The organism is Actinospineispora acaciae DSM 45401 (assembly GCF_000620785.1).
GTDB lineage: Bacteria > Actinomycetota > Actinomycetes > Mycobacteriales > Pseudonocardiaceae > Pseudonocardia > Pseudonocardia acaciae.
The window spans coordinates 222,267-278,510 of record NZ_JIAI01000001.1 but is presented as its reverse complement, the minus strand read 5'-3'; the positions used below and the strand labels follow the sequence as shown (position 1 = coordinate 278,510).

Genomic DNA, 56,244 nt, shown 5'->3' with positions numbered 1-56,244 from the left:
GTGATGACGATGCACCGCACGGCGGGGTCGTCCGCGAGCGGCGGCAGCACCGCCAGGAACTCGTGGATCATCGCGGGGTCGACGGCGTTGGCCGGTGGCCGGTCGATCCGGATGGTCGCCACCGCCGAGTCGACCTCGACCCGCAACACGCCGTCTGTCACGTTTACTCCAATGCTCCCGCGTCGGTCAGCTCGGCCAGCCGCGCGTCGTCGGCGCCGAGCAGCTCGCGCAGCACCGCCTCGGTGTGCTCGCCGAGCAGCGGGGCCGGCGCGGTCAGGGCGCCGGGGGTGGCGGCGAGGCGGGCCACGATGCCCTCGTGGCGGACGGGGCCGGCGATCGGGTGGTCGAGCACCGGGTAGAAGCCGCGCGCGGCCAGTTGCTCGTCGTTCTCCACCAGGTCGCGGCCGGTGGCGACGGGCGCGGCGGCGATCCCGGCGGACTGCAGGCGGCCGGCCAGCGCGGCGGCGTCCTGGTCGCGGGTCCAGCCGGCCAGCGCCGCGTCGATCTTGTCCTCGTGCAGTTGTCGCACGCCCAGGTCGGCGTCGCGGGGCAGGTCGAGGGCGGTGAGGTGCACGAGCGCGCGCCACTGCGCGTCGTCCTGGACGGCGATGGCGACCCAGCTGTCGTCCCCGGCGGTCGGGTAGACCCCGCGCGGCGCCATCCGGGTGGAGCGGTTCGGGTACGCCGCGGAGCGGTTGTCGCGGACGCCGGAGGGCAGCGCGGCCTCGGTCACGGCGGTGCCCATGGTCGCGGCCATCGCCTCCAGCTGGGACAGGTCGACCAGGCCGCCCCGGCCCTCGGCGAGCAGTGCCAACACGCCGAGCACCCCGGCGTTGGCCGCCACCATGTCGCCCAGCCCGAACGTCAGCCCCTGCGGCGCGCCACCGGGGTCACGGGTCTCGCTGGACAGCCCGGACATCGCGGCGAGGGTGTCGGCGAAGGTGACGGCGTCGCGCCACGGGCCGGTCTGTCCCACGCCGGCCATGGACAGCAGGATGACGTTCGGGTTGCGGGCGCGCAGCGAGTCGTAGTCCATCCCCCAGCGGGCCAGCACGCCCGGGCTGAAGTTCTCCACCACCACGTCGCAGTGCGCCGACAGCTCGCGCAGCACCTGTTGGCCCTGCTCGGTGCGCAGGTTCAGCGCGACGCTGCGCTTGCCCCGGTTGAAGTTGAGGAAGTAGCCGCTGTCGTCCGGCCCGGCGTCGGGGCGAAGCCGCATGGACGGCGCGAACCGCGTCGGGTCCTGCCGGTGCCGGGACTCGATCTTGACGACGTCGGCGCCGTGCTCGGCCAGCTGCTTGGTCGCGTACGGGCCGGCCAGCACCCAGGTCAGGTCCAGCACCCGGACCCCGTCCAGTGCCCTTGCTCCGGTCCTCGCGCGCGGCCGGTCGCCGGCGCGCGGTGTGGGGACGGGCCACGGGTCGTCGGACGTCTCGGCGGGCATGGCCAGCGTGGCCGGCCGCTCCAACCCCGGCGCCGGCCAGGGGAAACCCACGTCGCGGACGCCGGTGAGCGGCAGCCCGGGGCCGGTCACGGTGACGAAGAAGCCCCTGTCGCGCAGCTGCGGGTTCTCCGACAGCCGCGCGGGCGCCACCACCTCGGCCCAGGGCAGCGCGCGGGCCCTGCCCTGTTCGGCGATCTCGCGCGCGGTCCGTTTCGCGACGAACCGGGCGACCACCTCGTCCACGTGCGGGCGGCCCTTCCAGCGCAGCACCGGGTCGGCCCACCGCTCGTCGACCAGGTCGCCGGCCTCGCCTTCCTCGACCATCCAGGCGAGCAGGTCGGTCCACATCCGGTTGCTGCCGGAGTACCCGCCGGCGACGTAGCCGTCGGACGCGGCGAAGATCCGGTGCGCGACATGCTCATAGACGCCGCCGTTGCGGACCGGGAAGCGGCCGGCGTGGATCCAGCTGATCGCCGCCGTCTCCAGGGTCGCCGCCGCCGCTTCCTGCCCGGACACGTCGACCAACTGGCCGCCCACGCGCGGGCGGGCCAGCGTGCCGAGCAGCGCCGCGATCGCCGCGTGCGCGCCGGCCAACTGCACGGCCTGCTCACCCGGTGGCGGCTTGGGCGGGCCGTCCGCGCGCCCGCCCAGCCAGGTCATCCCGCCGGCGGAGGCCAGCACCAGGTCCTCGGCCCGCCAGCCCCGCCGGGGCCCGGTCAGGCCGAACGGCGTGACCACCACGTGCACCGCGTCCGGCCAGCGCGACGCCGGACCGTCCGGCCCGAACCGCACCCCGCGCAGCGCCGCGACCGGGCCGCTCTCCAGCACTACGTCCGCGCGCGCCGCCAGCTCGTCGAGCGCCCGCTCCCCCGCCGGCGGCCGCACCCGGCGCTTGCCGGCGTGCCAGTGCACCGCCTCGGCGCGACCGCCACCGCTGTCGTCGACACACCTGACGACGTCCGCGCCCAGGCCGACCAGCAGCCGCGCGCCCTGAAAGGCCAGCTCGTCGGTCAGGTCCAGCACTCGGATCATCGATGCCGACCGTAGGGTCCGGCCATCGGCCGCCGAAGCGAACCGGTCTGCCCAGCGAACCGACTCACCTCATGAACGCCCCGCCGTTGATGTCGAACGTGGCCCCGGTGATGTAGCCGGCCTGTTCCCCACACAGGAACGCCACCAGCTCGGCCACCTCCTCCGGCCGCCCGAACCGCCCGACCGGGATCGACGCCTCCGCCTGTCGCAGCCGTTCGGGATCCATGCCGTCCATCACCGGCGTACGGACGGCGGCCGGGGCCACGGCGTTCACCGTCACCCCGTCGGCGGCAAGATCCCGGGCGAAGATCTTGGTCAGCACCAGGATGCCGGCCTTGGACGACGCGTAGTGCGCGCCGGCGACCAGCCCGCCCTGCTGGCCGGCCAGCGAGGCCATGTTCACGATGCGCCCCCAGCCCCGCTCGCGCATCGCGGGCGCCAGCGCGCGCGTGGTGACCAGCACGCTGCGCAGGTTGGTGGCCAGCACGTCGTCCCACTCGTCCAGCTCGATGTCCCACACCGAGCGGGACACCGTGCGCGCGGCGTTGTTGACCAGCACGTCGGGCGAACCCAGCCGCCCGTCCAGCTCCGCGAGCGCGGTCCGCACCGCCACCGCGTCCCGCACGTCCACACCCACGCCGACGGCCGTCGCGCCCGTCCCGTCCAACCGCCGTGCCAGCGCCACCGCCGAGGACCCGTCCAGGTCCAGCAGCCCGACCCGGTGGCCGCGCCGGTGCAGCTCGGCCGCGACCGCCGCGCCCAGCCCCCGGCCCGCCCCGGTCACCACCGCAACGCGCGCCATCTCACTCGTTCCCGAAGAACAGCGGCCGCCCGATCCGGGCCTGGATCGTGAAGTACTTCCACAGCCGCGCGTCCTCGCCGACGGGGTGCTCGCGCATGATGTTGCACACCTTGGTGGCCGCCTCGTGGTCCGGCACGTCGGCCAGGATGTACGCGGTCCACGGGAAGACGTCCGACGGGCCGACCATCAGCTCGTCGTCGTCCATCGTCCCGAGCACCCGCACCCCGAACCGCCCGGCCAGGTCGTCGAACGCCCGCCGGGACTCCGCGATCACCGCCTGCCGCTCGTCCGCGCCGGCCGAGAAGAACGGCGCGCGCACGCCGATGCAGAACAGCGTCCTCATCATGGGTGCACCTCCGAGGTCGGGGCGAGCTCGACGCCCAGCGCGCTGGCGCCGACCAGCTCGCGGGCGGCGTGGTTGGCGAACGGCATGAACGGGCCGGCCTGCACGTCGCGCCACATCCGCTGGAAGGGCAGCTTGCGGACGTAGGCCGCGCCGCCGACCACCTCGACCAGCTTGGTCATCGCGGCCACCGCGTTGTTGCAGCACACGTACTTGACCAGCCCGCAGCGGGCCAGCCCCTCCTGGACGCTCAGCTGCGCGAGCAGCCGCCCGGAGCTGACCTCGTCGGCGTGCCGGTAGAGCACCGCGCGGGACTGTTCGAGCAGGATCTCGACCTCCGCGATGCTGTCCATGACCAGCGGCTGGGCGGCGATCCCGCGCCGCACGACCTGCCGTTTGGCCCACTCCAACGCGCCCACCGCGACGCCGTTGTAGACCGCACCGAACGCGGGCATCGCCCAGGAGAACACCGTCTCCAGCACGCGCGCGTCGAGGTGCCCCACCGGCAGCGAGTGCACCACCGCCTCGTCCGGGACGAACAGGTCGGCGAACTCCACGTCGTTGCTCTGGGTGGCGCGCATGCCGAGCATGTCCCAGTTCTCGTGGATCGTCACCGCCGGGTCGGACAGCGCCACCCGGCACAGCAGCAGCCGGTCCCCGTAGCGGGCGGTGGTGGAGCAGTGCGTGGCCACCGAGGTGTTGGTGCCGAAGTTCTTCCTGCCGTTGATCACGAACCCGCCGTCGGTCCTGGTCGCGGTGGTCCTGGCGTCGGTCATCAGGTTCGGGGTGCCGATCTCGCTGGTGACCGCCGCCCAGATCAGCTTGTCCTCGGCGGCGTCGCGCAGGAACGTCTCCAGCCGGGGGTCGCCGGTGCGCCGCCAGACCGCCGACCACTGGCCCAGCGGCGAGATGTGCATGTTCACCGCCAGCGCCGTCGCCCCGTCACCCATCGCCAGCCGCTCCAGCGCCGGGATCGCCTCGGCCTGGGTGGCGCCCAGCCCGCCCAGCTCCTCGGGCAGGGTGAGCCGCAGGAACCCGCTCTCCCGCATGTCCTTGTAGTTGTCGAACGGGAACGTGTTGTCGCGGTCGTGGGCCTCGGCGCGTTCGGCGAACGTGTCGGCCAGCCGGCCGGCGAGCTCGACGAACTCGCGCTGCCGGTCGGTGAGGCATTGCTTCATCGGCTTCCCTTTCTTGGTCAGGCGCAGGGCTCTGGGACGTGACGGCCGTAGCCCCGGTCCCGGTAGGTCAGGCCGTCGACGTCGTTCGCCTCGGCCGCCCGCACGGCGCCGACCAGCACGGCGTGGGTGCCGACGGCCAGCTCGTGGAGCAGGGTGCAGTCGAAGGCGGCGGGAACGTCGGCACGGACCGGGGCGCCGGTCCGCAGGGTCCGCCAGCCCTCGCCGAAGACGTACCGCTCGCCCACCGCGCCCCGGCCGGCGAACGTGTCGGCCAGCGCCCGCTGCGGCGGGCCGAGCACGTTGACCGCGAAGCACCCGTTGGCCGCCACGGCGGCCGCGGCGGCGGTGTCGCGGTAGAGGCAGACCAGCAGTGTCGGCGGGTCCGCGCAGACCGAGGTCGCGGCGCTGACCGTCTGGCCGAACCGGCCGGCGAGCCCGTCGGTGGTCACGACCGTGACGGCGGCCGCCGTGCGCGCCATCGCCGCCAGGTAGCGCGACCTCAGCTCGGCGTCACAGCGGCCGAGCAGATCCAGCCGTTCGGCAGTGCTCACCGGCCGCTCCTTCCGCGCTGAAGATCTGGACGGAGTATTCGCGGGCCGGCGGCGCGCGCTCAAACGGATGTTCTCGCTACGCTGCATCACATAGTTCGATCCAGGGAGGTCCTAGCGTTGTCAGCGCGGCCGAGGTTCACCCTGGCCCAGCTGTCGTACTTCATCGCGGCGGCCGAGGCCGGCAACATCTCGGTGGCCGCCGAGCGGGTGCACGCGTCGCAGTCCGCGCTGTCCTCGGCCATCCAGCGGCTGGAGCGCGAGCTGGGCTGCGACCTGTTCATCCGGCATCACGCGCGCGGCGTGGCGCTGACCGCCAGCGGGCGGCAGCTGGTGGACATGGCCCGCGCGCTGCTGAGCCAGGCCACCGAGCTCGAACGGGCCGGCGAGAGCCTGCAGCAGAGCCTGCGCGGCGAGCTGCACGCGGGCTGTTTCGTCACGCTCGCGCCGTTCTACCTGCCGCCGGTCCTGACCCGGCTGCGGTCCCGGCACCCCGAGCTGACCGTCGAGGTCACCGAGGCCGACGGGGCCGGGCTGCACGACGCGCTGCGCTCGGGGGCCTGCGAGATCGCGCTGACCTACCGGCTCGACATCGCGGACGACATGGCGTTCGAGCAGGTCACCAGGCTGACCCCGTACGCCCTGGTCTCCCAGCGGCATCCGTGCGCCGGGCGGTCCAGCGCGTCGCTGCGCGAGCTGGCCCGCGCCCCGATGGTGCTGCTGGACATCCCGGGGCCGCGCGGGTTCATGCTCGGCATGCTGCGCCGCGCCGGCGCCACCCCGCCGGAGTTCATCCGCACCACCAGCTTCGAGACGATGCGCGGGCTGGTGGCCGCCGGCGACGGCTTCACCATCCTCAACCAGCGGCCGCGCACCGACGCCGCCGAGCAGGGCCCGGTGCTGTCGCTGGAGATCACCGACGCGGTGCCGCTCGCGCTGGGCCTGCTGCGGGTGGCCGGCGTGCGCCCGAACCGGCGGATGCGCGCCTTCGCCGCGGAGTGCCACCAGGTCGCCCGCACCCTGACCGCACCGAGATGACGGCGCGGCGCTCGGCATGCGGGTGCCGGCCTTGGCTCGGGAATAGTGATCGCGTGGACCGCGTCCTGCCTCATCGTGACCGGGCTAGCAGCGCCGAAGGACGTCATAGGACCGATGCCCGAGCCGCGATGGGAGATGACCATGCTGCGGCACGATCGGCTGGTGAGGGGCGGGGAGCTGAGCGATGGGCCGGGCTCGCTGTGGGCTCTGGTGGTGTGTGGCTCGGTCACGTTGGACACCGCGGGCGGCAGCCAGCCACTGGTTGAAGGGGATGCGGTCCTGATCGGCGGCGGCACGGCGCGCCGGCTGACCGCCATCGACGACTCCGTCATCGTCGTCGCCGATCTCCGCCCGGCGGTCCCGCCCGGCGGGCTGTCGAGTCCGCTGCTCATTCGTGGGTTCAGCGCCCGGCACGCCGGGGTGGCGGCCCTGATCACCACATGCCCGGTGCGCGGCGAGTGCGCTCAACCGATGTTCCTCGCCGGCTACGCAGCCCTGCTCGGTGCGGCGACCGTGACGTCGTGGCGAGGTACCGAGAGCAGCAACCACACCGTTGACGGCGCGGTGGCGTCCGTCATGACCGAGCTGATGAATCGTCCCGGAGCGGCCTGGACGCTGGAGTCGATGGCCCGCATCGTGCACCTGTCGCGGTCGGCGCTGGTGCAACGGTTCCGGCGGGCCGTGGACGCCAGCCCGATGTGGGTGTTGCGGGAGATTCGGATGGACGCGGCGCGGCAGCTACTCCGCGACCCCGCGCGACCCGTCACCCAGGTCGCGCTCGCCGTCGGCTACGGTTCGGCGGCGGCGTTCAGCAGGGCGTTCGCCGCACGCCACGGCCTCGCGCCGAGGGCCTGGCGCGCGATGTCGCCCTCACCCTCACCGTCGCACGATGCGGATCGACGCAAAACCTAAGCCCGCGGCCAGGGCAAGCGCGGAACCGGTCAACAGTGCGGCGGCGACCCCGCGATTGTCGACAAGCGCCCCGCCCACGACGGCGCCGAGCGTGATGGCCAGCTGGAACGCCGTCACCTGCAACGCCGTCGCCGGCTCGGCGCGCTCGGGTTCCACGCGGGTCACCCACAGCTGCGTCGCGGCCGGAACCATGTTGAACCCGACGCCCCACACCACGATCGCAACGGCCAGCAGCGGCAGCGACGCCGCCGTCGCGGTGACCAGCAGCCCCGCCGCGAGCAGCAGCGGCGCCGCGGCGGCCAGGAACCGAAGCCGCCTCGCGAGCGCGCCCGCCACCAGGCTGCCCGCAACGCCGCCGACGCCCCAGGCGAGTAGCAGCCACGTCGTGCCCTCGGAGTCCACCCGCCCGATCGCCAGCCGAATGTAGGGGTAGGCAGAGAAGTTGCCAAGCGCGGCGAGCAGGACGCACACGACGCCCGCCAGCAGCCGCCCACGCGCCAGGACCCTGCGCAGCATGGCGAACCCGGCGGCTGGGTGAGCGGGAACCGGCGGAACCGCCGCCGCTACCCCGACGGCGACAACCGCGGTGATCGCGGCCGCTCCGGCGAATGCGGCGCGCCACCCGATCTCGTCACCCACCAACGACGCGAGCGGGACTCCGGCAACCGACGCGACACTGACCCCGAATGCGAGACCGGCGGACACCACACCGTCCCGGCCGGGGACCGCGTAGGTGCCCGCACCGAACGCGAACGACCAGAAGCCGGCGATCGCAACGCCGATCACCAGCCGGCCAGCGAGCAGGATCGGGAAACTCGGCGCGACCGCGACCGCGAGATTCGATACCGTGCCCGCCGCAAGGAGTCCGACAAGAACCCAGCGCCGGTCGGCGCGTGGCAACAGCACAGCGATGCTGGGCGCGGTCACGGCGCCCGCGATCGCGGTCGCCGCAACGGCCAGCCCGGCGACACCGACACTGACACCGAGGTCGGCAGCCATCGCGGGCAGAACGCTCGCCGGCAGGAACTCGCTGGCCACAAGCACGGTAACGGCGGCCGACAGTGCCACCACCGGCGCCCACGTCCGCCCGTGCGGCATCGCGTGGCCGACCGATCGTCGCTTTGTCCCCGTCTCGAAGGTCATGTGTCCGAGTATCGAGACCCGCCACACCGAGCGGTTGATCCATCGACGCCCGACAATGATCGAACGACGCGGTGGTCGCGCGATGCACTCGTACATAGACGGCGCGCCGCCGGACCCTAGCGGGTGCGTTCGGCGTCCCAGGTGGTCTCGTCGACGCCGTGCTCGGCGAGCACGCGCTTGAGCAGCTTGCCGTTCGGGTTGCGCGGCAGCTCGGGGACCAGGCGGACGAACCGTGGCACGGCGTGGCGCGGCAACCGGTCGCGGCACCAGGCCCGCACGGCGGGGCCGTCCACCCGAGCCCCGGGAGGCGCGCTGAGGACGACCAGCAGCTCCTCCTCGGTCAGCTCGGACGGCACGCCCACGGCGGCCACCTCGACCACGCCGGGCATCTCGGCGAGCACCCGCTCGACGTCCCAGGTGGCCACGTTCTCGCCCCGGCGGCGCACCACGTCGGCGCGCCGGCCCCGGAAGTACAGGTAGCCGTCGGCGTCCAGGCAGCCGTGGTCGCCGGTGTGGAACCAGCCGTCCCGGAGCACCCGGGCGGTCGCCTCGGGGTCGCCGGCGTAGCCGGAGAACGTGATGTTCGGCAGCCGGGGCCGCGCCGCGATCTGGCCGACCTCGCCGGGCGGCAGCGGCCGGCCCGCCTCGTCCAGGATCGCGACCTCGTACTCGGGGACCACCCTGCCGGCCGAGCCGGGTCGCCACGCCGTGGGGGTGTTCGCGGCGACGTCGCCGAGCTCGGTGCAGGCGTACGCCTCCAGCGCGCGCACCCCGAACCGCTCCCGGAACCGCGCGGCCAGCTCGACCGGCGCCGGCGCCCCGTAGGCCATCCGGACCTCGTGCTCGCGATCGCCGCGCTCCGGCGGCCGCCGCTCCAGGATCGCCAGCATCGCGCCCATGAAGTTGAACGCGGTGACTCCGCCTCGCCGGCAGTCCGCCCAGAACCCCGAGGCGGAGAACCGGGGCAGCGCGACCAGCCGGGCGCCGCTGTGCAGCGCGGCCAAAAGCGCGCTGTGCCGGACGTTGATGTGGTTCCACGGGAAGACGTTGAGCAGCACGTCGCCCGGGCCGTAGCCCATGGTTGCGCAGACCCGGCGGGCGTGCCGGACCGCGGCGAACCCCGGCAGCACGGCGGCCTTGGCCCGCCCGGTCGTCCCCGAAGTGGAGACGATCACGAACGGATCTTCGGGCGCGGGCTCGGGCCGCGAGCCGAGCGCGGTGGCGGGCAGCTCGTCCAGCAGCGGGAACCCGGCCGCCGGGGCGCCGACCAGCACCACCCTCGGCACGGTGGACGGATCCGCGAGCAGCGCGGCCAGGCCGGGGTTGTCGGCCAGCACGTCGGAGCCGACCACGAACACCTCGGCCGACGTGGCGGCCAGCAGCGCCCGCGCCGAGTCGGCGGCGACGTCGAGCGCGAGCGGCACCTCCACGGCGCCGAGCCTGGCCAGCCCGAAGATCAGTTCGACGGCGACGCGCCCCGGCCGCACGCAGGTGGCCACCCGCGCCCCCGGCCGCACCAGCGGCGCGAGCCTGCGCGCCACCGCGCGGGCACCCTCGTCGACGGCGCCGACGCCGCACGGCACCCCGTCGGCGAACCTGACCAGCTCGTCGTCGGGCGCGGCGGCCGCCCGCCGCTCCAGCAGGTCCAGCGGCGTCCGCGCCGTGCCCCGTGCCGTCCACCGGGCGACTACCTCGCTCAGCGCCGCGCTCCTCCCGACGAACTGCCCGGACTCTGCCCGGTGCGCCCGGCCGGCCGCAACGCCACGATCCCACTCACCGGACCCCGGTTGTGTCGGGGTGGCGTGCCACGATCGCCGCGACGCACGAAAGGGGCACATCAAATGATCTTGGTGACGGGTGCGGGCGGGGCGGTGGGCACGGCCCTGCTCGGCGAGCTGCGGGCGGGCGGCCACCCGGTCCGCGCCGCCTACCACTCGCCGGCCAAAACGGCCGAGGCCAGCGCAAACGGCATCGACGCTGTCACCGTGGACGCGTCCGACCCGGCCACGCTGGCACCGGCGCTGGCCGGGGTCGACACCGTGTTCCTGCTCGGCGCGATGGGCTCGGACCAGACCACGCGCGAACGGAACGTCGTCGAGACCGCGAAAGCGAACGGCGTGGAACGGGTGGTGAAGCTCTCGGTCTGGCGCGCCGACGAGGAGCTGACACCGATCGCCCGGCTGCACCGCCCGGTCGAGCGCGCGCTGGAGTCGTCCGGCCTGGCGTGGACGTTCCTGCGGCCCAACTTCTACATGCAGAACTTCTCCCGCCAGTTTGCCGCATCGATCAGGAGCAACCGCGCGTTCGCCCAGCCGGCCAGCCGGGCGCCGATCAGCTTCGTCGACGTCCGCGACATCGCCCGCGTCGCCGCCCGCGTGCTCACCTCGGCGGGCCACGACGGCGTGGTCTACGACATCACCGGCCCGCAGGCCCTCACCTACGACGAGGCGGCGGCCACGCTCACCGAGGTACTCGCCGAGCCGGTGCGGTTCGTCGAGCTGACCGACGAGCAAGCGCGCGCGGCCATGCTGCAGCGCGGCCTACCGGAGTTCTACGCCGACGCGCTGATCGAGGTGAGCCGGGCCTACCGGGACGGCGGGGCGGAGACTGTCACCACCACCGTGCGCACCCTGACCGACCGTGACCCGGTCACCTTCGAGCGGTTCGTCCGCGACCACCGGGCGTCGTTCGCCTGATCGTCACGCCTCAGCCGTGGCAGGCCTTCGGCGGCACCACGTCCAGCGCCGGGTTGCGGTCGAAGAAGTTGACCGGCATCAGCTGGAAGCCGACCTTCTCCACCGGCATCACCGGCCAGTCCTCCGCGCGCGGGATGTGCGTGACGCCGAGGGTGAACCACATGACCACGTCGGTGTCCACCAGCGGCCGGTCGGCCCGCACGAACTCCGGCAGGCCGGCGCCGCCCGGGTGCTGGTTCGGGAAGTCGCCGGCCGCGCGCAGCTCGTCCGGCGAGTACCGGGTGACCCACACGTTGCGCTTGGTGAAGCCGGCCCGCGCGGCCACCGGCGCCGGGTCCTGGGCGAGCAGTGTCGAGGACGCCCAGCCTGGCAGCAGCTTGTACCCCACCGGGTAGCCCCACGCGTTCGTCCGGTTCCGGTTGACCACCGTCCAGCTCCGGGCCGCCCGAGGGTCGGTCAGGCCCACCCCGGCGCGCGACTCGCTCTCCAGCAGGGTGGCGCGCAGCGTGAACGCGTTGCCCGTCGGGTTCTCCGGCCCCACCGGCAGCGGCACCGTGTCGTTCTCGAACACGCTGTTCTCGGGCCCGTCCACCTCCAGGTCCAGCCGGAACGAGAACATGTGCTGGTGGTAGGAGGCGGCCAGGTTCTCCGCGATCCGGGTGGCGCTCGGGGTCGGCTCACCGTCCGGCACCACCCTGGTCTGCACGATGCCGGTGAGCTTGACCTCCACCTGGATCGACCCGTCCTGGTGGAAGTACCAGTAGAAGCCGTACTCGTAGTTCCCCACCGTGGCGATCGAGCTGACCACCAGCCGCCGGGACCGCCGGATCTCGGTGGTCTGGGAGATCCAGTCCTCGTGCTTCCACAGGATGCCGTCGTCCTCCTCGTGGATGCAGATCGCGTTGTTCACCGTGTACGGCTCGCCGTTCTCGCCGGCCAGCACGGCGTCCAGGTAGCGGATCTCGCCGAGGCAGTCGCAGCCGAGCGTGAGGGAGTTCGTGAGCTTGCCCAGCCCGAACTCGCCCACGTCGAAGGCGCTGCGGAAGCTGTGCTCCGGCGCGGCGTCGCCGTAGGGCACCACCATCTCGGCGACCGAGCCCCGGTGCAGGATGTCGCGGTACTCGTCCCCGTCGCGGTAGGCGACCCCGTACACGACCAGCCCTTCCAGCGGGTGCAGGCCGACCCGTAGCCGCCACTTCTGCCAGGTCAGCTCGTTGCCGTCCAGCTCGAAGCCGACCCCGTCCGGCTGGGTGATCTCCAGCGGGGCGACGTCCTCGCGCAGCGGCGCGGCGGACGCCACGTCGTAGTTCCCGGGCGCCGGGGTCAGCGGGCGAACCCCGTGGTCGTGCACCGCCAGCACCTGCTCGCTGGCCAGGTCCACGATCGCCACGATGCCCTCGATGGGATGCGCGTAGCCGTTGTCCGCGCGGAAGTGGCGCTGGTACGACACGGCGGCGAGCAGCCGCTGGCCGTTATTTTCGGCGCGGTTCCCGACGCACCACGGGTCGACCTGGATCTCGGCGGTGTCGGTGATGCCGCGCCTGGCCAGCGCGTCGAGGTAGCGCGGGTCCTTCTTGACCAGCTCGGCCACCCGCTCGAACTCCTCGACCAGGATCGGCGCCGCGCCCTGCGACACCACGTCGGCGGACGACACGACCCCTTCGTCGAGGTCGACGCGCACGTCGTGGGTCCGCCCGTTGGACCGGTCCACCACCATCGCCCTGGCCCGGCGGGCGACCGGGGCTCCCGCTCGCACCAGTTCCTTGTCCGGCTCGTCGGTGAACACGGCGGCGAACCCGATCCGGTCGCCGGCGATGCCCCCGGCCCGCACCAGCCGGGCCACGGTGCTGATCTCGTCCTCGGTCAGCGGGTTGAACAGATCGTGCCGCATGCGATGTCCTCTCCTGACTGGTGACACCCGGCTCAGGCCGGCTCCCGATCGACGCTGGTCCGTCCCATCCGTTCGTACCGGGCCCGGTCCCTGGCCCGGACCCGCAGCGCCACCGCCAGGCCCACCGCGACCACCACCGGGTGCAGCCAGGGCAGCGAGTTGATCACCGGGGACGGGCTGCCGGTGAGCGAGGAGTAGTTCAGCAACGACAGCGAGGTGGCGACGGCCAGCGCCACGGCGGCGACGGCCGGCGCGACGACGTGGCCGAACCCGCGCTCGCCCCGGCGGTAGAAGAACACCGCCACCGCCGCCGAGGTCAGGGTCAGCAGCGACTCCAGGCCGACCGCGCCCAGGCCGGTCAGAGAGGTGGACAGGTTGAGCAGCGGGTCCAGGCCGGCCGCCGCGAAGCCGAACACCATCACCGCGAGCACCGCGACCTGGGTGAACCCCGCAACGTAGGGCGATCCGAACCTCGGGTGGGTGCGGGCCAGCGCGGCGGGCAGGAAGCCGTCGCGGGCCAGCGCGTAGAAGTAACGGGCGGCGGCGTTGTGGAAGGCGAGCACTGCGGCGAACGAGCTGGTCACGACCAGGACGCCGATCACCTCGGCGGTGAGCGGGCCGAGGTACTCGCCGGCCAGCCCGAACACGAACCCGCCCGGGTCGCGGCCCGCCACCTCGCTCACCCGGTCCGCGCCCGCGCCGGCGAGCAGGCCCCACGCGCAGAGCACATAGAACACGCCCACCACCGCCACCGCGCCGTAGGTAGCCCGGGGCACCGCCCTGGACGGCTCCCTGGTCTCCTCAGCGTAGATGGCGGTGCCCTCGAACCCCAGGAACGAGGACAGCGCATAAATGACCGCCACGCCCAGCGAGCCGCCCGCGACGGCGGCCGGCGAGAACGCCAGCGGCGTGAACGCCGACGGGCCGCGCTGGACCAGGATCGCGGCCACCAGCACCAGCAGCACCGCGACCTCGAGCACCAGCGCGACGCCCAGCACCCGCGCGGACACCGTGACCCTGCGGTAGGACAGCACGGCGACCACCGCGATCCCGGCCGCCGCCCACAGCGGCCAGGGCAGGTCGACCCCGAGCAGCCGCTTCGCGGTGTCCGCCGCGAAGAACGCGAGCGCGCCGCAGGTGGCGGCGGACAGCGCGTTGTAACACAGCGCGACCCGCACCGACGCCGAAGCAACCACGTGAAGAGCGCCAATCTAGCCCCGCCGGCGAGTGAGGCGAGTACACAGCGCCGCCACGTAGGCGGCGACCAGGCCGAGCGGGCGGCCGAGGCCTCGCGCGATGTAGGCGTAGAACGCGCCGGCGTTGCGCACGTACGGCACCGCGCGCACGTACCCGACCGAGAACAGCAGCAGCACCACCGCGGCGAGCAGGAACGTCCCCGGCGTGCCCGGCCCGTTGCCGAGCGCGAACGCCAGCGGCATGATCGCCACCACGACGGCCATCGGCGCGGCGGCGGCGAGCACCATGAAGATGACGTGCCGCGCGTTGAGGCTGCCGGCGGCCAACCGGCCTCCGCTCGTCTCGGTCCTCGCTGTCGTCCCAGGCTCAGTGACTGGCTCGGCGGGCTCGTACACGGCGCCTCCTTGCGCTGCCGACGAGTGCCGCAGTGAACCAGGCGCGCGGGCGGGCCGGGCACACCTCCGGTCCGGTGGGCGAACCGGGCAGGTCCTCGGCTCAGGTCACCGGCTCGCCCTTGAACGCGGCCCTGACCGCCTTGGCGCCAACGCCGGCGCGCGCGACGAACTCCGTGTAGCCGCCGCCGAGGAACTCCCGGGCCGCCTCCACCACGGCGCCGAGCGCGGCGAACGCGAACAGCCCGCCGATGGACACCCGGGCGACCCCGGCCTCGGCCAGCTCGGCCACCTCCGGCCCGCCCGGCCAGGCCAGCACGTTCACCGGCCGGTCCACCGAGCCCAGCACCGAGCGGACGTCGGCGATGGTGCTCAGCCCGGGGGCGTAGAGCACGTCCGCGCCGGCCTCCTGGTAGGCCTGCAGCCGCGCGATGGTGTCCGCCAGGTCCTGCCGGCCCCGGATGAGGTTCTCCGCGCGGCCGGTCAGCACCAGCCGGTTCGGGCCGGAGTGCGCGGCCTCGGCGGCGGCCGCGACCCGCTCGGCGGCCAGCCCGGCGTCGTAGATCGTCTCGCCGTCGTAGTCTTCGATCGAGCAGCCGGCCAGGCCGGCGTCGATCGCCCTGCGCACGGTCGCCGCGACGCCGTCCGGGGAGCCGGCGTAGCCGTTCTCCAGGTCGGCGGAGACGGGCAGCGTCGTCGCCGAGACGACGGTGGCGGCGTGATCGATGGCCTCGTCGAGGCTCACCGCGCCGTCCGGCCGCCCGAGGGTGGCGGCGAACCCGCTGCTGGTGGTGGCCAGCGCGGAGAACCCGAGGGACTCCAGCAGCCGGGCGGAGCCGGCGTCCCAGGGGTTGGGCAGCAGCAGCGGCTGCCCCGGTTTGTGCAGTTCGAGGAACGTGTCGGCCAGTTCATTCGCCATGTCGGCGGACGCTACCAGCGGGCCCCGACGGTCCCGGCAGAACCGATCGTCGCGCCGGTTTCGGAGCCGTCCACGAGCTGGCGCTCGCGCCCCGCCAGCAGGCCGACCATCGACTGGACGACCACCACGGCGATCAACAGGATCACCGGCCCGGTCCACGAGGCGCTCGCGTCGTGCAGCGCGCCGACCGCGAGCGGGCCGGCGGCCGCCAGCACGTAGCCGAAGGTCTGCGAGGTCGCGGTGACCTGGGTGGCCACCCGCGCGTCCGGCGAGCGCAGCGGGACCAGCACGAACGCGATCCCGGTGGTGGCGCCGGCCCCCACCCCGAGGATCACCATCCACCACACCGTCCCGACCGTGGGCGAGACCAGCACGCCGAGCAGGCCGGCGACCATCAGCGCGGTGCCCGCCGTGGTCAGCCAGACCTGGTTGCGGGTCCGCTCCCCCAGGATCGGGGCCAGCAGCGCGAACGGGATGGCCACCAGGCTCACGATGGACAGCATCCAGCCCGCCGCGCCCTCGGTCATGCCCGCGTCGATGAACAGCTTCGGCAGCCACGCCGACATGCTGTAGAAGAACATCGACAACAGGGCCAGGAACAGCACCAACGCCCACGCCAGCGGCTGGCGCCAGAGCCCGGTTGGCGGGGTGTGCGCGGGCGCCGGGCCGCCGTCGGCACGGCCGGCACGGACCAGCGGCAGCCAGGCCAGCAGCCCGACGCCGGCCGCGACAGCCCACATCGCCAGCGCGCCGCGCCAGGACAGCCCGGCGGCCTGCTGCACCGGCACGGTGAGCCCGGCGGCCGCCGCGGGCCCGATGTTGAGCCCCATGGTGTAGAGCCCGGTCATCACCCCGACCTGGCCGGGGAAGTCGCGCTTGATCAGCGCCGGGAGCAGCACGTTGCCGGCGGTGATCGCGACGCTCACCACCACCGTGCCGGCGAACAGCGCCACCGTGGACGGCACCAGCCGCAGCAGGAAGCCCGCGATGAGCAGCACCATGCTGGCCGCGACGGTGGCCTCCATGCCGAAGCGGCGCCCGACCCGGGGCGCGAGCATCGACAGCGCCGCGAAGCACAGCAGCGGCACCGTGGTGAGCAGGCCGAGCGCGGTGCTGGAGAACCCGGTCTCGGCCTGGATCTGCGCGATCAGCGGGGACACCGCCGTGATCGCCGGGCGAAGGTTGGTGGAGACCAGAACAACGCCGATCCCGGCGAGCACGAGCTTCAGGCGCATTAGCCGGAAGTTACCCACGCTAACGACAGCAGTCAAATACGAAATGACTCCTTACACTGGCCAGGTGGGAACACGGAACGGAGTGGCTAAGATGCCGCGGATGGCCGCCACGGCGTTCGGACACGACATCGACTGCGGCCTCGGCGCGGCCATTGACCTGGTGAACACCGCGCCGGAGACCGGTGGCGCCGAGCTGCTCGACGACGTCGACGCGCTGCGCGGGTTCCTGTCCGAGCACCGCTTCGAGACGGTGGGCGAGATCACCCCGGATCACCTGCCCGCCGTGCGCGCGGTGCGGTCGCGGCTGCTGGCCGTCCTCGGGACGGAGGACTTCGACGAGGCGGTGCGGCTGGTCAACGCGTTGATCACGGACACGGGGACGACGCCCCGGCTGGCCAGGCACGACGGCCACCCGTGGCACATGCACTACTACGCGCCCGGCGCGGCGCCCTCGGACCACATCGGGGCCGAGTGCGCGATGTCCCTCGCGTTCGCGTTCGCCGCCGACGGCCGCGACCGGTTCCGGGAGTGCGCCTCGCCGGGCTGCCGGCGGCTGCTGGTGGACCTCTCGCGCAACCGGTGCAAGCGGTTCTGCGACAGCCGAACCTGCGGAAACCGCGCGCACGTCGCCGCCTACCGGGCTCGCAGGCGCGCCGCCTCCTGACCGGGGCGAGCACAATGGGTGACGTGAGCGGGGGCACTGTGACCGACGGCGCGGCGCTGGGGCGGATACTGCCGGCCTCGGTGGTGGCCGTGGAGATGTTCGGCGACGACCCGGAGGAGGCGACCGTCGCGCTGATGCCGGAGGAGGCGGCGCACATCGCCGGCGCCGTACAACGCCGGCGGCGCGAGTACGCCTGCGTGCGGCACTGCGCCCGGAAGGGGTTGGCGGCGCTGGGCCTGTCCCCGGTGCCGATCCTGTCCGGCTCACGCCGCGAGCCACTGTGGCCGGCCGGGGCGGTGGGCAGCATGACGCACTGCGCCGGCTACCGCGCCGCCGCCGTGGCCAGGGCGAGTGAGGTGGCCACCGTCGGCATCGACGCCGAGCCGCACGAACCGCTGCCCGACGGCGTCCTCTCGGTGATCTCCCGCAACGAGGAGCGCGCCCGGCTCGACGAGCTGGCCGCCCACGACCCGGCCACCATGTGGGACCGCCTGCTGTTCTCCGCCAAGGAGTCGGTGTACAAGGCCTGGTATCCGCTGGCCAGGGACTGGCTGGGGTTCGAGCAGGCCTCGATCGAGCTCGACCCGGTGCGGCGGCGCTTCTCCGCCCGGCTGCTGGTGCCCGGCCCGGAGCTGGACGGCACCCGGCTGGACGGCTTCGAGGGCCGCTGGCTGGTCCGCGACGGCCTACTGCTGACGGCGATCGCCGTGCCCCGCGCCGAGACGTGACACGCGGTCGCCGATGACCTTGTTGAGCGACAGGCCATTTGCCACGACGCCCGCCCCGGCTCGTTCATCCCGCGCGCACGATGGCCGTGATCGACTTTGCCGGAACCGAACCGTGTCCGGGTGTCCGGGAGTCCGCCGAGTTGTTGCGGCTGTCGCCCATCATCCAGAGCATCCCCGGTGGGACCCTGACCGGCGCGAACGAGGCCTGGTTCGGTGGCCCGGCCTCGGGCAGGTAGTGGAGGTAGGGCTCGTCGAGCGGTCGGCCGTCGACCAGCACCCGACCCGTCGGGTCGCAGCACCGGACGGTCTGGCCCCCCACCGCGATAACACGCTTGAGCACCTCAGGCTGGTCGCCGGGCACGGACTGCCAACTCGGGGGACCGTGGAACAGGACGATGTCGCCCACTCGACCGGCGTAGTTGGTGACCGGCTGCGCCATGACCGTCTGGCCCTTGTGAATGGTCTGCTCCATCGAGCCTGTCGGCATCACGAACGGGTAGGGCGCCGGTGCCGTAGCGGGCTCGGCGGCGTGGGCGGTTGAGCCGCTGGCAATCACCACACCGGCCAGCAGGGCACCGCCGAGCACGGCGAAGATCTTGTTCATGACGCTCATCCTGTCCAGCGGACCCGTCCGACGACAGCCAAAATCTCAGGGACGGTCGAGGTGCACGCTGCCCCCGCGGCGTCGGTCCAGGACGAACCGGGGCTAGAGGAATATCCAGTGTTTGGCGTAGTTGGTAGATAGGCTCACAGGGTGCTGACGCTTCGGGCGTTGCTGGACGACCCCGCCCTCGAACTGCGCCTGCTGGAGCCGGGACCCGCCGGCGCGCTGGACGCCGAGGTCGTCTGGGTGCACAACACGGAGCTGCCCGACCCGTCGCCCTACGTGCGGGAGCGCGAGCTGGTGCTGACCAACGGGCTGTGGCGCGACCGGGTGGACCCCGCCGAGTTCGTGTCCCAGGTGGCCGGCGCGAACGCCGCCGGGATCGTCTTCGGGCTGCGCGTCCAGACCCCACGCACGCCGCCCGAGATGGTCGACGCGTGCCGCGATGCCGGGCTGCCGCTGCTGGAGATCTCCATCGCGGTGCCGTTCACCGCGCTGTCACTGGCCGCGGCCGCGAGCTACGCCGAGCAGCGCCAGGACGCGCTGGTCGGCATGGTGCGCCGGGGCGACGCGCTGGCCGGCGCGATCTCCCGGGGCGCCGGCGCGTCCGGCGTGCTGAAGGTGCTGCGCCGCGACCACGACCTGCCGCTGGCCGTGGTGGACCGGATGGGCCGCGCGCTCGCCTCGGCCGGGACCGGGCTCGACAACGAGCTGGACGACGCGGCGCTGCGCGCGGTGGCCGACGGACTCGCCCGCCATCCGCCGCCGCTGGAGCTGGACCTGCCCGGTGTCGGCAGGGCCACGCTGTTCCTCGTCGCCGCGGTCGGTGACGTGGACGCCGCGCTGCTGTGCCTGCGGCCGCTGTCGGAGCTGGGGCGCGCCGAGCGGGACGCGCTGGAGCAGGCGGCCAGGTTCCTCAGCCTGGAGGTGGCCAAGCAGCAGGCGGTGCAGGCCATCGAGTCGCGGTTCGCCAGCGAGCTGCTGGACATGATCCTCTCCGGGCCGGCGCGGGGCGCCGAGGTGCACGGGCGGCTGCGCGCGTTCGGCATCGACCCGGCGGACCCGCTGGTGGTGTGCGCGCTCGCGTTCGCCCACGGCGGCGCCGCCACCCTGCCCGGGCTCGGCGAGGCGGTCGGCGAGTTCTTCCTCGCCGAGGGCGTCCCGGTGGTGGTCGCCGGCGGCAGCCAGGACGTGGTGGCGGTGCTGCCGTGGCGTCGGCCGGAGCGGGAGCTGGCGGAGCTGGCCGGGCGGCTGGCCGACTCGGTGCTGGCCCGGTTCCCCGGGCGGCGGCCGGTGGTCGGCTTGGGTGGGCTGGCCGAGGACGCCGGCGGGTTGCGGCAGCCGCTGGCCCGCGCCCGCGAGGCGTGCCGGGTGCTGCGCCGCCGAGACGGGCCCGCGGTGGCCGCGTTCGGTGAGCTGAGCACCTATCACCTGCTGCTCGGGATGCAGGACCCCCGGACGCTGCGCGGGTTCGCCGACGGCGTGCTCGGGCCGGTGCGCGAGCACGACGTTCGCCGAGGCGGCGAGCTGGAGGCGACCCTGCGGGCGTTCCTGGAGCACGAGTGCCACTGGGCTAACACGGCGGCCGCGCTGTACGTCCACGTCAACACCCTGCGCAACCGGCTGGCCCGCATCGCCGAGCTGACCGGCCGTGACGTGGCGCGCACCGAGGACCGGGTCGACCTGTTCCTCGCGCTGGCCGCCGACGCGATGAGCTGATCAGCAGGTGGCCTTGTGCCGCCAGCCGTCGGCGTTCGCCAGGGTGGCCATCGGTTCCAGCATGGCCGGGTCGAACGGCGCCAGGTCCAGCCCGCGCGCCAGCCGGCACGGCAGGTCCGGGTTGGCCAGCGCGCCCCTGCCCAGCGAGAGCAGGTCGGCGTGGCCGTCGTCGAGCACCCTGGCGGCGGTGTCCAGCTCGTGCATGCCACCGTTCGCGATCACCGGCAGCCCGGTCACCCGCCGTGCCAGCCCGGTGACCGTCACTCCCCCGTCCAGCAGCGCCGTCTGCCACCAGTCCCGGCCCTCGCTGGCGATGTGCAGGTAGCCGGCGCCGGCCTCGGCCACCGCCGTGAAGATCGTCTCGGCGTCGCACGCACCGCCCGCCCACCGGTAGGAGAAGTCGTTGACCTTCGTCTGGGACAGCCGGATGCCGAGCGGGAAGCGCGGCCCGACCTCGGCCCTGATCGCGGCCACCACCTCGGCGGCCAGCCGCGCCCGGTTGGCGACCGGCCCGCCGTAGCGGTCGGTGCGCCGGTTGGTGTAGTCGGTGAGGAACTGGTCGATCAGGTAGCCGTTCGCGCCGTGCACCTCGACGCCGTCGAACCCGACCTTCCGGGCGCGCGCGGCCGCCTCGGCGAACCCGCGCACCGCCGCGTCGATGTCCGCCGTGCTCATCGCCCTCGGCACCGGCCACTCGCCCTGCCCGCCGTAGTCCTCCATCATCCGCCCGCGCGGGCGGATGGCCGACGGGCCGGCGGTCTCGGCGCGGTACGGGTTGCCCTGGGACAGCGCGCCGGCGTGCATGAGCTGTGCCACCAGCCGCCCGCCGGCCGCGTGCACGCGGTCGACCACCGGGCGCCAGGCCTCGGCGTGCTCGGCGGTGGCCAGGCCCGGCTGGTTGAGATACCCCTGGGCGTACCCTGTGTCCGAGTAGATGCCCTCGGTGATCACCAGCCCGAAGCCGCCGCTCGCGAACTCCGCGTAGTACTCGGCCATCCGCGCCGTGGCCCGGCCGTCCGGGGTCGCCGAAATCCTGGTCATCGGCGCGACCGCGAGCCGGTTGGGCAGCGTGAGCCCGGCGATCTCGGCGGTGGCCAGGCCGGGGTGCCGTTCGGTTGTCACGTCAGTCCTCCGGTAGCAGGTCGATGGCCAGCGGGGTGATCTCGCCGGTGTTGATGGCGACCAGGTCCTGCGGGCACGCGGAGACGACGAGCACGCAGTCCATCTCGGCCCGGAACGTGATCGCGTCGCCCGGCCGCGACGGCGACGGCAGCCACTCCAGGCCGGCCTCGGGGGTGACCGGGATGTCCATGAACACGTTGATCGGCTGTGGCACCTCGGCGAGGGTGATTCCCCGCTCGGCCAGTGCCGCGCGCAGGTTCGCCGCGCACGACGGGTGGTCGGGCACGCCCAGCTCGGCGTACCGGGCGGGGTCGCAGGCCGGGATCAGCATGTCGTGCCGGCCCGGTGAGCCGTCCGCCACCAGGGTCAGGATCGACCGCCTGCGGTTGGTCACGAACTTCTCGCCGATGGCCGGGAACAGCCGGCTGTTGCGCGCCCGGGTGTAGCCGGCGCTGTGGAACTCCGTCGGATCGGCGGCGTTGAACGCGAACACGTCGCCGACCTGGCCGCCGTCCAGGTCGACCACCCGCACGCTCGCGCCCGCGCCCACCCGCACGGCGCGTCCCTCCCGTGCCGGGACCACCACCCTGTCTGTCTGTGCACCCATGCGCCGCAGTGAACCAGCGCACGCCGACCACGGCTATGGATGATCAGACATCGAGTGCCCCGATCTGATGGATGTTCAGCCGACGTCCGAGCCGACCAGCGCGCGCACCTTGACCTTCTCGAACGCCGACCGGTCGGGCTTCTCCCGGCCGAGCACGCTGCCCAGCCAGCAGCCCAGGAACCCGAGCGGCACCGAGACCAGCACCGGGAACGCCAGCGGGAACGGCGCCGCCGCCTCGCCGCCCGGCCACACCGACGGCCCCAGCACGATCAGCACCACCGCGCTGACCAGCCCGGTCAACGCGCCGGTGATCGCGCCGGGGGTCGTCATCCGCCGCCAGACCATGGTCAGCAGCAACACCGGGAAGTTCGCGCTCGCCGCGGTCGCGGTGGCCAGCGTGGCCAGGAACGTGACGTTCTTGCCCGCCCCCACCACCAGCGTCGCCGCCACCGAGATCGCGACCACCACGACCGCCGCGACCCGTCCCACCCCCGGCTCCTCGTGCTCGCCCCGGCGCAGCAGGTTCGTCCAGAGGTCGTGCGCGACGGCGCTGGACGCGGAGAGCACCAGGCCGGCCGTCACGGCCAGGATCGTGGCGAAGCCGACGGCCGCGACCAGCGCCAACAGCAGGTCACCGCCGACCGTGTGCTGCCCGCCGCCCAGCCACCGGGCCAGCGCGGGCAGCGCCAGGTTGCCGCCCTGGCCGGCCTCCCGGGCCCCGCCCTCGCCGAGCACCGCCCGCGCCGCCAGGCCGAGGAAACAGATGAGCAGGTTGAACCCGCCGATCAGGCCGACCGCCCACACGCCCGACCGCCGCGCCTCGCGCGCGTCCGGGACGGTGAAGAACCGCATCAGCACGTGCGGCAGCCCGACCGAGCTGAGCGTGACCGCCACCGCCATGGACAGCAGGTTCCACGGGTTGCGGAAGGTCAGCCCCGGGCCGAGGAACGCCTCGCCCGCCGGGGACTGCCCGACCGCCTGATGGACCACCGCCAGTGGGTTCGGGCCGACCCGGATGAGCACCAGCACCACCAGCATCACGACGACCGCCATCACCAGCGTCGCCTTGATCACCTGCACCCAGGTGGTGGCCAGCATGCCGCCGAACAACACGTAACACAGCATCAGCACGGCGGCCAGGACCACCGACCACCGGAAGTCGATCCCGGCCAGCGCCTCGAGCAGCACGCCGCCCGCGACCAGCTGGGCCAGCAGGTAGAACACGCACACGCACAGCGTGGACACCGCCGACACCGCGCGCACCGGCCGCGACCGCAGCCGCAGCGCGAGCGCGTCGGCGAAGGTGTAGCGGCCGAGGTTGCGCATCTTCTCCGCGACCAGGAACAGCACCATCAGGAAGATCCCGCTGGCCGCCGCCGCATAGAGGAAGCCGTCGAGGCCGAACAGGAAGGCCAGGCCGGCGTAGCCGAGCAGGGAGGACGAGGACAGGAAGTCGCCGGCGATGGCCAGGCCGTTGGTCCGCCCGGACAGGCCTCGGCCCGCCGTCCAGAAGTCGTCGGTGGTGCGGGTCCGGCGGGCCGCGTAGTAGGTGACGACCAGGGTCGCGGCCACCACCACGGTGCTGACCAGCAGCGCGAGCGGGTTCACCGGTCGCCCTCCGTCCGCCGGCGCGGCAGGCCGGCGTCCGCGCGCAGCTCGGCGACCAGCTCGTCCCAGCGGCGGGCCCGCCGGGCGTACTGGACGGTGAGCACGAAGATCACGCCGAGGTAGGCGACGCCGAGCACCAGGCCCAGGCTCAGCCCGTCCGCCACCATGACCCCGAGCCCGCGCGGGGCGAACGCCGCCCAGCCGAACAGCACGACCGCCGAGCCGAGGAACACCGTCCAGGCGTAGCCGAAGAACCGCCGCCGGTCGGCGACCAGCTCGGTCATCTTCGGATGGGCGAGCAGCCGTGCCACTCGGCCCGACTCGGCATCCGTGACGAGCGGGCGATCCATGCTGACCTCCGAGGTCATAGCCGCCATAGCAAACAAATGTTTGTTTTCGAGACTGTAGAGTGAGCCGCCCCGCCGCGCAACGCCTCGCCCGCGCTTGTCCCATTGCGGGGTCACCGGCCGCGCCGACCTCGCGATCTCGTTCGACATCGACGTCCGAGGCGGTAACGAGTTTCAGCCGCGGGACAGCTAGCGACGGCGCGCCATGACCCACACAACCCGCACCAGGGTCCCGACCAGCACTGTCCCCGCGAGCACGCTCATCCCGACCGAGATCCATGCCCAGGCCGCCATACCGGTCACCAGCGCCACCAACAGCAGCCCGAAGGCGACGACCAGAAGCAGCCCGAACGCCGCCAGCGACAGCCACAACGCGCGCAGCGACCGGCGCCGATCCGGACCGTCCGCGTATGGGGCGACCGGAGGTGGGAAGCTCGCGCCCGGCGGCGGGCCGTACGGGCCGGGGTGCCGCGCGGGGTGGCCACCGGGCGACCACCCGTTGTCGTAATGCCCTCCGCGATCGGTCATGCCGCCTCCGCTGTGGGGTGCCCCCATCCTCGGCATGGCGCGCGGTGCCGTCAATCTCGGCCTCGACGTCCGCGCGCACAGGTTCGCCGGACGCCGCGAAGCGGTCAGGCGCGCCGGTATCCGGCGAGCGTGCTGTCGTCCACCTCGGGGAGGTTGACCACGATGTTGTCGGGGGTACGGGCGGTGAGCCAGACCAGGTCCTCGGTCACGCTCATGTTCGCCTCGACGTGCGGCATGTACGGCGGCACGAAGACGAAGTCGCCCTCTTCGAGATCTTGGTACTCGGCGTAGTCCTCGCCGTAGTAGATGCGCCCCCGGCCGGACAGGACGTACCCGCCGGTCTCCGCCTCCCCGTGGTGGTGCGGCAGCGAACGGTAGCCGGGCTCGTTGCTGACCCGCCCGAACCAGATCCGGGTCGCCGGGGTGTGCGCGGGCCCCACGCCGGAAACCCGGACGGCACCGCCGGACTGCGCCGTGTCGGCGTGCTCCTTGCCCTTGCGCGTGACGACCGGGACGTCCTGCTCGGCCATGCTCTGTCCTCCTCCGAATCCGCATCCAGCGCGCACACGACATGCGGCCACACCCGCATTGGCCTGCGCGAACGTTCACGCTAGCGAACGATTGCTCGTTTTGTCGAGACGCACCGGAACCGCCGACTCGGCCGTCGCCCGGCACCGGGACGACGCTGGCAGGATGCGACCCATGAGCGACCGACTCACCGGTGCGATCACGTTGCCGGACGGGACGGCGGTACGCGGGCGGGGACGCCGCGCGTCGGTTCCGCCGGGGCCACACCCCACCTACGGCCTCTACCTCGGCCGGCCTCCGGACGCGCCGAGCGGGCCGATCTCGCGGCTGCTCCGGGCTCGCGCCCGCGCCCACGCCTGGCGCCCCGACTGGCCGGCGGACTGGATCGACTGGCCCGACTTCCGCACCCCGCGCGACGCCCCGGCCGCCGCCGGCGCGATCCACCACGCATACCGGCTCGCCCGCTCCGGACAGCTCGTCGAGGTGGCCTGCGGCGGAGGCGTCGGCAGGACCGGAACGGTGATCGCCTGCATGGCCGTCCTCGCCGGCCACCCCGCCGCCGACGCCGTCGCCTGGACCCGCTCCAACTACCGCCCGCGCGCCGTCGAGACCCGAGCCCAACGCCGCTGGATCACCTGGTTCGCCACCCACCACCCCGAGTAGACGCGCCGCACACAGCCAGTCGCCGCCGCACACACGACCCAACCTGTGTGCCGCGACCACGCGGTGTGTGCGACGCCCGGGGCGACGGCCACGAGCCGCCTTGACCGGCACGCCGCGGCGCTCTAGCGTTGGGCAAACAAGCGCACGTTCGCTTTGGTGACACGACGAGAGCTGGGTGCCCATGCCCCGAACCTCGGACCGCCAAGGTCCGGTACCGCTGGGGAAAGTGCTGGTCGCGAACCGCGGCGAGATCGCGGTCCGGATCATGCGTACCTGCGCCGAGCTCGGCATCGCGAGCGTCGCCGTGCACTCCCCCTCGGACGCCGACGCCCTGCACGTCCGGCTCGCCGACGAGGCCGTCCCCCTCGGAGACGACCCGCCGTCACAGAGCTACCTCAACGTCGACAAGATCATCGACGCCGCGAAGGCCACCGGGGTACGGGCGGTGCATCCCGGCTACGGCTTCCTGGCCGAGAACGCCGAGTTCGCCCGCGCGGTCGAGCACGCCGGCCTGACCTTCGTCGGACCGCCGCCGAGCGCCATCGAGGCGATGGGCGACAAGATCGCCGCACGGCGGATCGCGACCGACGCCCGGGTCCCGCTGGCGCCCGGCACCGTCGAGCCGGTCACCACCGCCGACCAGGTCCGCGCGTTCGGCGCCGAGCACGGCTACCCGATCGCGGTCAAGGCGTCGCACGGCGGCGGCGGGCGCGGCATGCGGATCGTCGAGTCGCCCGCCGGCGCCGACCAGGGCCTGGAGGCCGCCCGCCGGGAGGCCGGCGCGGCGTTCGGCGACCCCGAGGTGTACCTGGAGCGCTACCTCCCGGCGGCCCGCCACGTCGAGGTCCAGGTGCTCGCGGACGCCCACGGCGGCCTGGCCTGCCTGGGCGACCGGGACTGCTCGGTGCAGCGCAGGCACCAGAAGCTGGTCGAGGAGTCGCCCGCGCCCGGCCTGCCGGCGGCGGTGCGGACCGCCATGGCCGAGGCGGCGCTGCGGCTGGCCGGCGCGGTCGGCTACCTCGGCGCCGGCACCGTCGAGTACCTGCTGGACGGCGAGCGGTTCTACTTCCTGGAGATGAACACCCGGATCCAGGTGGAGCACCCGGTGACCGAGGCGGTGCTCGGCGTGGACCTGGTCGCCGAACAGCTGCGGATCGCCGCCGGCGAGCCCCTGCTCCCGACCGGTTCCGACCTGGTCCCGCGCGGGCACGCGATCGAATGCCGGATCAATGCCGAGGACCCCGCCAGCGGCCTGTTCGTCCCGAGCCCCGGACGCATCGAGCGGCTGCACGTACCGCCGAACCCCGGCGTGCGGTTCGACTCCGGCTACCGGTCCGGCGACGAGGTCCCGCCGCACTACGACAGCATGATCGGCAAGCTCGTGGTGTGGGCGCCGGATCGGGAGACCGCGATCCGGCGCACGCTCGGCGCGCTGGACGAGCTCGTGGTCGCCGGGGTGCCGACGACGGTCCCGGCCGCGCGCGCCGTGCTGGCGCACCCCGACTTCGCGGCCGCCCGGATGACCACCCGCTGGCTGGAGTCGACCGTCGAGCTGCCCGCCGGCCCGGAACCCGAGCCCGAACCCGAGGACCGCCGCACGGTCTGGGTCGCGGGCCGCCGCTACCACGTGCCCTACCTCGGAGAACGCCCACCGCCGGCCCGGGCGGACACCGCGAGGCCACCCGTGGACGGCCCGCGCCGCCGCCCCACCCGCAACGCCACCGCCGCCACGGCCACCGGATCGCTCACCAGCCCGATGCAGGGCACAGTGATCGCCGTGAACGCCGCCCCGGGCGACGTGGTCACGGCCGGACAGGTGCTGTTCGTGGTGGAGGCGATGAAGATGGAGAACCCCGTCCGCGCCACCACCGACGGCGTGGTCGGCACGGTCACCGTGACGGTCGGTGACGTGGTCGCCGCCGGCGCCGAGCTGGCCGTCCTGGACAGAGCCGACACCGAGACAGAGGCCGTCAAGGAGCCCACGTGAGACCGTACCGCTCGCTGCTGTTCGTGCCCGGCCACAAGCCGGACTGGGCCGACAAGGCCGTCCGCGCCGGCGCGCACGCGCTCATCCTGGACCTCGAGGACGCGGTGCCGCCGGAGGCGAAGGACGCCGCCCGCGAGCACGTGGCCGCGACAGTCGACAGGCTGGCCGGCGGCCCGACCGGCATCGTGGTCCGGGTCAACCCGCTGGAGTCCGACCTGTTCGGCAGGGACGTGGCCGCCGTGGTCCGCCCCGGCGTGGACGCGCTGCTGCTGCCCAAGATCTACGGCCGCGACGACGTGGTGGCGTTCGACGCGCTGGTCGGTGCGGCCGAGATCGAGCGCGGCATGCCCCGGGGCGGCGTGGCGCTGCTCCCCTCGCTGGAGACCGCGCGCTCGCTCACCTCGGTGGACGAGATCGCCGCCGCGCCCCGGGTGGCCGGGCTGATGGCCGCCGCCGCGAAGGACACCGACGCCTCCCGGGAGGTCGGCTTCCACTGGACGCCGGCCGGCCTGGAGACGCTGTACCTGCGCAGCAAGGTCGTGCTGGCCGCGCGCTCGGCCGGCCTGCGCCACGTCGTGATCGGGCTGTGGCAGGACATCGGCGACCTGGACGGCCTGCGGGCGTTCGCGGAGGCGAACCGGGACCTCGGATACGGCGGCCAGGTGCTCATCCACCCGTCGCACGTGGCGACCGTGAACGAGGTGTACGCGCCCAGCCCGGCCACCGTGGAGCGGCTGCGCCGGCTGGTCGCGGCGTACGAGCGGGGCGCCGAGGCGGGCTCCGGCGCCGTCATGTTCGAGGGCGAGCACATCGACCTGGCGCACGTGCTGCACGCCCGCCAGGTCCTGGCCGGCGCCGACGAGCGGGAGGGATGACCATGGCGGGCAGGTACTTCGAGGAGTTCGTGGTCGGCGACGTGGTGCGCCACGCCGTCACCCGCACCGTCACCGAGACCGACAACCTGCTGTTCACCACGCTGACCATGAACCCGCAGCCGCTGCACCTGGACGAGGAGTTCGCCAAGGACTCGATGTTCGGCACCAGGATCGTGAACAGCGTGTTCACCCTCGGGCTGGTGGCCGGCATCCACGTCGCGGACCTGACCCTCGGCACCACGCTGGGCAACCTCGGCTTCGAGGACGTGACGTTCCCGCACCCGGTGCTGATCGGCGACACCATCCGGGTGGAGACCGAGGTGCTGGCCACCCGCGCGTCGAAGAGCCGCCCGGACACCGGCATCGTCACGCTGGAGCACCGGGCGTTCAACCAGCGCGACGTCCTGGTCTGCAAGGCCCGGCGCGCGGCCCTGATGAAACGCAAGCCGTGAGCGAGGCGCCGGTCGGGGTGGTCACGGGCGCCGGTTCCGGGATCGGGCGGGCGGCGGCCGAGCGGCTGCTCGCCGACGGGGCTCGGATCGCCGGCTGGGACCGGCGCGCGGAGTCGCTGTCCTGGCTGGACGGCACGCCCGACGCGATCACCGAAGCCGTGGACGTCACCGACGCCGAGCAGGTCAGCGCGGCCGCGGCGGCGGTGGGCGAGCGCTGGGGCCGGGTGGACTTCGTGGTCAACTCGGCCGGGATCTTCCTGGTCGGGCCGGTCGCGGAGGTGGCGCCGGAGGCGGTGCGGACCCTGTTCGACGTCAACGTCGTCGGCACCACCGTCGTCACCCAGGCGCTGCTGCCGATGCTGGTGGCCAGCAGGGGCGCGGTGGTGAACCTGTCCAGCACGGTCGGGCTGCGGGCCAGCGCGACGAACGCGCACTACGCCGCGTCCAAGGCGGCCGTTGCGCACCTGACCCGGTGCTGGGCGCTGGAGCTGGCCCCGCACCGGGTGCGGGTGAACGCGCTGGCGCCGGGGCCGATCGGCACCGAGATCTACACCTCGGCGGGCATGGACCCCGACGCGGTACGGGCGTTGCTGGAGCGGCGGGCCGCGGACATCCCGCTCGGCCGGGTCGGCACCACCGCCGAGGTGGCACTGTGGATCTCCCGCCTGATCGCCGACGAGTGGGTCACCGGCCAGGTCATCGCGGTCGACGGCGGAATGTCCGTAGGATGAGTTCGTAACGAACTATCGATCGTTCGCCTGCCACGACCCTGGCGGCGGACGGTCCGAACGGAGAAACTCCCATGCCACGTCCGACCGGCGGGGTGCGCACCGCCGACGCCATCCGCCAGGCCGCCGAGGAGCTGTTCTACCAGCACGGCTACGAGGCGACGTCGCTGCGCCAGGTGGCCGCGAAGGTCGGCATCCAGGTGGGCAGCCTCTACAACCACATCAGCGGCAAGGAAGAGCTGCTCAGCGGCCTGATGATCGGGATCATGGACGACCTGCTGGCCGCCCAGCGCGCGGTGCTGCGCGGCCGCGAGGACCCGCTGGACTGCCTGCGCGCGAGCATCGACTGCCACATCCGGTTCCACGCCGACCGGGCCCGCGAGGTGTTCATCGGCAACTCCGAGCTGCGCTCGCTGCCGCCCAAGGACCGCCGCAAGGTGATCGCCAAGCGGGACCAGTACGAGACGATCATCCGTGACCTGGTGGCGCGGCTCGCGGAGACCGGCCGGGCCAAGGTCATCGACGCCCGGCTGCACTCGTACGCGATCGTCGCGATGGGCACCCACGTGTCCACCTGGTACCGCCCGAGGGGGCCGCTCTCGCTGGACCAGATCGTCGACGCCTACATCGTGATGACGCTGCGCCAGCTCGGCGTCGCCGAGGCCGAGATCGAGGCCGCTACCAGCCCATTAACCGGCGCAGCTCGCCCTTGACCACCTTCCCGCTCGGGTTCAGCGGGATCGCCCCGGGCTCCACGAACGCGAACGCCTTCGGGATCTTGTAGCCGGCCAGGTGCCCGCGCAGGTACTCCCCCAGCTCGACGTCCGTGACCCGCCGGCCGGGGCGGGTCGCCACCACCGCCCGCACCTCCTCGTCCCACTCCGCGCTGGCCACCCCGAGCACGCCGCACTCCATCACCGCCGGGTGCGCGTAGAGCAGCTGCTCGATCTCGGCGGCGTAGACGTTCTCCCCGCCGCTCTTGATCATGTCCTTGGCCCGGTCGCGGTAGTAGAGGTAGCCGCGCTCGTCGCGGACGGCCAGGTCGCCGGTGCGCAGCCAGCCGTCGCGCAGCGTCTCGGCGGTCTCCTGTGGCCGGTCGTGGTAGCGGAGCATCACGGCCGGCCCGCGCACCCGGATCTCGCCCAGCTCACCCGGCCCGACCTCCTCCTCGCTGACCAGGTCGGTCAGCCTGGTCTCGGCCAGCGTGTACTCCTGGCCGATCGAGCCGTCCAGCTCCGGGCGCATGATGTCGGCGTCCAGCAGCCGGGTGACCATCGGCCCGGCCTCGGTGAGCCCGTAGCGGAAGTACATCCGGATGTCCGGCGCGACCGCGCGCACCGCCAGCTTGTCCGGCATCCGCAGCAGCCCGCCGCCGGTGTGCAGCTGCCGGAACCACCGCTGGAAACCGGGGCCTTCGAAGGTGCCGGCCGCGAGCAGCCGGCGGATCATGTTCGGGATGAGGAAGCTGGTGGTGACCCGCTCGGCGTCGACGAGCTTGCCGACCAGGTCCTCGTCGAACCGGCCGGGCACCACGTTGGTGCCGCCGCTGGTGTAGTGCGGAGCGAACACGCACAGCAGCGCCGCCGAGTGGAACAGCGGTGTCAGGCTCAGCGCGACGTTGTCCGCGTCCGTGGCCATGCCGCAGTCCAGCCGCTCGTTGATCGAGTTGACCATCGCGGTGCGGTGGGCCAGCACCACGCCCTTGGAGAACCCCGTGGTGCCGCCGGTGAACAGCACGCACATCGGGTCGTCCCAGCTCACACCCGGTTCGCCGGGGTCGCCAGGCCGGAGCAACCGCTCGTACTCCTGACCCTGGTGGTAGACCGTCGGGGCCGGGTCGAGGTCCGTCGCCGCGGCGGCCATGGCATCGGCGTGCCGACGGTCGACCAGGACCACGCCGGCGCCCGTGGTGGCGATGCCGCGCACCAGCTCCTCGGTGGCCCAGCGCCAGTTGTACATCACGGCGACCGCGCCGGCGCAGACGATGCCGAGGAACGCCTCGATGCAGAACACGCCGTTCCCGGCCAGCACCCCGACGTGGTCGCCCTTCTGGACCCCGGCCTCCCGCAGGCCCCTGGCCAGGGCGTGGGCGCGGGCGGACAGCTCGCGGTGGGTGAGCCGGCCGTGCTCGTCGACCACGGCGGTGCGGTCCGGGTGGCGGCGGGCGTTCACGCGCACGCAGTCGGCCAGGGTCCACATGCGCGCCTCCCGGTGTCCGGTACCGAACCTGGCCGAGCTAAGCAAACAATCGTACGTTTTTCAATGCCCCGCCCGCGCTCCCGAGTTAACATACGATCGCTTGTTCGTTTAGGTGCCCAGCAGGGAGTGAGAGCATGAGCGACGCCGACGTCCATGACGAGCTGGCCCGGCGGCTGGAGCGGGCGCGGCTGGGCGGCACGGAGAAGAACCGCCGCAAGGTGCTCGACGCCGGCAAGATGCTGGTCCGCCAGCGCCTGGAGCTGCTCTTCGACGACGGCTGGTCGTTCGAGGACGGCCTGCTCGCCCGCTACGACGAGGGACTTCACGGCGACGCGGTGGTCACCTGCGTCGGCGCCGTGGACGGCCGCGACGTGGCCGTCATCGCCAACGACTTCACCGTCAAGGCCGGCACCTGGGGCAAGCGCACGTTCGAGAAGATCGTCCGCACCCAGGAGATCGCGGACGAGACGGGCATGCCGCTGGTCTACCTGTTCGACTCCGCCGGCGCCCGCATCGACGAGCAGTTCGAGAGCTACGCCGGCCGCCGCGCCTGGGGGAACATCTTCTACAACCAGGTGCGCTACTCCGGCCGGGTGCCGCAGGTCTGCGCGCTGTTCGGCCCGTCCCCGGCCGGGTCCGCCTACGTGCCGGCGCTGTGCGACTTCACGGTCATGGTCCGAGGCAACGCCACCGCCTACCTCGGCTCCCCCCGGCTGGCCGAGATGGTCACCGGCGAGCGGGTGACCCTGGAGGAGATGGGCGGCGCCGAGATGCACTGCCGCACCTCCGGCCTCGGCGACTGCCTGGTGGACGACGACGAGGAGGCCATCGCCGCCGTCCGGGTCTGGCTGTCCTACCTGCCGGCCAACTGGCGCGAGCGCCCGCCGGTGGCCGAGCCGTCGCCGCCGTCCTCCCCGAGGACCGTCCGGGAGGTGGTCCCCGAGCGCGAGTCCGAGGTGTACGACGTGCACGAGCTGATCGACGCCCTGGTCGACGGCGACAGCTTCCTGCCGTACAAGGAGCTGTTCGCGCCCGAGCTGGTCACCGGCTTCGCCCGGATCGAGGGCCACAGCGTCGGCCTCGTCGCCAACCAGCCGCTGCACTCCGGCGGCGTGCTCTTCCCCGACTCCTCCGACAAGGCCGCCCGCTTCATCTGGACCTGCAACGCCTACAACATCCCGCTGGTCTTCCTGGTCGACGTGGCCGGCTACATGATCGGTTCCGAGGTCGAGCGGCAGGGCATCATCCGGCACGGCGCCAAGATGCTGTTCGCCGTGGCCGAGTCCACCGTCCCCCGGATCGCGGTTCTGGTCCGCAAGGCCTACGGCGGCGGCTACCTGGCCATGTCCGGCGCCCCGATGCGCCCCGACGCCGTGATCGCGCTCCCCACCGCCAAGCCCGCCCTCATGGGCCCCGACGCCGCGGTGAACGGCGTGCACTACAACCGCATCCAGGCCATCGCCGACCCCGACGAGCGACGCCGGTTCGTCGCGGAGAAACAGGCCGAGTACGCCGCCGGCATCGACGTCTTCAAGATCGCCAACGAGAACGCCATCGAGGCAGTGGTCCCCGCCGACCAGCTCCGGGGCGAGCTGGCGAGGCGCCTGCGGGTGTACCGCCGCCGCCACACCGACCCCATCGCCCGCCGCCAGGCCGTCACCCCGACCTGACAGCGCACCGCCGCGCCGACACATCGAGACGAACCGGTCAGGAATCGAGAAGCCCCCGTCACCAGGCCGTACATAGCGTGAGCGACATGTGCAACACCACCACTTCTCCACGGAGACAAGGCATGAAAGCGCATGTGAGCTCGATCCTCCTCGGCGTTCGGGACATGGATCGGTCGAAGCGGTTCTATACGGAAGGTCTCGGCTGGAAGGTCGAGCGGGACTACGGCGTCTCGGTGTTCTTCGGGTCGGACGGGGGCTCGCTGGTCGGCTTCTACGGCCGCGAGGGCCTGGCGACCCAGGTCGGCACGAGCCCGGAAGGCAGCGGCTTCAGCGGACTGGTCCTCACCTACGTCGTCCGCGGTGAGGCGCGGGTCGACGAGATCCTGGCGGAGGCCGAGAAGGCCGGCGCCACGATCCTCAAGCCCGCCGCCGCCACGCCGTGGGGCGGCTACGGCGGTTCGTTCGCGGACCTGGACGGCTACATCTGGGACATCGGATACAGCGCCCGGGGCAAGAACCAGCCTTACGCGGAGTAGCCGAGCGGGTCCGTGATCAGGCGCGCGGCCACCGCCCGCAACTTCGTCGGATGACGGTGCCGACGACTAAACCCGCAGCTCAGAACCCGTGAGTGGTTAGCGGTGCTATGGCACCGCTAACCACTCACGGGTGGTGACCAGCGGAAACGCCGGGTCGGGGTTGGGTACGGGGTCGGCGGCGGGGTCGGCGTTGGCCGGGACGCGTCACGTCCGGGCGCCGTGTCCTCACTCGCACATGAGGTCCATGCGCTGCCAGAGGTCCTCGGTGGCGCCGATGGCGGCCCTGGCGTCGTCGCCGCGCAGCCTGGTGATCTCCGCCAGCAGGGCGTGGACGACGGACATCGCGGCGGTCAGCGACGGGAAGTGACTGGTGCCCTCGCTGGGCACGGTGATCACGTGGTCGGCGGCCTCGGTCAGGCCGGAGCGGTGCAGGTCGGTGAGCGCGCAGGTGGTCACGCCGGCGTCGTGCGCGATCTCGGTGGCGTCGCGGATCTCCCGGGGCAGCCGCCAGAAGTTGATGGCCACCAGGCAGTCCTCGGGGCCGAGCCCGGTCAGCGTGTTGACCAGCGTCGTCCCCCCGCGCGCCGCGAACTGGACGTCCAACCCCATGAACCCCGAGCAGTGCGCCAGCAGGTACGCCGGTCCGGAGAACGCCCCGGAGGCGAGCACGAGCGTGCGCCGCGCGGACGCCACCGAGGCGGCCACCGCCCGCACCGCGGCGACGTCGAGGGTGCGGGTGGCCAGCGCGAGGCTGTCCATGTCGCTGCGCAGCGCGTGCAGGATCGGGTCGGACGCCGGGGCCTCGTGCTGGCCGAGCACCTCGGTGGCGCGCAGCGAGGCGAGATAGCGGCTGCGCAGCTCCAGGCGCAGCTCGGGCCACCCGGAGAAGCCCAGCGCGCGGGCGGTGCGCACCACCGTCGCGGCGTCCACCCCGGCCCGGCCGGCCACCGCGCCGGCGGAGGCGTACGAGGTGAACTCCGGCTGGGTGGCGAGCAGCCGCGCGACCCGCTCCGACTTCGGCCCGAGCGCCGCGCCGTCGCTGCGGTCCCGCACCCAGGCTTCGGCGGACTCCATCTCACTCCCCGATCTGCAACGCTTATTGCAGTAGATCGTAGTTGCTGCCATCATTGCGCTGGTCGTCGAAGGGTTCGAAAGGCGGGTCATGGCAGACCAGCACCAGGTGATCATCCGGAACGCGTCCATCCTCGACCCGGCGGCCGGTGAGCTGGCGCCCGATCGATCGATAGTCGTCGAGGGCGAGGAGATCGTCGACGTCGGCGGGCCGGAGCTGCGGGCGGCGGATGCGCGGGTGGTGGACGCCGGCGGGCGGGTCGTGATGCCAGGGCTGATCGACGGGCACGTGCACGTGCTGGCCTACACCGCCGACCTGCCCGGCGCGGGCGAGCAGTCGCCGTTCTACGTGGCCGCCCGCGCGTCGGGGATCCTGCGCGGGATGCTGGAGCGCGGCTTCACCACGGTGCGCGACGCGGCCGGCGCGGACCACGGGGTGGCCAGGGCGGTGCGCGAAGGCCACCTGGTCGGGCCGCGCGTGATGTTCGGCGGCAAGGCGCTGTCCCAGACCGGCGGGCACGGCGACCCCCGCTCGTCCGGGCGCGACGTGCACGACCACGCGTACTGCGCGCCGCACCTGAGCCGGATCGTGGACGGCGTGGACGAGGTGCGCAAGGCGGCCCGCGACGAGCTGCGCCGGGGCGCCGACCACCTCAAGCTCATGCTCGGCGGCGGGGTCGCCTCCCCCACCGACCGCATCGACAGCACCCAGTTCTCCGTCGAGGAGATCCGCGCCGCCGTGGAGGAGGCCGAGGCCGCGAACCGCTACGTGCTCGGCCACGCCTACACCCCGAGAGCGGTGAACCGGGGCCTGGAGGCCGGCGTGCGCTCCATCGAGCACGGCAACCTGATGGACGAGACCAGCGTCAAGCTGTTCCTCCAGCACGACGCGTTCTACGTGCCGACGCTGGCCACCTACTCCGCGCTGGCCGAGGAGGGGCCCGCCGCCGGGCTGCCGCCGGTCAGCCACGCCAAGGTGTTCGACGTGCTCGACGCCGGGCTGAACGCGCTGGAGCTGGCGCACCGGGGCGGGGTCAAGCTGGTGTACGGCACCGACCTGCTCGGCGACATGCACTACCGCCAGCTCACCGAGTTCAGCATCCGCGCCCAGGTGCAGCCCGCGCCCGACATCATCAGGTCGGCGACCACCACCGCCGCCGAGCTGCTCGGGCTCGAAGGGCGCGCCGGTGTGATCGCCCCGGGCGCGTTCGCCGACCTTCTGGTCGTGGACGGCAACCCGCTGGACGACGTCACGGTGCTGACCAACCCGGACGACGCGCTGCGCCTGATCATGCACGCGGGCCGGATACACCGGAACTCCCTCGGCTGAGTCTGTCCGATGACCACACCAGCGCAGGCGCGCGAGCGCGAGATGCTCGCCAGGGTGGAGCGGCTGCCGATGTCCCGGCCGCACTTCCACCTGCTGTTCCAGGGCGGCCTGGGCTACACGTTCGACGGCATGGACGGGGCCATCGTGGCCTTCATCCTGCCCGCGGCGGCCGCCGTGTTCGCGCTGTCCGGCCCCGAACAGGGCGTGCTGGCCAGCTCCACGCTGATGGGCTACCTGTTCGGCGCGCTGGCGGCCGGGATGCTCGGCGACCGGATCGGGCGGCGCCGGGTGATGATGTACGCGCTCGCGCTGTACGCGGCGGCCTCGCTGGTCGCGGCGTTCGCGCCGAACTGGCCGGTGCTGCTGGCCTTCCGGATCGTCGCCGGCGTCGGCACCGGCGCGGAGGCCGCGATCATCGCGCCGTTCCTCTCCGAGTTCGTGCCCAGCAGGTTCCGGGGCCGCTACATCGGCTCGCTGGCCGGGTTCTTCTCGTTCGGGTTCGTGCTGGCCGCGCTGCTCGGCTACTTCCTGGTGCCGCCGTTCACCGACGGCTGGCGCATCGTGCAGGTGATCGGCGCGGTGCCGATCCTGATGCTGCTGTGGTGGCGCCGGGCGCTGCCGGAGTCGCCGCGCTACCTGCTGGCGCACGGCCGGGTGGACGAGGCGGAGGCGGTGGTCGAGCGGCTGGAGCGGCGGGTGACACGGGCGACCGGGCGTCCGCTTCCCCCACCGGCCGACGCCGTCCCCGCCGATCCGGTCGCCGAGCGGCCGGCGAGCGCGGCGGCGGCGCTGGCCAGGCTGTGGCGCGGCGCGCTGGCCAGACAGACCGCGACCACCTGGGCGCTGTGGTTCTCGATCACGTTCGCCTACTACGGGTTCTTCACGTTCATCCCGTCGCTGCTGGTGCAGCAGGGCCTGACCATCACCAAGAGCTTCGGCTACTCGATCGCGATCTACCTCGCGCAGATCCCCGGCTACTACTCGGCGGCGTTCGTCTCCGAGCGGTTCGACCGGAAGTGGACGATCGGTGGCTACCTGGTCGGCGGGGCGCTGTCCGCGCTCGGGCTGGCCACCGCGTCGTCGAACGGCCAGCTGTTGGCGTTCGGCATCCTGCTGTCGTTCTTCATGAACGGCACGTACGCGTGCCTGTACAGCTACACGCCCGAGGTGTACCCGACGGCGATCCGGGCCACCGGGATGGGCGCGGCGTCCGCGTTCGGCAGGGTCGGCGGGATCCTCTCCCCGATCATCATCGGCACCGCGTACAGCGGGCTGGGCTTCTTCGGGGTGTTCGCGCTGACCTGCGCGGTGCTCACGGTGGGCGTGCTGGCGGTGCTCGTGCTGGGCGTGTCCACCAAGGGCCGCACCCTGGAGGACATCACCGCCCAGACCACCGCCTCGTCCTGATCTGGCGAGTTCGTACTCATGCGTGCCGTTTCTTGCCGGCCTGGTCGAACGCAGCGAACCAGTCGGCCACGGGTGTGAGCGGTTTCGTTGGAGTGCGTTTCCGGGCCGGTCTCGATGGCCATGAGGTGTAGGAGGGATGCTGGGACGCGGTCGGCGACAGGTGGAGATGTCTGTGTGGGCGGGCGCAGCTCGGACCAGTCGAGTCCGGCGCCGAGCATCGGGAGGCTGGCCGCCGTACTCCTAGGGCTCGGCGCCGGGCCGAACTTGGCGACCTAGATGTGGCAGCGCCCCACCGCGAGGTCACGAGCGATACCAGGCCATACCAGGGGAAAACGCGGAGCATGCGGATGCATCGCAGCAAGCCAAGGTGGGGCACCGGTTCGCGCTGTTCTCTTACTATCTAGAGTACGGTCATGCGACGGACGAAAGCGCTGGTCAAGGTCGCCCAGGTCATGGCGGCTGAGCCTCATGGCCGCTACTGGGGTTATGAGCTGACCCGCGAGGCCAAGGTGTTGTCGGGGACGCTGTACCCGATCTTGCGCAGCATGCGCGACGAGGGCTGGCTGAACGCATCCTGGGAAAATCCCGAGGAGTCCCGAGGCCGACCGCCCCGGCAGTACTACGAACTCACCGACGAAGGCCGGGCCGCGCTCGGAGCCTTGTTGGCCGCCGCCCGGCGCGAGCGCAGGTTCGCCGACCTGAACTGGGGGCTGGCGGGATGCTGAACGAACTTCTCGACACCCTCGGGCGCGTCTCGTCCTGGTCCGTGCTGTGCGGGCTCATGATCGGGATGGCAAGTCTCGCACTGATCGGGTTCCTGCCGCTGTTCGTCCTGCGGCTCCTCCTGCTGGTCTACCCGCGCGGCGACGAGCAGCGCACTGTCCTGCTCAACGAAATGCTCCGGCTAGAGAAGAAGACCGATCAGATCTACTGGGTCGGCCAGCAGGCGGTGGGCGCGATCTTTGATGGTGTCCCACGTCGCTGGCGAGACAGCCGACAGCGACGACTCGCTCGCCGCGAACGGATTGAACGCGATCAACGAGAGATCAAGCTCATGAATCTCATGAATCGCGCGCTGCACGAAGGGGAAAGCGGTAGGCCGCTCACCATCACCACAGGATCAGGTAAGACACTGTCCGTCGTTGAGTCCATCAAGTATTACGCGCTCTACGGAGAACAAGCCGGGTGGCGCACGTTCGAGACAAAATCAAGCAAGAAACTATCCGAAATTGAGGCCATGTGGGTCCGTCGGATACGCGGCGAATCGGATCCCCTTGAACCGCCTCGCGGACCTTCAGCCTGACCAGGTGTCGCGGTAGTCGAGGGTGGCGGAGAGCCGGGGGCGGGGGCGGCGCGGGCTTGCATGTCGCCGAGCAGCGTCGACCCTTTGGGCAGCGACCGGCCCGCTCTCACCGATCATTCTCACTGTCCGGCAGGGCAGGCGATGCACCCAGCACTGCCGCAGTTAACAACGCCAAGGAAACGGTAGCCACTCCGACATACCGTGGGGCAGGTTGCCAAGACGCGATCTCACCCACGGACCTACGTGCCCGGCCTAGTCGAGCAGGCGGCGCAGCACGCCGTCGAGGCCGGACCTGACCTCGGCGGGCTGCTCGGTGTCCAGGCCGTAGACGACGTGGAACCACGTGCCGAGCCGGTGCCACATCAGGGCGCGGTCACGGACGGCCGGGCTGGGCTCGTACTCCCTGGCGAGGGCGGCCGCGAACTCGGGCGGCGCGCCGTACAGACACCATGCCAGGTCGAGCGCGGGGTCGCCGACGTGCGCGTCGGTGAAGTCGATCACGCCGGTCAGCCGCCCGCGCTCGAACAGGACGTGCTCGGGGCCGAGGTCGCCGTGCACCACGGTGTCGGCCGGCGCCCGGTCCACCGCGGCGAGCAGCGCCCGCGCCGGGGCGAGCGCGCGGTCCGGGAGCAGCGGCAGGACCAGCTCGCGGAACCTGGCCAGCTCGCCGGCGCGGGCGCGCACCGTGTCGGCGGCCGACGGCAGCCTGCGGGCCAGCGCCTCGGCCACGTCGGTCGCGTGCAGCGCCCGCAGGAACGCACCCAGCTCGCGCCCGCCGGCCGGCTCCGGGTGCTCGGTCGGCTCGCCGGGGACCAGCTCGTGGCGGACCACCAACGGATCCGTGCTCACCACGAACGGCCGGGGCACCGCCAGCGGCAACGAAGGCGCCAGCCAGGGCATCAGCCGGGTCTCGACGAGCAGGTGGTGGGCCACCTCCGGACGGCGCGGCCGCCGCTCGATCCAGCCGCCGTCGACCACTGTCGCCTCGCTGTCCCAGCCCTGGACCAGCACGGGCGAGCCGTCAGACACCATGCCGCCAGTCGATCACAACCGACCGTCCGGGGCGACCGGTTTGTGCGCGTTCGGGAGGGCTCCCCCGCCGGGAGAACTAGGAATGCGGCATGCGGACACACCAGCACCCGACGCCCGCGCCGCACGGGACGCCCGCGCCGCACGGATGGCCGCCGGCACCGCCGCGCCCGCCGATCCCGAGGCCCCGGCGCCCACCGCCGCCGCGACCCCCGGCGCCGCCACCGCTGGCCTGGGCGGCGCCGGCCGGGCTGCCGCCGTACGGATGGTCCGCCGACGACCTGCTCGCACCGCCCCGCGGGCGCGCGCTCATCGTCGTGTCCGTCGTCCTCGCCCTGCTGGTGGCGGCCGCGCTGTCGATCGGGTTCATGATCGCCGCGAGCACCGCCGCGCACTCCGGCCGACAATTTTCACAGCCGTTCCCAACCGGGCACTGTTCAGCCACCGCACCGTGCGGGCACCATTGATGGCGGGTACCCAGCGAACCCCAGCCCCGCCATCTGACCGACGAGGATCAGCGCCATGACTCAGGTCGCGGAGGACCGTCCCGGGCGCTCGCCCGTGCAGTTGCTGCCCCCGGAGACCGGCAGCCTAGCCCGGGGCATCCCGGACTGCCCGCCGGGCACGCTGTTCGCGCTGGCCCGCCGGGGCGGCATCAGGGTCGCCCCGACCGCCCGGTTCGACGTCGTGTTCGGGCGCAACGAACCCGAGGTGCACGTGTCGGTCGGCGAGAACGACCCGGCGGTGAGCCGCCGCCACGGGCTGCTGCACTGCGACGGGAGCAGGTGGACGATCCGCAACACCGGCCTGGTCCCGATCCGTTTCCCCGGCTCGCAGCTGCTGCTGTCCGGGCAGGAACAGCCGCTGCCGGCCAGCTACACCCCGCTGTTCATCCGCACCGAACCCGGCCGGGAGCACCTGCTGGAGATCCGGATCGCCTCGGCCCCCACCCGGGGCCCGTGGGCGCGGCCCGACGACGCCACCCGCCAGCCGCCGACCTGGGAGCTCTCCGCCAGGGAGCGTCTGGTGCTGGTCGCGCTCGGGCAGCGCTACCTGCGCCACGAGGCCCATCCGCAGCCCCGGTCGTGGCACCAGGTCGCCGACGAGCTCGCCGAGCTCCAGCCGTCGGCGGGGTGGACGCCGAAGACGGCCGAGCACATCGTGCGCGACGTGCGCACCCGGTTGGCCGGCACCGTCGTCGGGCTGACCCGCGACGAGGTCGGCGAGCCGGTGGGCAACGCGCTGAACCACAACCTGCTGCTGGAGCTGCTCATCAGCACCACGCTGGTGCCCCCAGACCTGCGGCTACTCTCCGCACCCTCGGGACCGGACGGGAACGGCTGACACGCTCGTCTCATGGGGGGACTCGGATGAACGTCGGTGACGAGCTGTTCGGTCGCTACCGGCTGGTGCGGTGGATCGCTCGCGGCGGGATGGGCACGGTCTGGGAGGCCGAGGACCTCGCGCTGGCCCAGCGGGTGGCGCTCAAGCACGTCCGCTTCGGCGAGCTGCCCCCCGAGCAGGTCGAGGAGACCAGGGCGCGGACCCTGCGCGAGGCCAAGATGGCCGCCCAGCTTCGCGGCCACCCGCACGTGGTGGCGGTCTACGACGTGATCGAGTCCGACGGCGACGTCTGGCTGGTGCTGGAGTACCTGCCGTCGGCGAACCTGGCCGACCTGCTGACCGCCGGCCGGCCGGTGAGCCTCGCCGAGATCGCGCGCATCGGCGCCGCCGTGGCCGACGCGCTGGCCGCCGCGCACGCCAGGGGCATCGTCCACCGCGACATCAAGCCGACCAACATCCTCATCGGCAGCGACGGGCGGACCGTCAAGCTCACCGACTTCGGGATCTCGCACGCCCTGGACGAACAGCCGATCACCAGGGTCAACGTCGTCTCCGGCACCCCCAGCTACATGGCCCGCGAGGTCGCCAGGGGCGAGGAGTCCTCCCCCGCCTCGGACGTGTTCTCGCTGGGCGCCACGCTGTACCGGGCGCTCGAGGGCAGCCCGCCGTTCGGCGACGACACCAACCCGAACCGCCTGCTGCTGCGGGTGGCCACCGGCCCGATCAACCCGCCGACCGCGCACACCCCGCTCACCGGCCTGGTCATGCGGCTGCTCGAGTTCGACCCCAGCACCCGCCCGGACGCGGCCACCGCGCGCGACCAGCTGCACGCCTTCGCCACCCGGGTCTCGGCCGCCACCCAGCCGTCCCCTGCCGCCCGCCCCGATCCGGCCGGTCGGTTCGGTGACCCGCGGCCGCCCTGGGCTCCGGTGACCAAGCCCGCGCGCCCGCTGCGCCGGCGCCGGCTGCTCCTCGCCGGCGCGGCCACCGTGGTGGTCCTCGCCGTCGCCGCCGGGCTGGTCGTCACGATGCCCACGCTGTTCGGTCGCGGCGGGAACGGCCCGCTGGTCGGGGTGCCCCCGATGCCGGAGACCGTCGGCGCCATCACGATGAGCGGCGACCCGCGCGCCGCCGACCCCTGCGCGCTCATCGACCCGGCCTGGCTGCGGCAGTTCGGCGAGCCGGCGATCATCGCCAGGAACAGCTACGTGCTGAACTCCTGCCGGGCGATCATCTCCACCCGCGAGGGCGACGTCCTGCTCGACATGACGTTCGGCAGGCCCGTGTCGTCGGTCTCCTCGCTGAAGGGCGAGGCCAGACGCATCGGCAGCCTGACGGTCGTGCACCAGTCCGTCCAGGCCGGGGACTTCAGGCCGTACTGCTCCAACGTCCTCGTGCTGGCCGACCGCACCCAGATCGTCGTGGAGGTCTACGGGCCGAAGGGCTACGCCATGTGCCCGGTCACCGAGGTCGGCACGGCGGTCGCCGTCAACGCCCTGGCCCGCAACGGGATCGTCTACCGCCCCGGCCGGACCGCCGAGTGGCGCATCTCCAGCTACGACGCCTGCGGCATCGTCGATCCCGCCCTCCTGGCCACCGTGCCCGGCCTCGACCCGCAGGTCCGCTACCCCGGCTTCGGCAACTGGTCGTGTACCTGGGGCAAGAACGACAAGGGGCGGACGAAGGCGCACGTGTCCTTCCGGCTCGACGACGCCCGGCCCGGCAGCTACGGCGACGCGACCACGATCGCCGGACGACGGGCCTGGACCAAGCTCGTGCCCGGCGACAACAACCCGCAGAAGTGCATCGCCATCGCCGTCCTCCGCCCGGCCGCGACCGCCACCAGCGCCACCGAGCTGGTCCAGGCCAACGTCGACGGCCCGCTGCCCCCGGCCGAGCTGTGCGCGCGCGCCACCGACCTGACCTCCGCGCTGGTGGCCAAGACGAGCTGACCTCAGCGCAGCGTGACGGTGCGGGTGGCGCCCAGCGAGCCGGCGAGCTTGACGTCGAGCTCCAGCCTGGGGTCGGGGCCGGCCACCGTGACGCCGGGGTCGGCGCGCACCACGCGCAGGCCGGGCTTGTCGATGGTCACGTGCACGGTGTCCAGGGTCCGCGCGGGGTCGGCCACGGCCAGCGTCCAGTCGTCCCCGGTGCGCCCCCACGCCACGGTGCAGGCGCCGGACACGGCCACCTCACCGGCCCGGCCCGGCGCGTGGAACACGGCGGCGAGCACGTCGCGCTCCAACCGCACGGCCTGGGCCTGCGCGGTGTTGGCCAGCACCGTCCACCGCCCGGCCGCCGCCGCGGTCTGCTCGGCGGAGGCGCCCGGCAGCACCGCGTAGGCATAGCTCGCGCCCGCCGGCCTGGCGCCGTGCTCCAGCCGAATCTGCTGGTAGCGGCGGGTGTAGCGGGTCGAGGTGCCGTGCGTGTTGGCCCCGGTGTCGACGTCCAGCCAGCTGCCGGTGCGGTCCTCCCGCAGCACCGTCACGCCGGGCTGGTCCAGCAGCAGGTAGCCGGCCACCCCGGCCAGGTGCAGCCAGCGCGCGCCGGGCAGCGCGGCGGCCCGGCCCGGCTGGGCGGGGGCCGGGCGGCCGTCCACCAGCAGCGCGGCCGTGCCGCCCTCACCCAGGTTGCGGTTCTCCACGATCGTGCGGACCGGCGCCCCGGACAGGTCGGTGATCCCGGCGCCCAGGCAGAGCACCGCGTCCGGGGTGAAGAACCACGACTTCTTCGCCGAGAGCGTGCCGTCCTGGCTGGCGAAGTCCAGCCCGTACGCGCCGTGCCCGTCGTCGAACCGGACACCGCCGGCGAAGGGCCGGGCCGCCGCCGGCGGCGGGTTGCCCACCAGCGGCGGCGGGGGTGCCACCTTCTCCGTGGTGCCGGGCAGCGCGGTGGCGTCCACCGTCGGCCAGTACGCGTCGCTGTAGTGGCCCTGCTGCTCGCCCGGCAGGAACAGGTACAGCACGCCGTCGCCGACGAACCAGCCGCGCAGGTTCTGCCCGTTGATCGCCTCGTACCGGCAGGTCCGCGTCGAGCTCAGGCCCAGCGACGCCGACCAGCCGGCGGTGTGGTGCGCCATCCGGTCCATCTGGGGGAAGGCGCGGTGCTCGGACTCCCCGGCCGTGCCCTGGGGGCGGCCCGCGACGAGCCGCTCGGCCTGCTCCACCTCCGGCACCCCGACCGGCTGCAGGCCGCCGGAGTACCGCGCGAGGTCGTCCACCTTCGAGTAGGGCGCCCAGCTCGGTTCGCCGACCCACGGGGTGACGCGCTCGGCCAGCCGCGAGCGGGCCGGTTCGGGCGCGGACAGCGCCAGCAGCGCGGCGGCGGCGATGAACTGGTGGCCGGCGTCGTGCCCGGTCTCGCCCTGCCGGGAGAGCATCCGGCCGCGCACCGGCTCCATCATCGAGCCGCCGACCAGGAACGGGGCGAACACGTCGGTCACCGCGTCGTAGAACGCCTGCCGCACATCCGGCGCCAGCTCGACCGCGGTGCCCGCCGTGACGTGGGCGAGGCCGGCGGCCGCGGACAGCAGCACCAGCCCGTAGTGGCCCGAGTACGGCACGGTGTCGTGCTGGATGAACGAGCCGTCGGTGCGGAACCCGTCGCCCTCGGTGACCCGGGTGACCAGGCTGGCCGCCCCGGCGCCGGCGGTGTCGGTCACGGCGGCGACCCCGGTTGCCACCCGCGCCGGGTCGCCGGCCAGCGCCCCGGACACCACCGTGATCAGCGCCTTGTCCGCCCGGTTCGCGCCGGTCTCGACCACCTTGCCGCCGCCCGAGACGCGGCGGTTCGGGTCGGCGACGAACCGCAGCACCGGGCGCAGCAGCCGCTCCCGGTCGGCGGGCGGCAGCTTCTCGCCGAGCGCCACGACCGTCTGCAGCAGCCAGTACGGCACGCCGATCTCGTAGACGTACCAGTTGCCGATCTCCTGGGTGTTCTCGTTGTACTGGTGGCGGTACAGCGAGTCCAGCGCGGCCAGCAGGCGTTCGGGCAGGTCTGGCCGGCGGGAGAGGGCCGAACCCGGCGTCGCCCAGTCCACCGCCATGGTGCGCAGCCGGTAGTACATCATCGGAAAGTGCGTGCTGCCCGGCCCGAACGGCAGGTCGGGCCACAGCGAGCCGTCGGTGGGTTTCATGGCGGCGTCGTAGGCCAGGGCCACCTGGTCCAGCGCCGCGAGCGCGCCGGCCCGGGCCGGCGAGTCGCGATGGGTGCCGATCTGCAGCTCGCGGTAGGCGGCCACGATCCGGTCGAGGTCGGCCTTGCCCGGCAGCGGCGCCGGCGCTCCGGCCGGGCTCGGGGCGCAGGCCGGGAAAGCGACGCCGACCAGCGCCGCCAAGGAGCCGTACCGCAACACAGCACGACGGTTGAACATCATCGTTCGCACCCACTTCCGCCCACCGAGGCGGCCCGGCGAAGCCGCGTCGTTGCGCATCACAGCACAGGCCGGTCGGAGCGCGGTCGTTACCCCCGGCGTGCCATGTCGGGCTCGGCGGTGAGGCGGCGGGCGATGTCCGCCCGCAGCGCCTTCTTGTCGATCTTGCCGACCTTGGTGACCGGCAGCTCGTCGACCAGGACCAAGCGCTCGGGCAGCTTGAACCTGGCGACCCCGGCGCGCTCCATGGACGCCCGCACCTCGTCCAGGGTCGGCTCGGCGCCCGGCCGTCCCACCACGTACACGCAGACCCGTTCGCCCAGGTCCGGGTCGGGCATCGCGACGGCGGCCACCTGGGCGACCGAGGGCAGCCGGTAGACCAGGTTCTCCACCTCCTCGGCGGAGATCTTCTCGCCGGCCCTGTTGATCTGGTCCTTGTCCCTGCCCTCGACCAGCAGGTTGCCGTCCCGGGTGCGCCGGCAGATGTCGCCGCTGCGGTACCAGCCGTCCGGGGTGAACGCGCGGGCGTTCTGCTCCGGGGCGCGGTAGTAGCCGCGCGGGGTGTACGGGCCCCGGGTCAGCAGCGAGCCCGCCTCCCCGTCCGGCACGTCCCGGTCCTGCTCGTCGACGAGGCGCACCTCGTCGGCCGGGCACATCGGCCGGCCCTGGGTGGTGCAGATGACCTCCTCCGGGTCGTCCAGCCGGGTGTAGTTGAGCAGGCCCTCGGCCATGCCGAACACCTGCTGCAGCGTCGCGCCGAGCACCGGGCGGACCCGCCAGGCCAGCTCGTCGGGCATCCGGGCGCCGCCCACCTGCAGCACTCGCAGCGTGCGCAGCTGCCCGGCGCCGTGGGCCACCGCGTGCTCCAGCCACCGCGCCGCGACGGCGGGCACCGCGGCGGTGTGCGTGACGCCCTCGGCGGCGATGGTGGCGAACGCGCGCGCCGGCTCCGGCGAGGGCACCAGCACCACCTTTCCGCCGGCCAGCAGCGTGCCGAGGATGCCGGGGCAGGCCAGCGGGAAGTTGTGCCCGGCCGGCAGGTTCACCAGGTAGACGGTGTCCGGGCCGACGCCGGCCACCTCGGCGCTGGCGCGCGCGTTGTACGCGTAGTCGTCGTGGGTGCGGGCGATCAGCTTGGGCAGCCCGGTGGTGCCGCCGGACAGCAGGAACACCGCCACGTCCGCGCCGTGCAGCTCCGTCGGCCCCAGGCCGGGTCCCGGAGCGCCCTGACCTGGAGCGTCCTGACCTGGAGCACACAGCGCGCGCAGGTCGAGGCTGCCCGGCGCGAGCTCGTCGCCGGCCACCAGCACGCGGCGCACCCCCAGCTCGTGCGCGAGCCGCTGGTGGTCGAACCCGGCCAGCGTGTCGGGCACCGCGATGGCGGCCGCCTCGGCGTGCCCGACCAGGTGGGACAGCTCGGTACGCCGGTGCGCGGGCAGCGCCATGACCGGCACGACGCCCGCGCGCAGGCAGGCCAGCGTGAGCACCACGAACTCCCAGCCGTTGGGCAGCTGCACCACCATCCGGTCGCCGGCGGCCAGCCCGAGCCCGCGCAGCCGCGCGGCGGCCGCGGCGGCGCGGTCGGCCAGCTCGGCGTGGTCGAACCGGGTGGCGCCGTCGACCAGCGCGGGCGCGTGCGGGGTGCGGTCGGCGGCCTCGCGCAGCAGGTCGCCGAGCGGGCGGCCGGCCCAGTACCCGGCGGCCAGGTAGCGGCGCGCGAACTCGGCCGGCCACGGGACGGTGCCCTCGGCGATCGGGGCGGGCATCAGCGGGCCACCAGGTCGGCCCGGCCGGACAGCACGGCGGTCACCGCGCGGTCGGTGTCCAGCTCGTGGTCCACCAGCAGGCTCGGTACGCCGTACACCAGTCGGGCCTCCTCGGTCAGCAGCATGCGGTTCAGCGAGGTGCCGCCGTGCACCGCGACCAGCCCTGCCCCGGCGGCGACGGCGCTGGCCAGCAGCTCACGGGCGGCCGGAAGGCCTGCCTCGTCCGAGGGCGCGCGCAGCCGGATGGTGCCCGGCGGCTCGCCGTTGACCAGCCGGCCGGGCAGCTCGTGCCCGTTCACCCGCAGCGGGCTGTCCAGCGGCTCGGCGCCGTGGCGCGCCCGCCACGCCGCGTGGGTGGCCCGCACGAACCCGGGCGCGCGCCGGGCCAGCCGGGCGTCGGTGATGCTGCGGGACAGGAAGTGGAACGCGAACTGCCACGGCTCGAACGCGTCGTGATAGCGCCCGAAGTGCTCCCACCAGCTCAGCGACGGCCGCGCCGAGTCCTGGATCGCGTCCACCGACGGCTGGGCGGCGTCCTGGTAGGCGGCCAGCGCCTCGCCCAGGTCGCCGGGGTGCGCACACAGGGCCGAGGACAGCGCGACCGCGTCCTCCATGGCCATCTTGGTGCCCGAGCCGACCGAGAAGTGCGCGGTGTGCGCGGCGTCGCCGAGCAGCGCCACCGGCCGGGGCTCGCGGGTCCACCAGCGCTCGGTGCGCCGGGTGCGGAAGTTGCCCCACCGGGAGTTGTTCACCAGCAGCCGGCGCCCGTCGATCTGCCCGGCGAACAGCTCCTCCAGGTACGCCTTGGACACCAGGTCCGAACGGCCCGGCGGGGCGTCGTCGTCGAAGCCGTCCAGCCCGGCGGCCCGCCAGGACGCCTCGTCGGTCTCCACGATGAAGGTGCTGACGTCCGCACTGATCGGGTAGCCGTGCACGGCGAACACCCCGTGCGGGCTCCGCTCGTGCACGAACGTCAGCCCGTCGAACATGTAGTCGGTGCCGAACCAGATGAACTTCGCGGCGGCGGTGTGCACGCTGGGCCGCAGCCGCTCGGCCAGCCGCTCCCGGATCCGCGAGCCGGTGCCGTCGGCGGCCACCACCAGGTCGTAGCCGTCCAGGTCGTCCAGCTCGACCTCGTGCTCGAACCGCAGCTCGGCGCCGGCCTCATGCGCCCGGTCCTGGAGCAGCGCGAGCAGGGTGCGCCGGGCGATGGCGGCCATCCCGTTGCCGCCGCAGCGGATCCGCTCCCCCTTCAGCCGCACCTCGATGTCGTCCCAGTGCCGCCCGTGCCGGGCCAACGCCTCGCGCACCACCGGGTCGGCGGCGTGGATGCCGGCCAGGGTGCGGTCGGAGAACACCACGCCGAAGCCGAACGTGTCGTCCGCCCGGTTCCGCTCGAACACCGTCACCGCGAACCCCGGGTCGGCCCGCCGCAGCAGGGTGGCCAGGAACAACCCGCCGGGGCCGCCACCGACCACGGCGATGCGCATCCTCGTCTCGGACATCCGCATCACGCTCCCACGGCGAAACCTACAACGTTCCAGCGTCGGTCGTCTACATTTTGGAACTTCCGTTGTCGCCCAGCAGCCCGCCCACGCAGCTTTCGGCCGGTGCCCGCAACAGCTCGTGGGCCTCCAGGAACACCCGGTGCGCCGCGCCGCCCAACCACCCGTCCGGAAGCAGCTCGGCCGGCAGGTCAGGATCCCGGAACGGGAACTTCCGATAGTCGTAGACCAGCCGCATCCGTTCCACCAGCGCCTCCCGCGCGGGCAGCCCGGCCCGGTACCGGTCCAGCCGGGGCCGGTAGGTGGCCAGCAGCGCCGCGTAGTCCCGGTTGAGCCCGTCCAGGTCCCAGGCCCGGGCCGCCACGTCCCGGTCCTCCGCCCGCCCCTCGGACCGGGACCGGAACACGTCCAGCCGGATCGGCGGCAGCTCGGCGAGATCGGCGCGCAGCCGCTCCACGCGGTCGTGCGGGCTCAGCCAGACCGACGGCGCCAGCGGCCCGAAGCCGTGCCAGGACAGCTTCTTGCGCAGCCGCTCCCGCAGCCCCCGCTCGCTCTCCGGCACCGAGTAGAGCACCACGTGCCAGCGCCCGTCCCACGGCCCGTCGACCCGGTCGAAGATCCGCGAGCGGCCCTGGTCCAGCAGCCGCCAGGTCGCGTCGGTGAGCAGGTAGCTGGTCTCCCGCCCGTCCCGCCTGCTCTCCAGCCACCCCTCCGCGCGCAGCCGGGTGGCCAGCACCCGCACCGTGCTCGCCGGCACCTCGAAGCAGTCCATCAGCGCGATCAGCCCGCGCAGCCGGACCTCCCCGCCCCGGTACCGCAGGTAGTCCCCGAACAGGTCGAAGACCAGCGCGCGCGCCTTCACCCGCCGGATCGTCGCACAGTTCAGCCGATGCCGTACCGGCCCGGCGACAGCACACCGAGGGGGTCGAGGACGCGCTTGAGGTCGTGCAGGACCGACCGGAAGGTCGCGTCTCGGTGGCCCATCTCGCTGGCCTGCATGTCGGCAGGTACCCGGCCGCACGGGTAGCCCGCCTCGGCGTAGGCGGACCGAAACTCCGTGCAGGCGGTCGCGACGTCGCGGCATTCCTCGGGATCCGAGGGATCGAACATGATGCTGTGCAGGCCGCGCGAGGCCCGGCCGGCGAAGATGTAGTCGATGCAGGTGTCGATCCGGTGCCGGGCGAGGATGTCCCGCGAGAGGCGCTGGTGCTGTCGTGCCACCGAGCCGATCATCGGGGTGGACGGCGTCAGGGACACCAGGCCACCGCCGCGCCAGTTCAGCATCTTCGTCTCCTCGGCGGTGGGGCGGCCGCCGTAGGTGTCGATGTGGATCTTCAGCCCGGGGTCCTCCCAGGCCTCCTCGTGCGCGACGTACCGCGCCTTTCCGGTCGCCTCGAACAGCGAGCGGACCGTGGCGAGCCGGGGCTCGACATCGTCCCGCGAGGCTCCGTAGAGCGCCCCGCTGACGATCCAGGCGCCGACGCCGTACTCGCCGTGCAACTGCTTGCGGGTGTCGTCGCTGATCGGCCGCTCGCCGGGGTAGGGGATCCGCGAGGCCAGCGAGTAGAGGTCACCGGTCGCCTTGATGGCGGTCGGGACCGTCCCGTTCAGCCGAAGGTCACGCACGATCTCCACGATCTCGGCGATGTCGTCGTCCTCGGGATAGACGAAGAAGAACGACCTGATCACCGGTGGCCTCGGCTGCAGCCAGATGCCCATCCGCGTCACGATCCCGTAGTTGGACTGCAGGAACAGGCCGTCGAGGAACGGGCCGAGGCCGTACTTCGCCAGGTGCCAGGTGCGGGAGTCGGGCACCGCCCCGTCCGAGGTCCGCAACAGCCGGCCGTCCCCGAGCACGACCTCCAGGCCGCAGGAGTTGCCGAAGTGGTCGGCGGCCGGGGTGTAGCCGCCGCCCTTGTCCAGGGTGTTGCCCAGCGGGCCGCCCGCCGGCGGGCCCGACGTGGTGTCGCACATCAGGTGGTCGCCCTGCTCGACGAGGAAGTCGGCCAGCGCCTGGTAGGTGACGCCCGGTTCGACGACGACGTACCGCAGCGTCTCGTCGAACTCCAGGATCCGGTTCATCCGGTGTCCCAGGTCCAGCACCACGTTGCCCGGCCGCGCCGCGACGGTGCCGCCGAGGCCGAGGTTCTGGCCGGTGCTGATCGGATGCAGGGTGACGCCGTACTCGTTGGCCAGCCGCACCACCGCCCGCACCTCGTCGGTCGAACCGGGCCGCACCACCGCCGCCGGTGGCACCGGGCCGGCGGGCAGCTCGCTGGCCCCGTAGCCGTCCCGAGCCCGCCGCGAGTCGTCCACCCACCTCGGGCCGACCGCCTCGCCGGCCGCCCGCAGGAATCCGTTCAGCCCGTCGTCCACCTCGTGCTCCCTCCTGGCGTTCACAGCTCGGCGAGATCGGACCCGACGATGATCTCGCCGTCGAAATGGCGGCCGGCCGCCTCGATCCATTCCGCGTCCGGCGCTCCCGTGGCGGGGATCAGATGGCTGAGCACCAGCGTGGACACCCCGGCCATGGCCGCGATCGCCCCGGCCTGTTCGGCGGTGGTGTGGATCCGCTCGAACGCCTCGGTCACGCGGGTCGGGTCGGCCCCGCCCGCCGCGACGACGGCGAGCAGCCGTTCCGGCAGGTACGCCTCGTGCACCAGGACGTCCGCCCGGGCGGCAAGATCGACGACGCTGTCGCACGGGGCGGTGTCGCCCGAGATCACCACGGTCCGCCCGGGCGTCTCGAACCGGTAGGCCAGCGAGTGCAGTCCGGGGGCGTGCGCGACGGTCGCGGCGGTGACGGTCAGGTCGCCGTCCCGGTGCACCACTCCCCCGCGCGTCTCGCGGACGTCGAGCAGCCCACCCAGGCCGGCCCGCCCGTAGGACTCGCGCTCGGCGATGTCGTCGGCGTGCATCGCGAGGTGGTGCTCGACGAACGACGCCAGCGGCGGCGGCCCGGCCACCACGACGGAGCCGAGGTGGTGGGTCGACCAGGCCAGGGTGACCAGGTTCCCCAGGTCGGCGCTGTGGTCGATGTGGTGGTGGGTCAGGAAGACGGCCGCGAGCGAGTCCAGGCCCAGCCCGGCGGCCAGCAGCCGGTAGGCGACCCCGTTCCCGGCGTCCACCACGTAGCAGCGGCCGTCCACCACGATGGCCTGCGCGGGCGCGCCGCGATCGGGCGAGGGCATCGGGCCACCGGCCGTGCCGAGCAGCATCAGCCTCATCGCGCCTCCCCCGTGCGCACGTCCACGATCGTCACCGGCTCACGGTCGCCGGGCCTGAGCGACCCGATCGACTCGACCACCTTCCGGCTCGGCTCGTCGAGCAGCTCGCCGAGCAGCGCGTGCTGGCCGTTCATCCACGGCGTCGGCCGGGTGGTGATGAAGAACCGGCAGAACTCCTCGGTCCGTGCCAAGCCGACCAGGAACGGCGCGTCGAAGCCTCGGCCGGGGCGGTCGGGCGGCCCGACGGGAGGAGCCAGGAAATCCGCGGCCGCCGCCGGCAGCCCGGTGTGGGTCACGAACCCGGCGGCCACCCGGTACAGCCGGACCCCGTTGTACAGCCGGCGGGTGCCGTCCGAGGCGGCCACCCGGCTGGAGTTCGGCACCGTCCCGGTGGCGATCTCGGTGAACCGCCGGACCGTGCGCGGAGCCTTGTCGCCGAACAGCGTGATGACGATGTCTCCCCCGGTCGTGCCGACCAGCGCCATGCCACTCACCGGGCCACTCACCGGGCCACTCACCGGGCCACTCACCGGGCCGCCCCCGGCAGCGTGCGGCGCAGCCGCCGGAACCGGCGCCCGGCGTCCAGCGCCGCCACCGCGACCAGGGTGTCGCCCCGCCGCATCTCCAGCACGGCACCGCCGTTCTCGTCGTCCACCAGCGTCGCCCGGTCGGCCAGGGTGGGTTCGCCGGCGACATCGAGGTGGTGGTCGTAGAAGTCGGACCAGAAGTAGTGGTCCGAGCCCGGCGGCGGTGTCATGTCCCCGACGATGGTCCGCGCGACGATCTCCGCCTGCTCGGCCGCGGCGAACCAGTGCTCGCTGCGCCGGTCTCCGTCGGCCGCCCGGACGTTCGCCACGTCACCGCAGGCGAGCACCTCGGGCACCGTCGTGCGGTGGTGGGCGTCCACCAGGACGCCGTCGTCCAGCGCCAGCCCGCAGCCGTGCAGCCAGTCCACCCGGGGCCGCGCGCCCACCGCGACCAGCAGATGGTCACCGCGCACCGCGCCGCCGCCGGCGAGCCCGACCCGGACGGCGTCACGGTCGGCCCCGACCGACGTGACCCCTCGCCCGGTGACCATCTCGACGCCCCGCTCCCGGTGGATGCGCCGCAGCCGGCCGGCGAGCTCGGCGCCCAGGATCCGGGCGAACGGGAGCTCGACGGCGTCCACGACGGTGACCGCTCGGTCGAGCAGCCGGGCGGACGCGGCGACCTCGGCGCCGATGAACCCGCCGCCGACGATGACCAGGTGGCCTCCGGCGTCGAGCGCCTTGCGCAGCGCGACCGCGTCGGACAGGGATCGCAGGGTACGGATCCGAGGGTCGTCCGGTACCCCGGGCAGCTGGCCGGCCCGGGCTCCGCAGGCGAGCACCACGCGGTCGCCGACCAGGGCGCGCCCGTCCGAGAGCACCACCCGCCGGCCGCGCGGGTCCAGCCGTTCGGCGCGCACCCCGAGCACCAGGTCGAGCCCGAGGCCCGCGAGCACGTGCTCGGGAACCAGCCGAGGGTCGACCTCCCCGGGCGGGCGCAGCAGCACCTCCTTGGACAGCTTGGGCCTGTCGTACGGCGGCTCGACCTCGTCGCCGACCAGCGTGATCCGGCCGTCGAAGCCACGTTCGCGCAGCCCCTCGCACACCCGCAGCCCCGCGACGCCGGCACCGACCACCGTCACCGAGGAGACGGCGCTAGCCATCGGCCGGGACCGGCGCGAGCAGCACGACCTCGTCGCCCTCGACCGCCACCGGATAGCTGCCGATCGCCAGGAAGCACGGTCGCCCGGTCGCCTCGCCGGTGCGCACGTCGAACTCCCCGCCGTGGAACGGGCAGATGACCGTGTGGTCCTCCAGGTCGCCCTCGGACAGCGACGCCTGGCCGTGCGAGCAGGTGTCGTCGGTGCAGTAGACCTCCGCCCCCACCCGGTACACCGCCAGCGGCGGGAAGCCGGGCACCTCGGCCCGGACGATCGGGTACTCCTCGTCGAAGTCGGCGAGCTTGCACAACACCGGGCGGTCGCTCACACGCCCCTCCCCAGCGCCTGGTTGACCGCGTAGTGGCTGTGCCGACAGGCGATCTCTGGGTCGGAGAAACGGAACTCGCGCAACGCCCCGGAGGCGATCGACCGGTGGATCGTCTCGGCCAGCTCCATGTCCTCCCGCCAGGCGTCCCTGATCAGGATGTAGGTCTGCTCCTGGCTGATCAGCTCGCTGGGCCTGGTGGCGGGCATGACATAGAGGAAGCCCTCCCACCGGGTCCGTCCCGGCGCGATCGGCCAGAACTGATGGCCGAAGAAGAAGCCGTCCGACGGGTCGATCAGTGTGTTCGGGAAGACCCCGTTCACGTCGAACGCCCAGTTCGCGATCCCGGCGGGGTTGGCGCCGGTCATCCCGACACCGGCCCCGAACGTGGTGCCGATCTCGGCGGACAGCTGCTCGACGGGGGTCGGCTGGTACTCGGTGTTGATGGCGAAGGAGATCCGGCGGTTCAACCCGTTGATGGTGAAGTCGGACGGGCGGCTGTTGGGGTTCAGCCGGCCGTTGAACACCTCCGGGAACGTCCCGGTGTGCACCACCGCGACGTGGTACCCCTCCTGGAACTGGTCCTGGAACACCCGCCAGTTGACGTCCAGCGTGCTCGACCACCGCCCGCCGCAGGTCATCCTGTCGAACGGGTAGTCCCGGTACTCGGTGGCGAACCCGTCCAGCTGCTCGGCCAGCGTCCGCTCCGGGCTCTCCGCCAGGTTCACGAAGATGAACCCGTTCCAGACCTCGCAGTGCACGGTGAACAGGCCGTTCTCCGCGAGCTCCAGGTCGAAGAACTGCTCCCTGTCCGGCACCCCGCGCAGCCGGCCGTCCAGGCCGTAGGTCCAGCCGTGGAACGGACAGTTGAGCACCTTGGCGTTCCCGCAACCGGAGACCACCTTGCTGCCCCGGTGCCGGCAGATGTTGCGCAGCGCGTGCACGGTGCCCCGGCGGTCCCGCGTGATGATCAGTGAGCTGGACCGGACCTCGATGTTGGTCTCGAAGTAGTCGCCCGGCCCGGGGATCTGTGAGACGTGCCCGACCATCAGCCAGTACGCACCGAAGATGCCCCGGCGTTCCTCGTCGAAGGCCTCCTCGGACAGGTATCCGCTCACGTCGACCGGTCCGGTGCCCAGGAACGGGTACCTGTCGTTCCACGGGGTCGCGGGGCCGGTCAGGTCGATGCCGGGGTCGGTCCGGGTGTCGTTGTCCACGGTCATGCCTGTGCCTCCTCGGCCGTGTCCGGGGCGAGCGTGTACCCGACGGGGGTGTCGTGGATGACCAGCCGCTCCCGGGGGTAGTCGCACACCACGTCGGGCGAGCGCATCACCTCGACGGCCGGGGCGATCTCCATGAGCATCCGGGCCAGGTCCAGCAGCCGCACGGCGTGGGCCGGCATCGCGGACAGTGGGTACCTGTCGACGTACGCCGCGATCGCCTGCACCCTGGGCAACACGACGTTGTAGAACGCATCCAGCTCCTCGATCGTCGACGAGGTCCGCTTGTCGTTGCGCATCCGCTGGGTGGGCAGCGCCCAGTC

At 73.1% G+C, this 56,244-nt stretch carries 55 protein-coding genes (2 of these 55 running past the window's edge); 21 read left to right on the top strand and 34 right to left on the bottom strand.

Annotated elements, in window-relative coordinates; translation table 11 throughout:
- The 6 genes from N912_RS0101390 to N912_RS48785 all read right to left on the bottom strand — a co-directional run.
- A protein-coding gene (locus tag N912_RS0101390) for an enoyl-CoA hydratase/isomerase family protein (protein ID WP_064745128.1) crosses the window boundary here: on the bottom strand, positions 1-161 show its start. The gene continues 613 nt to the left of window position 1, outside the view; 161 of the gene's 774 nt are visible here — the first part of the coding sequence; the start codon lies at positions 159-161; its stop codon lies beyond the left edge, outside the window.
- A gap of 2 nt (positions 162-163) precedes the next feature.
- On the bottom strand, positions 164-2,476 hold the full coding sequence (locus N912_RS0101385) for a CaiB/BaiF CoA-transferase family protein (RefSeq protein WP_037062623.1): 2,313 nt from the start codon (positions 2,474-2,476) through the stop codon (positions 164-166).
- Between the two features lie 64 nt (positions 2,477-2,540).
- Entirely contained in the window at positions 2,541-3,278 is a 738-nt protein-coding gene (locus tag N912_RS0101380; RefSeq protein WP_028921012.1) for an SDR family NAD(P)-dependent oxidoreductase, read from the bottom strand.
- Between the two features lies 1 nt (position 3,279).
- A complete protein-coding gene (locus N912_RS0101375; RefSeq protein ID WP_028921011.1) occupies positions 3,280-3,624 on the bottom strand; it encodes a hypothetical protein in 345 nt (114 codons plus the stop codon).
- Positions 3,621-4,799 (bottom strand): acyl-CoA dehydrogenase family protein, encoded by a 1,179-nt coding sequence (locus N912_RS0101370; protein ID WP_028921010.1) that lies wholly within the window; start codon positions 4,797-4,799, stop codon positions 3,621-3,623. Before N912_RS0101370 ends, N912_RS0101375 begins: the two co-directional genes overlap by 4 nt.
- Positions 4,800-4,816: 17 nt before the next feature.
- Complete coding sequence (locus tag N912_RS48785) at positions 4,817-5,350, bottom strand: flavin reductase family protein (protein WP_051579436.1); 534 nt, start codon at positions 5,348-5,350, stop codon at positions 4,817-4,819.
- Between the two features lie 117 nt (positions 5,351-5,467).
- Here N912_RS48785 and N912_RS0101360 point away from each other — a divergent pair, with 117 nt between their 5' ends.
- Together N912_RS0101360 and N912_RS59870 are read left to right on the top strand one after the other, a co-directional pair.
- Entirely contained in the window at positions 5,468-6,385 is a 918-nt protein-coding gene (locus N912_RS0101360) for a LysR substrate-binding domain-containing protein (protein WP_028921009.1), read from the top strand.
- Positions 6,386-6,499: 114 nt separating this feature from the next.
- A complete protein-coding gene (locus N912_RS59870) occupies positions 6,500-7,297 on the top strand; it encodes a helix-turn-helix transcriptional regulator (RefSeq protein ID WP_028921008.1) in 798 nt (265 codons plus the stop codon).
- On the opposite strand, the gene N912_RS48775 is transcribed toward N912_RS59870, so the two are convergent.
- Both N912_RS48775 and N912_RS59865 read right to left on the bottom strand, forming a co-directional pair.
- On the bottom strand, positions 7,262-8,440 hold the full coding sequence (locus N912_RS48775) for an MFS transporter (RefSeq protein WP_211261105.1): 1,179 nt from the start codon (positions 8,438-8,440) through the stop codon (positions 7,262-7,264). The two genes, N912_RS59870 and N912_RS48775, sit on opposite strands and share 36 nt — an antisense overlap.
- A gap of 116 nt (positions 8,441-8,556) precedes the next feature.
- The gene (locus N912_RS59865; RefSeq protein WP_051579434.1) at positions 8,557-10,278 is read right to left on the bottom strand and encodes an AMP-binding protein; all 1,722 of its coding nucleotides are present in this window, start codon (positions 10,276-10,278) and stop codon (positions 8,557-8,559) included.
- 3 nt (positions 10,279-10,281) lie between these two features.
- Here N912_RS59865 and N912_RS0101340 point away from each other — a divergent pair, with 3 nt between their 5' ends.
- A complete protein-coding gene (locus N912_RS0101340; RefSeq protein ID WP_028921007.1) occupies positions 10,282-11,136 on the top strand; it encodes an SDR family oxidoreductase in 855 nt (284 codons plus the stop codon).
- A 10-nt stretch (positions 11,137-11,146) separates the two neighbouring features.
- Here the strand turns inward: N912_RS0101340 and N912_RS0101335 are convergent, their stop codons facing one another.
- The 5 genes from N912_RS0101335 to N912_RS0101320 form a co-directional block, all read right to left on the bottom strand.
- Positions 11,147-13,027 (bottom strand): primary-amine oxidase, encoded by a 1,881-nt coding sequence (locus N912_RS0101335; protein ID WP_051579433.1) that lies wholly within the window; start codon positions 13,025-13,027, stop codon positions 11,147-11,149.
- A gap of 32 nt (positions 13,028-13,059) precedes the next feature.
- Positions 13,060-14,223, bottom strand: a complete 1,164-nt coding sequence (locus tag N912_RS48765) for an APC family permease (RefSeq protein ID WP_169747793.1) — start codon at positions 14,221-14,223, stop codon at positions 13,060-13,062.
- A gap of 15 nt (positions 14,224-14,238) precedes the next feature.
- A complete protein-coding gene (locus N912_RS61730; RefSeq protein WP_051579431.1) occupies positions 14,239-14,550 on the bottom strand; it encodes a hypothetical protein in 312 nt (103 codons plus the stop codon).
- A 169-nt stretch (positions 14,551-14,719) separates the two neighbouring features.
- Complete coding sequence (locus N912_RS0101325) at positions 14,720-15,535, bottom strand: isocitrate lyase/PEP mutase family protein (protein WP_028921005.1); 816 nt, start codon at positions 15,533-15,535, stop codon at positions 14,720-14,722.
- Positions 15,536-15,546: 11 nt separating this feature from the next.
- Positions 15,547-16,770 carry a CynX/NimT family MFS transporter gene (locus tag N912_RS0101320; protein WP_037062619.1) on the bottom strand — a complete coding sequence of 408 codons (1,224 nt, stop codon included), beginning with the start codon at positions 16,768-16,770 and terminating at the stop codon, positions 15,547-15,549.
- Between the two features lie 100 nt (positions 16,771-16,870).
- On the opposite strand from N912_RS0101320, the gene N912_RS0101315 reads away from it, so the two are divergent.
- A complete protein-coding gene (locus tag N912_RS0101315) occupies positions 16,871-17,434 on the top strand; it encodes a CGNR zinc finger domain-containing protein (protein WP_037063205.1) in 564 nt (187 codons plus the stop codon).
- Positions 17,435-17,457: 23 nt separating this feature from the next.
- Positions 17,458-18,162 carry a 4'-phosphopantetheinyl transferase family protein gene (locus N912_RS0101310; RefSeq protein WP_245645149.1) on the top strand — a complete coding sequence of 235 codons (705 nt, stop codon included), beginning with the start codon at positions 17,458-17,460 and terminating at the stop codon, positions 18,160-18,162.
- Between the two features lie 64 nt (positions 18,163-18,226).
- Here N912_RS0101310 and lepB read toward each other — a convergent pair whose 3' ends face one another.
- Positions 18,227-18,766 carry a signal peptidase I gene (gene lepB, locus N912_RS48760; protein ID WP_051579429.1) on the bottom strand — a complete coding sequence of 180 codons (540 nt, stop codon included), beginning with the start codon at positions 18,764-18,766 and terminating at the stop codon, positions 18,227-18,229.
- A gap of 150 nt (positions 18,767-18,916) precedes the next feature.
- On the opposite strand from lepB, the gene N912_RS0101300 reads away from it, so the two are divergent.
- Positions 18,917-20,485, top strand: a complete 1,569-nt coding sequence (locus N912_RS0101300) for a PucR family transcriptional regulator (protein ID WP_028921001.1) — start codon at positions 18,917-18,919, stop codon at positions 20,483-20,485.
- Here the strand turns inward: N912_RS0101300 and N912_RS0101295 are convergent, their stop codons facing one another.
- From N912_RS0101295 to N912_RS0101270, 6 genes are all read right to left on the bottom strand, one after another.
- Positions 20,486-21,607, bottom strand: a complete 1,122-nt coding sequence (locus N912_RS0101295) for an oxidoreductase (protein WP_037062617.1) — start codon at positions 21,605-21,607, stop codon at positions 20,486-20,488.
- Position 21,608: 1 nt separating this feature from the next.
- Positions 21,609-22,214, bottom strand: a complete 606-nt coding sequence (locus N912_RS0101290; RefSeq protein ID WP_037062615.1) for a DUF1989 domain-containing protein — start codon at positions 22,212-22,214, stop codon at positions 21,609-21,611.
- Between the two features lie 75 nt (positions 22,215-22,289).
- Positions 22,290-23,822 carry a solute symporter family protein gene (locus N912_RS0101285; protein WP_028920998.1) on the bottom strand — a complete coding sequence of 511 codons (1,533 nt, stop codon included), beginning with the start codon at positions 23,820-23,822 and terminating at the stop codon, positions 22,290-22,292.
- A complete protein-coding gene (locus N912_RS61475) occupies positions 23,819-24,172 on the bottom strand; it encodes a DUF485 domain-containing protein (protein ID WP_064745188.1) in 354 nt (117 codons plus the stop codon). The genes N912_RS0101285 and N912_RS61475 overlap by 4 nt, the downstream gene beginning before the upstream one ends.
- A 186-nt stretch (positions 24,173-24,358) precedes the next feature.
- A complete protein-coding gene (locus N912_RS63190) occupies positions 24,359-24,697 on the bottom strand; it encodes a hypothetical protein (RefSeq protein WP_156993100.1) in 339 nt (112 codons plus the stop codon).
- 104 nt (positions 24,698-24,801) lie between these two features.
- A complete protein-coding gene (locus N912_RS0101270; RefSeq protein ID WP_028920996.1) occupies positions 24,802-25,227 on the bottom strand; it encodes a cupin domain-containing protein in 426 nt (141 codons plus the stop codon).
- Between the two features lie 172 nt (positions 25,228-25,399).
- On the opposite strand from N912_RS0101270, the gene N912_RS0101265 reads away from it, so the two are divergent.
- The 6 genes from N912_RS0101265 (at position 25,400) to N912_RS0101240 (ending at position 30,643) form a co-directional block, all read left to right on the top strand.
- Positions 25,400-25,888 (top strand): phosphatase domain-containing protein, encoded by a 489-nt coding sequence (locus N912_RS0101265; protein WP_028920995.1) that lies wholly within the window; start codon positions 25,400-25,402, stop codon positions 25,886-25,888.
- Positions 25,889-26,114: 226 nt separating this feature from the next.
- On the top strand, positions 26,115-27,875 hold the full coding sequence (locus tag N912_RS0101260) for an acetyl/propionyl/methylcrotonyl-CoA carboxylase subunit alpha (protein ID WP_245645148.1): 1,761 nt from the start codon (positions 26,115-26,117) through the stop codon (positions 27,873-27,875).
- A complete protein-coding gene (locus tag N912_RS0101255) occupies positions 27,872-28,750 on the top strand; it encodes an HpcH/HpaI aldolase/citrate lyase family protein (protein WP_028920993.1) in 879 nt (292 codons plus the stop codon). The genes N912_RS0101260 and N912_RS0101255 overlap by 4 nt, the downstream gene beginning before the upstream one ends.
- Positions 28,747-29,202 (top strand): MaoC family dehydratase, encoded by a 456-nt coding sequence (locus N912_RS0101250; protein ID WP_245645147.1) that lies wholly within the window; start codon positions 28,747-28,749, stop codon positions 29,200-29,202. Before N912_RS0101255 ends, N912_RS0101250 begins: the two co-directional genes overlap by 4 nt.
- The gene (locus tag N912_RS0101245) at positions 29,199-29,933 is read left to right on the top strand and encodes an SDR family NAD(P)-dependent oxidoreductase (RefSeq protein ID WP_028920991.1); all 735 of its coding nucleotides are present in this window, start codon (positions 29,199-29,201) and stop codon (positions 29,931-29,933) included. Before N912_RS0101250 ends, N912_RS0101245 begins: the two co-directional genes overlap by 4 nt.
- 71 nt (positions 29,934-30,004) lie before the next feature.
- Positions 30,005-30,643 carry a TetR/AcrR family transcriptional regulator gene (locus N912_RS0101240; protein WP_028920990.1) on the top strand — a complete coding sequence of 213 codons (639 nt, stop codon included), beginning with the start codon at positions 30,005-30,007 and terminating at the stop codon, positions 30,641-30,643.
- Here the strand turns inward: N912_RS0101240 and N912_RS0101235 are convergent.
- Positions 30,609-32,129, bottom strand: a complete 1,521-nt coding sequence (locus N912_RS0101235; RefSeq protein WP_028920989.1) for a class I adenylate-forming enzyme family protein — start codon at positions 32,127-32,129, stop codon at positions 30,609-30,611. The two genes, N912_RS0101240 and N912_RS0101235, sit on opposite strands and share 35 nt — an antisense overlap.
- A 134-nt stretch (positions 32,130-32,263) precedes the next feature.
- Between N912_RS0101235 and N912_RS0101230 the strand changes: the two genes are divergently transcribed.
- Together N912_RS0101230 and N912_RS0101225 are read left to right on the top strand one after the other, a co-directional pair.
- Positions 32,264-33,799 carry an acyl-CoA carboxylase subunit beta gene (locus N912_RS0101230; protein ID WP_028920988.1) on the top strand — a complete coding sequence of 512 codons (1,536 nt, stop codon included), beginning with the start codon at positions 32,264-32,266 and terminating at the stop codon, positions 33,797-33,799.
- 122 nt (positions 33,800-33,921) lie between these two features.
- On the top strand, positions 33,922-34,335 hold the full coding sequence (locus tag N912_RS0101225) for a VOC family protein (RefSeq protein ID WP_028920987.1): 414 nt from the start codon (positions 33,922-33,924) through the stop codon (positions 34,333-34,335).
- Between the two features lie 225 nt (positions 34,336-34,560).
- On the opposite strand, the gene N912_RS0101220 is transcribed toward N912_RS0101225, so the two are convergent.
- Positions 34,561-35,409, bottom strand: coding sequence for a MurR/RpiR family transcriptional regulator (locus N912_RS0101220; RefSeq protein WP_037062611.1), 849 nt, complete (start codon positions 35,407-35,409; stop codon positions 34,561-34,563).
- 88 nt (positions 35,410-35,497) lie between these two features.
- On the opposite strand from N912_RS0101220, the gene N912_RS0101215 reads away from it, so the two are divergent.
- The 4 genes from N912_RS0101215 (at position 35,498) to N912_RS0101200 (ending at position 39,446) form a co-directional block, all read left to right on the top strand.
- The gene (locus N912_RS0101215) at positions 35,498-36,736 is read left to right on the top strand and encodes a metal-dependent hydrolase family protein (protein ID WP_028920985.1); all 1,239 of its coding nucleotides are present in this window, start codon (positions 35,498-35,500) and stop codon (positions 36,734-36,736) included.
- A 9-nt stretch (positions 36,737-36,745) separates the two neighbouring features.
- A complete protein-coding gene (locus tag N912_RS0101210; RefSeq protein WP_245645146.1) occupies positions 36,746-38,143 on the top strand; it encodes an MFS transporter in 1,398 nt (465 codons plus the stop codon).
- Between the two features lie 413 nt (positions 38,144-38,556).
- Positions 38,557-38,868, top strand: a complete 312-nt coding sequence (locus N912_RS0101205; RefSeq protein ID WP_028920983.1) for a helix-turn-helix transcriptional regulator — start codon at positions 38,557-38,559, stop codon at positions 38,866-38,868.
- Entirely contained in the window at positions 38,862-39,446 is a 585-nt protein-coding gene (locus N912_RS0101200; protein WP_028920982.1) for a hypothetical protein, read from the top strand. The genes N912_RS0101205 and N912_RS0101200 overlap by 7 nt, the downstream gene beginning before the upstream one ends.
- A gap of 252 nt (positions 39,447-39,698) precedes the next feature.
- Here N912_RS0101200 and N912_RS0101195 read toward each other — a convergent pair whose 3' ends face one another.
- Positions 39,699-40,478, bottom strand: coding sequence for a phosphotransferase (locus N912_RS0101195; protein WP_028920981.1), 780 nt, complete (start codon positions 40,476-40,478; stop codon positions 39,699-39,701).
- 89 nt (positions 40,479-40,567) lie between these two features.
- Between N912_RS0101195 and N912_RS63185 the strand changes: the two genes are divergently transcribed.
- The 3 genes from N912_RS63185 to N912_RS59855 are packed head-to-tail and all read left to right on the top strand — an operon-like array spanning position 40,568 to position 43,771.
- Positions 40,568-40,942 (top strand): hypothetical protein, encoded by a 375-nt coding sequence (locus N912_RS63185; protein WP_156993098.1) that lies wholly within the window; start codon positions 40,568-40,570, stop codon positions 40,940-40,942.
- Positions 40,943-40,997: 55 nt separating this feature from the next.
- The gene (locus N912_RS0101185; protein ID WP_037062609.1) at positions 40,998-41,819 is read left to right on the top strand and encodes an FHA domain-containing protein; all 822 of its coding nucleotides are present in this window, start codon (positions 40,998-41,000) and stop codon (positions 41,817-41,819) included.
- A 26-nt stretch (positions 41,820-41,845) separates the two neighbouring features.
- A complete protein-coding gene (locus N912_RS59855) occupies positions 41,846-43,771 on the top strand; it encodes a serine/threonine-protein kinase (RefSeq protein ID WP_051579427.1) in 1,926 nt (641 codons plus the stop codon).
- A gap of 2 nt (positions 43,772-43,773) precedes the next feature.
- On the opposite strand, the gene N912_RS48745 is transcribed toward N912_RS59855, so the two are convergent.
- The 11 genes from N912_RS48745 to N912_RS61470 form a co-directional block, all read right to left on the bottom strand.
- The gene (locus N912_RS48745) at positions 43,774-46,194 is read right to left on the bottom strand and encodes a polysaccharide lyase 8 family protein (protein WP_084210711.1); all 2,421 of its coding nucleotides are present in this window, start codon (positions 46,192-46,194) and stop codon (positions 43,774-43,776) included.
- 86 nt (positions 46,195-46,280) lie between these two features.
- Positions 46,281-47,957: a (2,3-dihydroxybenzoyl)adenylate synthase gene (locus N912_RS0101170; protein WP_028920978.1), complete on the bottom strand. Its 1,677-nt coding sequence runs from the start codon at positions 47,955-47,957 to the stop codon at positions 46,281-46,283.
- Positions 47,957-49,462, bottom strand: coding sequence for an FAD-dependent monooxygenase (locus N912_RS0101165; protein ID WP_245645145.1), 1,506 nt, complete (start codon positions 49,460-49,462; stop codon positions 47,957-47,959). The genes N912_RS0101170 and N912_RS0101165 overlap by 1 nt, the downstream gene beginning before the upstream one ends.
- Positions 49,463-49,511: 49 nt before the next feature.
- Positions 49,512-50,324 (bottom strand): PaaX family transcriptional regulator, encoded by an 813-nt coding sequence (locus N912_RS0101160; protein WP_028920976.1) that lies wholly within the window; start codon positions 50,322-50,324, stop codon positions 49,512-49,514.
- A gap of 20 nt (positions 50,325-50,344) precedes the next feature.
- Entirely contained in the window at positions 50,345-51,838 is a 1,494-nt protein-coding gene (locus N912_RS0101155; RefSeq protein WP_028920975.1) for an FAD-binding oxidoreductase, read from the bottom strand.
- A 20-nt stretch (positions 51,839-51,858) separates the two neighbouring features.
- Positions 51,859-52,689, bottom strand: coding sequence for an MBL fold metallo-hydrolase (locus N912_RS48740; protein WP_037062607.1), 831 nt, complete (start codon positions 52,687-52,689; stop codon positions 51,859-51,861).
- Positions 52,686-53,174, bottom strand: a complete 489-nt coding sequence (locus N912_RS0101145; protein ID WP_028920974.1) for a peptidylprolyl isomerase — start codon at positions 53,172-53,174, stop codon at positions 52,686-52,688. Before N912_RS0101145 ends, N912_RS48740 begins: the two co-directional genes overlap by 4 nt.
- A gap of 41 nt (positions 53,175-53,215) precedes the next feature.
- Positions 53,216-54,379 (bottom strand): NAD(P)/FAD-dependent oxidoreductase, encoded by a 1,164-nt coding sequence (locus tag N912_RS0101140; protein ID WP_037062606.1) that lies wholly within the window; start codon positions 54,377-54,379, stop codon positions 53,216-53,218.
- A complete protein-coding gene (locus N912_RS48735) occupies positions 54,372-54,704 on the bottom strand; it encodes a non-heme iron oxygenase ferredoxin subunit (RefSeq protein WP_037062605.1) in 333 nt (110 codons plus the stop codon). Before N912_RS48735 ends, N912_RS0101140 begins: the two co-directional genes overlap by 8 nt.
- On the bottom strand, positions 54,701-55,924 hold the full coding sequence (locus N912_RS0101130; RefSeq protein ID WP_028920972.1) for an aromatic ring-hydroxylating oxygenase subunit alpha: 1,224 nt from the start codon (positions 55,922-55,924) through the stop codon (positions 54,701-54,703). Before N912_RS0101130 ends, N912_RS48735 begins: the two co-directional genes overlap by 4 nt.
- Positions 55,921-56,244, bottom strand: partial view of an ABC transporter ATP-binding protein gene (locus N912_RS61470; protein WP_064745126.1) — the end only. 813 nt of this gene lie beyond the right edge of the window; 324 of the gene's 1,137 nt are visible here — the last part of the coding sequence; its start codon lies beyond the right edge, outside the window; it ends in the stop codon at positions 55,921-55,923. The genes N912_RS0101130 and N912_RS61470 overlap by 4 nt, the downstream gene beginning before the upstream one ends.

Excerpts from the sequence above, each read along its gene's own strand:
- N912_RS59870 (WP_028921008.1), top strand. The coding sequence starts at position 6,500 with ATGCCCGAGCCGCGATGGGAGATGACCATGCTGCGGCACGATCGGCTG.
- N912_RS0101250 (WP_245645147.1), top strand. The coding sequence starts at position 28,747 with ATGACCATGGCGGGCAGGTACTTCGAGGAGTTCGTGGTCGGCGACGTG.
- N912_RS0101185 (WP_037062609.1), top strand. The coding sequence starts at position 40,998 with ATGACTCAGGTCGCGGAGGACCGTCCCGGGCGCTCGCCCGTGCAGTTG.
- N912_RS59855 (WP_051579427.1), top strand. The coding sequence starts at position 41,846 with ATGAACGTCGGTGACGAGCTGTTCGGTCGCTACCGGCTGGTGCGGTGG.
- N912_RS0101210 (WP_245645146.1), top strand. The coding sequence starts at position 36,746 with ATGACCACACCAGCGCAGGCGCGCGAGCGCGAGATGCTCGCCAGGGTG.
- N912_RS0101220 (WP_037062611.1), bottom strand. The coding sequence starts at position 35,409 with ATGGAGTCCGCCGAAGCCTGGGTGCGGGACCGCAGCGACGGCGCGGCG.
- N912_RS0101230 (WP_028920988.1), top strand. The coding sequence starts at position 32,264 with ATGAGCGACGCCGACGTCCATGACGAGCTGGCCCGGCGGCTGGAGCGG.
- N912_RS0101240 (WP_028920990.1), top strand. The coding sequence starts at position 30,005 with ATGCCACGTCCGACCGGCGGGGTGCGCACCGCCGACGCCATCCGCCAG.
- N912_RS0101340 (WP_028921007.1), top strand. The coding sequence starts at position 10,282 with ATGATCTTGGTGACGGGTGCGGGCGGGGCGGTGGGCACGGCCCTGCTC.
- N912_RS0101325 (WP_028921005.1), bottom strand. The coding sequence starts at position 15,535 with ATGGCGAATGAACTGGCCGACACGTTCCTCGAACTGCACAAACCGGGG.
- N912_RS0101140 (WP_037062606.1), bottom strand. The coding sequence starts at position 54,379 with ATGGCTAGCGCCGTCTCCTCGGTGACGGTGGTCGGTGCCGGCGTCGCG.
- N912_RS0101375 (WP_028921011.1), bottom strand. The coding sequence starts at position 3,624 with ATGATGAGGACGCTGTTCTGCATCGGCGTGCGCGCGCCGTTCTTCTCG.
- N912_RS63185 (WP_156993098.1), top strand. The coding sequence starts at position 40,568 with ATGCGGACACACCAGCACCCGACGCCCGCGCCGCACGGGACGCCCGCG.
- N912_RS0101130 (WP_028920972.1), bottom strand. The coding sequence starts at position 55,924 with ATGACCGTGGACAACGACACCCGGACCGACCCCGGCATCGACCTGACC.
- N912_RS0101270 (WP_028920996.1), bottom strand. The coding sequence starts at position 25,227 with ATGGCCGAGCAGGACGTCCCGGTCGTCACGCGCAAGGGCAAGGAGCAC.
- N912_RS0101165 (WP_245645145.1), bottom strand. The coding sequence starts at position 49,462 with ATGTCCGAGACGAGGATGCGCATCGCCGTGGTCGGTGGCGGCCCCGGC.
- N912_RS0101320 (WP_037062619.1), bottom strand. The coding sequence starts at position 16,770 with ATGCGCCTGAAGCTCGTGCTCGCCGGGATCGGCGTTGTTCTGGTCTCC.
- N912_RS0101380 (WP_028921012.1), bottom strand. The coding sequence starts at position 3,278 with ATGGCGCGCGTTGCGGTGGTGACCGGGGCGGGCCGGGGGCTGGGCGCG.
- N912_RS0101235 (WP_028920989.1), bottom strand. The coding sequence starts at position 32,129 with ATGTGGACCCTGGCCGACTGCGTGCGCGTGAACGCCCGCCGCCACCCG.
- N912_RS48740 (WP_037062607.1), bottom strand. The coding sequence starts at position 52,689 with ATGAGGCTGATGCTGCTCGGCACGGCCGGTGGCCCGATGCCCTCGCCC.
- N912_RS0101205 (WP_028920983.1), top strand. The coding sequence starts at position 38,557 with ATGCGACGGACGAAAGCGCTGGTCAAGGTCGCCCAGGTCATGGCGGCT.
- N912_RS0101385 (WP_037062623.1), bottom strand. The coding sequence starts at position 2,476 with ATGATCCGAGTGCTGGACCTGACCGACGAGCTGGCCTTTCAGGGCGCG.
- N912_RS61475 (WP_064745188.1), bottom strand. The coding sequence starts at position 24,172 with ATGGATCGCCCGCTCGTCACGGATGCCGAGTCGGGCCGAGTGGCACGG.
- N912_RS48745 (WP_084210711.1), bottom strand. The coding sequence starts at position 46,194 with ATGATGTTCAACCGTCGTGCTGTGTTGCGGTACGGCTCCTTGGCGGCG.
- lepB (WP_051579429.1), bottom strand. The coding sequence starts at position 18,766 with ATGAACAAGATCTTCGCCGTGCTCGGCGGTGCCCTGCTGGCCGGTGTG.
- N912_RS0101170 (WP_028920978.1), bottom strand. The coding sequence starts at position 47,957 with ATGCCCGCCCCGATCGCCGAGGGCACCGTCCCGTGGCCGGCCGAGTTC.
- N912_RS0101290 (WP_037062615.1), bottom strand. The coding sequence starts at position 22,214 with ATGGGTGCACAGACAGACAGGGTGGTGGTCCCGGCACGGGAGGGACGC.
- N912_RS0101200 (WP_028920982.1), top strand. The coding sequence starts at position 38,862 with ATGCTGAACGAACTTCTCGACACCCTCGGGCGCGTCTCGTCCTGGTCC.
- N912_RS59865 (WP_051579434.1), bottom strand. The coding sequence starts at position 10,278 with ATGTGCCCCTTTCGTGCGTCGCGGCGATCGTGGCACGCCACCCCGACA.
- N912_RS0101335 (WP_051579433.1), bottom strand. The coding sequence starts at position 13,027 with ATGCGGCACGATCTGTTCAACCCGCTGACCGAGGACGAGATCAGCACC.
- N912_RS0101225 (WP_028920987.1), top strand. The coding sequence starts at position 33,922 with ATGAAAGCGCATGTGAGCTCGATCCTCCTCGGCGTTCGGGACATGGAT.
- N912_RS0101265 (WP_028920995.1), top strand. The coding sequence starts at position 25,400 with ATGAGCGACCGACTCACCGGTGCGATCACGTTGCCGGACGGGACGGCG.
- N912_RS0101195 (WP_028920981.1), bottom strand. The coding sequence starts at position 40,478 with ATGGTGTCTGACGGCTCGCCCGTGCTGGTCCAGGGCTGGGACAGCGAG.
- N912_RS0101215 (WP_028920985.1), top strand. The coding sequence starts at position 35,498 with ATGGCAGACCAGCACCAGGTGATCATCCGGAACGCGTCCATCCTCGAC.
- N912_RS63190 (WP_156993100.1), bottom strand. The coding sequence starts at position 24,697 with ATGACCGATCGCGGAGGGCATTACGACAACGGGTGGTCGCCCGGTGGC.
- N912_RS0101315 (WP_037063205.1), top strand. The coding sequence starts at position 16,871 with ATGGCCGCCACGGCGTTCGGACACGACATCGACTGCGGCCTCGGCGCG.
- N912_RS48775 (WP_211261105.1), bottom strand. The coding sequence starts at position 8,440 with ATGACCTTCGAGACGGGGACAAAGCGACGATCGGTCGGCCACGCGATG.
- N912_RS0101370 (WP_028921010.1), bottom strand. The coding sequence starts at position 4,799 with ATGAAGCAATGCCTCACCGACCGGCAGCGCGAGTTCGTCGAGCTCGCC.
- N912_RS0101145 (WP_028920974.1), bottom strand. The coding sequence starts at position 53,174 with ATGGCGCTGGTCGGCACGACCGGGGGAGACATCGTCATCACGCTGTTC.